This window comes from uncultured Vibrio sp., from assembly GCF_947488985.1.
In the GTDB taxonomy this organism is placed as follows: Bacteria; Pseudomonadota; Gammaproteobacteria; order Enterobacterales; family Vibrionaceae; genus Vibrio.
Genome location: NZ_CANLBV010000031.1, coordinates 1 through 43,331 on the forward strand (window position 1 = coordinate 1; position 43,331 = coordinate 43,331).

The 43,331-nt window shown below is 44.7% G+C and carries 36 protein-coding genes and 1 riboswitch; of the genes, 24 read left to right on the forward strand and 12 right to left on the reverse strand.

Annotated features, from left to right (window positions below):
- Nucleotides 1–548: 548 nt before the first annotated feature.
- From glgC to Q1A70_RS09265, 3 genes are all read left to right on the forward strand, one after another.
- A complete protein-coding gene (glgC, locus tag Q1A70_RS09255; protein ID WP_299689607.1) occupies nucleotides 549–1,778 on the forward strand; it encodes a glucose-1-phosphate adenylyltransferase in 1,230 nt (409 codons plus the stop codon).
- Complete coding sequence (glgA, locus tag Q1A70_RS09260) at nucleotides 1,768–3,222, forward strand: glycogen synthase GlgA (protein WP_299689610.1); 1,455 nt, start codon at nucleotides 1,768–1,770, stop codon at nucleotides 3,220–3,222. The genes glgC and glgA overlap by 11 nt, the downstream gene beginning before the upstream one ends.
- 298 nt (nucleotides 3,223–3,520) lie before the next feature.
- A complete protein-coding gene (locus Q1A70_RS09265) occupies nucleotides 3,521–4,318 on the forward strand; it encodes an alpha/beta hydrolase (RefSeq protein WP_299689613.1) in 798 nt (265 codons plus the stop codon).
- Nucleotides 4,319–4,469: 151 nt separating this feature from the next.
- Here Q1A70_RS09265 and Q1A70_RS09270 read toward each other — a convergent pair whose 3' ends face one another.
- The 5 genes from Q1A70_RS09270 to torD all read right to left on the reverse strand — a co-directional run bounded on the left by Q1A70_RS09270 (nucleotide 4,470) and on the right by torD (nucleotide 8,562).
- Nucleotides 4,470–4,787 (reverse strand): DUF2007 domain-containing protein, encoded by a 318-nt coding sequence (locus Q1A70_RS09270; protein WP_299689616.1) that lies wholly within the window; start codon nucleotides 4,785–4,787, stop codon nucleotides 4,470–4,472.
- A 12-nt stretch (nucleotides 4,788–4,799) separates the two neighbouring features.
- Nucleotides 4,800–5,480, reverse strand: a complete 681-nt coding sequence (locus Q1A70_RS09275; RefSeq protein WP_299689619.1) for a TVP38/TMEM64 family protein — start codon at nucleotides 5,478–5,480, stop codon at nucleotides 4,800–4,802.
- 131 nt (nucleotides 5,481–5,611) lie between these two features.
- A complete protein-coding gene (locus Q1A70_RS09280) occupies nucleotides 5,612–6,202 on the reverse strand; it encodes a TfoX/Sxy family DNA transformation protein (protein ID WP_299689622.1) in 591 nt (196 codons plus the stop codon).
- A 130-nt stretch (nucleotides 6,203–6,332) separates the two neighbouring features.
- Nucleotides 6,333–6,418, reverse strand: a riboswitch (cyclic di-GMP riboswitch).
- A 170-nt stretch (nucleotides 6,419–6,588) separates the two neighbouring features.
- Complete coding sequence (gene purR, locus Q1A70_RS09285) at nucleotides 6,589–7,593, reverse strand: HTH-type transcriptional repressor PurR (RefSeq protein WP_299689625.1); 1,005 nt, start codon at nucleotides 7,591–7,593, stop codon at nucleotides 6,589–6,591.
- A 321-nt stretch (nucleotides 7,594–7,914) separates the two neighbouring features.
- Nucleotides 7,915–8,562, reverse strand: a complete 648-nt coding sequence (torD, locus tag Q1A70_RS09290; RefSeq protein ID WP_299689628.1) for a molecular chaperone TorD — start codon at nucleotides 8,560–8,562, stop codon at nucleotides 7,915–7,917.
- Nucleotides 8,563–8,748: 186 nt separating this feature from the next.
- Here torD and torR point away from each other — a divergent pair, with 186 nt between their 5' ends.
- Nucleotides 8,749–9,462 (forward strand): two-component system response regulator TorR, encoded by a 714-nt coding sequence (gene torR, locus Q1A70_RS09295; protein ID WP_299689631.1) that lies wholly within the window; start codon nucleotides 8,749–8,751, stop codon nucleotides 9,460–9,462.
- Between the two features lie 185 nt (nucleotides 9,463–9,647).
- Here the strand turns inward: torR and elyC are convergent, their stop codons facing one another.
- Nucleotides 9,648–10,502, reverse strand: coding sequence for an envelope biogenesis factor ElyC (elyC, locus tag Q1A70_RS09300; RefSeq protein ID WP_299689634.1), 855 nt, complete (start codon nucleotides 10,500–10,502; stop codon nucleotides 9,648–9,650).
- A gap of 115 nt (nucleotides 10,503–10,617) precedes the next feature.
- On the opposite strand from elyC, the gene cmoM reads away from it, so the two are divergent.
- The 5 genes from cmoM to fdhF all read left to right on the forward strand — a co-directional run bounded on the left by cmoM (nucleotide 10,618) and on the right by fdhF (nucleotide 22,672).
- On the forward strand, nucleotides 10,618–11,403 hold the full coding sequence (gene cmoM / locus Q1A70_RS09305) for a tRNA uridine 5-oxyacetic acid(34) methyltransferase CmoM (RefSeq protein WP_299689637.1): 786 nt from the start codon (nucleotides 10,618–10,620) through the stop codon (nucleotides 11,401–11,403).
- 155 nt (nucleotides 11,404–11,558) lie between these two features.
- Nucleotides 11,559–12,896, forward strand: coding sequence for a chromosome partition protein MukF (mukF, locus tag Q1A70_RS09310; RefSeq protein ID WP_299689640.1), 1,338 nt, complete (start codon nucleotides 11,559–11,561; stop codon nucleotides 12,894–12,896).
- Entirely contained in the window at nucleotides 12,877–13,677 is an 801-nt protein-coding gene (mukE, locus tag Q1A70_RS09315; protein WP_299689644.1) for a chromosome partition protein MukE, read from the forward strand. Before mukF ends, mukE begins: the two co-directional genes overlap by 20 nt.
- Nucleotides 13,674–18,134, forward strand: coding sequence for a chromosome partition protein MukB (gene mukB / locus Q1A70_RS09320; RefSeq protein ID WP_299689647.1), 4,461 nt, complete (start codon nucleotides 13,674–13,676; stop codon nucleotides 18,132–18,134). Before mukE ends, mukB begins: the two co-directional genes overlap by 4 nt.
- 308 nt (nucleotides 18,135–18,442) lie before the next feature.
- Nucleotides 18,443–22,672 (forward strand): formate dehydrogenase subunit alpha, encoded by a 4,230-nt coding sequence (fdhF, locus tag Q1A70_RS09325; protein WP_299689650.1) that lies wholly within the window; start codon nucleotides 18,443–18,445, stop codon nucleotides 22,670–22,672.
- Nucleotides 22,673–22,794: 122 nt separating this feature from the next.
- Here fdhF and Q1A70_RS09330 read toward each other — a convergent pair whose 3' ends face one another.
- The 6 genes from Q1A70_RS09330 to Q1A70_RS09355 form a co-directional block, all read right to left on the reverse strand.
- Nucleotides 22,795–23,775 (reverse strand): alpha-L-glutamate ligase-like protein, encoded by a 981-nt coding sequence (locus Q1A70_RS09330; protein WP_299689653.1) that lies wholly within the window; start codon nucleotides 23,773–23,775, stop codon nucleotides 22,795–22,797.
- A gap of 3 nt (nucleotides 23,776–23,778) precedes the next feature.
- A complete protein-coding gene (locus Q1A70_RS09335) occupies nucleotides 23,779–25,284 on the reverse strand; it encodes an inactive transglutaminase family protein (protein WP_299689656.1) in 1,506 nt (501 codons plus the stop codon).
- A 17-nt stretch (nucleotides 25,285–25,301) separates the two neighbouring features.
- Nucleotides 25,302–26,048: an ATP-dependent zinc protease gene (locus Q1A70_RS09340; protein ID WP_299689659.1), complete on the reverse strand. Its 747-nt coding sequence runs from the start codon at nucleotides 26,046–26,048 to the stop codon at nucleotides 25,302–25,304.
- Nucleotides 26,049–26,287: 239 nt separating this feature from the next.
- On the reverse strand, nucleotides 26,288–27,259 hold the full coding sequence (gene cmoB, locus Q1A70_RS09345; RefSeq protein WP_299689662.1) for a tRNA 5-methoxyuridine(34)/uridine 5-oxyacetic acid(34) synthase CmoB: 972 nt from the start codon (nucleotides 27,257–27,259) through the stop codon (nucleotides 26,288–26,290).
- Between the two features lie 104 nt (nucleotides 27,260–27,363).
- On the reverse strand, nucleotides 27,364–28,092 hold the full coding sequence (cmoA, locus tag Q1A70_RS09350) for a carboxy-S-adenosyl-L-methionine synthase CmoA (RefSeq protein WP_299689665.1): 729 nt from the start codon (nucleotides 28,090–28,092) through the stop codon (nucleotides 27,364–27,366).
- Nucleotides 28,093–28,231: 139 nt separating this feature from the next.
- On the reverse strand, nucleotides 28,232–29,137 hold the full coding sequence (locus Q1A70_RS09355; RefSeq protein ID WP_299689668.1) for a DUF72 domain-containing protein: 906 nt from the start codon (nucleotides 29,135–29,137) through the stop codon (nucleotides 28,232–28,234).
- Nucleotides 29,138–29,469: 332 nt separating this feature from the next.
- Here Q1A70_RS09355 and aspS point away from each other — a divergent pair, with 332 nt between their 5' ends.
- From aspS to ybgF, 15 genes are all read left to right on the forward strand, one after another.
- Nucleotides 29,470–31,251 carry an aspartate--tRNA ligase gene (aspS, locus tag Q1A70_RS09360; RefSeq protein WP_299689671.1) on the forward strand — a complete coding sequence of 594 codons (1,782 nt, stop codon included), beginning with the start codon at nucleotides 29,470–29,472 and terminating at the stop codon, nucleotides 31,249–31,251.
- 153 nt (nucleotides 31,252–31,404) lie between these two features.
- Nucleotides 31,405–31,926 (forward strand): crossover junction endodeoxyribonuclease RuvC, encoded by a 522-nt coding sequence (ruvC, locus tag Q1A70_RS09365; RefSeq protein ID WP_299689674.1) that lies wholly within the window; start codon nucleotides 31,405–31,407, stop codon nucleotides 31,924–31,926.
- A 286-nt stretch (nucleotides 31,927–32,212) separates the two neighbouring features.
- Nucleotides 32,213–32,824 carry a Holliday junction branch migration protein RuvA gene (gene ruvA / locus Q1A70_RS09370; protein WP_299689677.1) on the forward strand — a complete coding sequence of 204 codons (612 nt, stop codon included), beginning with the start codon at nucleotides 32,213–32,215 and terminating at the stop codon, nucleotides 32,822–32,824.
- 103 nt (nucleotides 32,825–32,927) lie between these two features.
- Nucleotides 32,928–33,944: a Holliday junction branch migration DNA helicase RuvB gene (ruvB, locus tag Q1A70_RS09375; protein ID WP_299689681.1), complete on the forward strand. Its 1,017-nt coding sequence runs from the start codon at nucleotides 32,928–32,930 to the stop codon at nucleotides 33,942–33,944.
- A 466-nt stretch (nucleotides 33,945–34,410) separates the two neighbouring features.
- Complete coding sequence (gene cydA / locus Q1A70_RS09380) at nucleotides 34,411–35,997, forward strand: cytochrome ubiquinol oxidase subunit I (protein WP_299689684.1); 1,587 nt, start codon at nucleotides 34,411–34,413, stop codon at nucleotides 35,995–35,997.
- A gap of 13 nt (nucleotides 35,998–36,010) precedes the next feature.
- Nucleotides 36,011–37,147 carry a cytochrome d ubiquinol oxidase subunit II gene (gene cydB, locus Q1A70_RS09385; protein WP_299689687.1) on the forward strand — a complete coding sequence of 379 codons (1,137 nt, stop codon included), beginning with the start codon at nucleotides 36,011–36,013 and terminating at the stop codon, nucleotides 37,145–37,147.
- A gap of 31 nt (nucleotides 37,148–37,178) precedes the next feature.
- Complete coding sequence (cydX, locus tag Q1A70_RS09390; protein WP_000270284.1) at nucleotides 37,179–37,286, forward strand: cytochrome bd-I oxidase subunit CydX; 108 nt, start codon at nucleotides 37,179–37,181, stop codon at nucleotides 37,284–37,286.
- Nucleotides 37,279–37,581, forward strand: a complete 303-nt coding sequence (ybgE, locus tag Q1A70_RS09395) for a cyd operon protein YbgE (protein ID WP_017055065.1) — start codon at nucleotides 37,279–37,281, stop codon at nucleotides 37,579–37,581. The genes cydX and ybgE overlap by 8 nt, the downstream gene beginning before the upstream one ends.
- 173 nt (nucleotides 37,582–37,754) lie before the next feature.
- Nucleotides 37,755–38,192: a tol-pal system-associated acyl-CoA thioesterase gene (gene ybgC, locus Q1A70_RS09400; RefSeq protein ID WP_299689698.1), complete on the forward strand. Its 438-nt coding sequence runs from the start codon at nucleotides 37,755–37,757 to the stop codon at nucleotides 38,190–38,192.
- Complete coding sequence (gene tolQ, locus Q1A70_RS09405; RefSeq protein ID WP_299689701.1) at nucleotides 38,182–38,865, forward strand: protein TolQ; 684 nt, start codon at nucleotides 38,182–38,184, stop codon at nucleotides 38,863–38,865. The genes ybgC and tolQ overlap by 11 nt, the downstream gene beginning before the upstream one ends.
- 3 nt (nucleotides 38,866–38,868) lie before the next feature.
- Nucleotides 38,869–39,312: an ExbD/TolR family protein gene (locus tag Q1A70_RS09410; RefSeq protein WP_077680235.1), complete on the forward strand. Its 444-nt coding sequence runs from the start codon at nucleotides 38,869–38,871 to the stop codon at nucleotides 39,310–39,312.
- A 13-nt stretch (nucleotides 39,313–39,325) separates the two neighbouring features.
- Nucleotides 39,326–40,393, forward strand: a complete 1,068-nt coding sequence (tolA, locus tag Q1A70_RS09415) for a cell envelope integrity protein TolA (RefSeq protein WP_299689729.1) — start codon at nucleotides 39,326–39,328, stop codon at nucleotides 40,391–40,393.
- A gap of 12 nt (nucleotides 40,394–40,405) precedes the next feature.
- Nucleotides 40,406–41,758, forward strand: a complete 1,353-nt coding sequence (gene tolB / locus Q1A70_RS09420; RefSeq protein WP_299689731.1) for a Tol-Pal system beta propeller repeat protein TolB — start codon at nucleotides 40,406–40,408, stop codon at nucleotides 41,756–41,758.
- Between the two features lie 113 nt (nucleotides 41,759–41,871).
- Nucleotides 41,872–42,414 (forward strand): peptidoglycan-associated lipoprotein Pal, encoded by a 543-nt coding sequence (pal, locus tag Q1A70_RS09425; protein ID WP_299689734.1) that lies wholly within the window; start codon nucleotides 41,872–41,874, stop codon nucleotides 42,412–42,414.
- A gap of 33 nt (nucleotides 42,415–42,447) precedes the next feature.
- Entirely contained in the window at nucleotides 42,448–43,230 is a 783-nt protein-coding gene (gene ybgF, locus Q1A70_RS09430; protein ID WP_299689737.1) for a tol-pal system protein YbgF, read from the forward strand.
- The last annotated feature ends 101 nt before the right edge of the window (nucleotides 43,231–43,331 follow it).

A 43,331-nucleotide genomic window follows, 5' to 3' on the forward strand; every position in this document is an offset into this window, starting at 1 on the left:
GAACCGCCGTATGCGACCCACGCTTGTACGGTGGTGTGAGAGGACGGAGGCCGTGAGGCCTCCTCCTACTCGATTTAATATGATTAAATATGCAACACGGTGATGTGATGTTTTATTACTTGAAATCAACTTAATTTAAGGTGTAAAATAACATGTTAAAATAGTGGTATATATCTTACAAGGCTGTAATTGTCATGTAACTTAATTTAAGTATTGTAACTCACAGAACACAGTTTAGTTGTATGCCTAATGTGTGCTGGGTGTTAATGTAATGTTTTGTTCAAATGATGTAATGTGAGCTACTTTAAGTCTTCGAAAAGTAACCAACTTGCATAGCACAGAATAGCGTATTAAAAATTGAAATCGGCAGGAAAGTCGATAATGTATATAAAACCAAGTGCAAAGAATAGTGCACGTATAACAACGTTAGGCTTAGGGTATCGTCACTGTATGTGAATGAATATTCCTAAGTTTCGAAATAAGTGTTGGTGCTCATCCCCCTGAGGATATACCTCTAACGAGCACTGACATCGACAAGCTATAAATATATGGAGAATAAAATGGCTGGTGTATTGGGAATGATTCTTGCTGGTGGTGAAGGCTCTCGCTTAAGACCTTTAACCGAATCTCGCAGCAAACCCTCGGTTCCTTTCGGTGGTAGCTACCGCTTAATTGACTTCGCTTTGAATAACTTTGTTAATGCTGATCTGATGAAGATCTACGTATTAACCCAGTTTAAGTCACAATCACTGTTCCACCATATGAAAAAAGGCTGGAATATCAGTGGAATAACAGATCGTTTTATTGACCCTATCCCTGCACAAATGCGTAAAGGGAAGCGTTGGTATGAAGGCACGGCAGATGCTATCTACCAAAATATGGGCTTTATGGAGTTAGAAGAACCGGATCAAGTGTGTATTTTTGGTTCTGACCATATCTATAAAATGGACATCAAACAGATGCTTGATTTCCATAAAGAGAAGAAGGCAGCGTTAACGGTTTCTGCTTTGCGTATGCCACTTGCTGAAGCATCAGAGTTCGGTGTTATCGAAGTCGATGCTGAAGGTCGTATGATTGGCTTTGAAGAGAAGCCTGCTAACCCTAAATCAATCCCGGGTGACCCTGAATCAGCACTTGTTTCTATGGGTAACTACGTATTTGAAGCAAAAGAGCTGTTTGCTGAATTAACAGAAGATGCCGACAAGCCAGGCTCTTCTCATGATTTCGGAAAAGATATTATTCCAAACATGTTCCCACGTGGTGATGTGTTTGTTTACGATTTCAGCACTAACCGTATTACCGGTGAAAAAGAAGAAGTTTACTGGCGCGATGTAGGTACGATTGATGCGTATTGGCAGGCTCATATGGATCTTCTTGAGAAAGATGCGCCATTCTCGCTCTACAATCGCAAATGGCCATTGCACACCTACTACCCGCCATTACCGCCTGCGACGTTTACGGATTCAGCCAATGGTCGAGTGCAGATCATTGATAGCTTAGTCTGTAATGGTAGCTACGTGCGTGGTTCCCGTATCGAGAAGTGTGTACTAGGCTTCCGCAGCAATATCGCTTCAGCGTGTGACATTAGCGAGAGTATCTTGTTAGGTGATGTTAAAGTGGGCGAGGGTTGTGTGCTTCGTCGTGTTATTGTTGATAAAGATGCAGACATCGCACCGGGTACGCAAATTGGCGTAAACCTCAAAGAAGACAAAAAGCACTACCACGTTTCTGAAGACGGTGTAGTTGTGATTCCTAAAGGAGCACGAGTTGGTTACTAAGGCTCTCTCGGTACTTTTTGTAGCGTCTGAAGTTGAAGGCTTGATTAAAAGTGGTGGCTTGGCTGATGTAGCCAAGGCACTGCCTAAAGCGTTACAAACACTCGAACAGGACGTTCGAGTGGCCATACCCGCTTACCGAAATATTCCGAATGTCGAGTCGGCTGACGTTATTTTAGCGACTGAATTGGAACACTGGCCTCATACTGCGTATCAGGTCAAGAAACTGAGTGTTGAAGGTGTTCAAGTATTTGGTATTGAGTGTGCTAAATATTTTGATCGTCCTGAAATGTACGCAGAAAATAACCAAGCTTATGCGGATAATGGAGAGCGTTTTTCTTTCTTCAGTGCTGCATGTCTCGATATGCTTCCAAAACTTGGTTTTCAACCAGATATTGTTCATGCGAATGATTGGCATACAGGCTTTGTGCCTTTCCTGCTTAAATCACGTTATCAACACCATGATTTTTTTAACAAAACACGCAGCGTAATTTCGATTCATAATGCGGTCTTCAAAGGCGTGTTCTCTTATGATGAGTTACAGTGCTTGCCAGAGATGCATAGTTATAATGTGCCACAAGCTGCGGTGAGTGATACTCATGTGACGATGCTAAAAGCTGGTGTGTTGTCTGCCGATAAAGTGAACGCCGTGAGCCCAACCTATGCTGAAGAGCTGAAAACGGAGTTAGGCAGCCATGGTATGGCGGCAGAATTTCAACACCGCTCTGCTGATCTGTTCGGCATCTTAAATGGTTGTGATTACGGAGCATGGAATCCCGAAATCGATGCTTTTCTTCCTCGCAAGTACAAAGCAACCAAACAAAGTATGGCTCGTGGTAAAGCCGCTTGTAAGCAAAAGCTGCAGCAAGATGTCGGCTTACCAGAGAAGGATTGTGCGGTTTATGGCATGGTTTGTCGCCTGACCAATCAAAAAGGGGTCCATTACTTATTGCCTATCATCGAGCAGTTCTTGAAAAATGAGCTTCAGATTGTGGTAGTGGGGACTGGTGATCCTGTTTTGTCGAGTCGACTGAAAGAGCTGTCGGCCCTTCACTCGGAAAAATTCTCGTTTGTTGAGGCTTACAACAATGAGTTAGCTCATTTGGTTGAAGCGGGTTCTGATTTCTTTTTAATGCCTTCTGAGTTTGAACCTTGTGGTTTAAATCAAATTTATAGCATGGCTTATGGAACCCTGCCTATCGTCCGCTCTGTGGGTGGTTTGAAAGACAGTGTCAATGATTATGACCAAGATCCTGAACAAGCGACAGGCTTTGCGTTTGACAGGCCAACACCTCAAGCGCTGTTAGAGGTATTGCACCGCTCTCTATTGCTTTACTCACAGAATCCATCTGAAATTAGACGAGTTCAGCTTTATGCAATGCAGCAAGATTTTTGCTGGGAAGATGCGGCGAGAGAGTACCTTGCTATGTATTATACAGCGCTCTAGTGCTTGAGCTCAGTTGTAGTAATCAGTTTGAGCGATAGAACTGTGTCTTAGAACGATTATTCACGGTCATTTGACTATCTTAAAGGCATCCTTATATAGGATGCTTTTTTATTATTTGACCACCTGTATAAGTTTGATAAAGATAACCACAAGTAGACCTATACTTTGGTGTTGGGTGTGAGTACCGAAAGGTACCAAGATTGACACTATTATTACTTAACTTGCCTCTTAGCGTGATACCCTTGACTCACGCCTTATGATAGGGCAAGCCCTAATTTTAATAACTAAAGCGATAGATATGTCAGAGAGTTTATTATTTCATAAAACCTTTACGCATCCTACGAGTGATGAATGGGTAGTGTTTGTACATGGTGCAGGAGGGAGCTCTTCCATCTGGTTCAAACAGATCAAAGCCTATAAACAACACTTTAATTTGCTTTTGATTGACCTTCGCGGGCATGGCAAGTCAGACAATATCCTTAAAGGTCTGATATCCAATCGCTATACGTTCAAAGCAGTAACGCTCGATATTCTTAAAGTTCTTGATCATCTGAAAATTCGTTCGGCCCATTTTGTTGGCATGTCTTTGGGGACAATTATCATTCGCAATATTGCCGAATTATCCGTTGGACGTGTACGGTCAATGGTGTTGGGTGGCGCTGTGACTAAACTCAACGCTCGTTCACAGGTGTTGGTTAAACTTGGTAATTTAAGTAAACATATTATCCCTTATATGTGGCTCTACAGCCTCTTTGCTTACGTGGTTATGCCGCAAAAAAGCCAGAGAGAATCGCGCCACCTGTTTATCCGTGAAGCCAAAAAACTGTGTCAAAAAGAGTTCAAGCGCTGGTTTATCCTAACGGCCGACGTTAACCCGCTGATGAAATACTTCAAAGATAGGGAGTTACCTATTCCAACTCTCTATTTGATGGGAGAGCATGATTACATGTTTATTAAACCAGTTAAAGAAATGGTGGAAGCGCACGAGTCGAGTGAGTTGGTGGAAATCGCGAATTGCGGGCACGTGTGTAACGTTGAAAACCCAGAAGAATTCAACCAACGTTCTATCGCATTTATTCAAAAGCAGATCCAGTAATCGCTCAATGAGCGATAAGTCAGTGACATGATGATGGTCACTGACTCGAATAACATGCAAAACGGGAAGCTAAAATTAGCTTCCCGTTTTTTTAGCTTCCCATTATTTTAGAGGAGGGAGACTGAATTGCTTTGTATAAACTTCAAATTTGTTATTCAGGTGAAGCAGCACCGCATTGCCAGCAAGATCCGAATTGTGCTTCATTGATTTCATGGCATTCCCTACAACGCCATTCTTCATAGATAATGGAGTCTTGTTGCTTCTGGTATTCATTGACAACAACGCGCGCCTTATCGGCCTGATTGGGTTCATAGAGCCAAACATAGGGGTCGGTATCCTCGGTAAATGGTATTTCCCCTTTTAAACCAAATAAGCCATCTCCACGGACTTCACAGGCGATATTTTCACTTTCTAATAGCCCACAAATAATATGGGCTTCTGTTGGGTTGGATGCGCTAAAAAATTTCATTTTAACTAAACCTTATTCTGTCACAGGTGCTGAGCGAAATTTACCAATTAACCATTTTGCAACGATTGGGAATATACCCAACAACGCAAATGACAATAGTACAGAAGGGGATACGATACTAGAAAGAGAATCAATTTCGGCTAACTGAGTACCTGCATTCAAAAATACCGCGGTGCCCGGAAGCATCCCTAATTGACTGGTAATGTAATACCGAGTAACGGAGATCGGGGTTAAGCCCATTAAAAGGTTAATGAGAAAAAAAGGAAAAACGGGGATCAGACGCAGTGAGAATAAATAAAATGCCCCGTCTTTTTCTACGCCCTGATTGATGGTAGCTAACTTGTCGCCAAATTTATTTTGAATCCAATCTCGGAGTAAAAATCGGCTGCTTAGAAAAGCTAAGGTTGCGCCAATAGCACTCGCGAAAGAGACTAAAAGTAAGCTGTTCCAAAAACCGAATAAAGCTGCTCCTAGCAGAGTGACCACGGCTGCCCCGGGAATCGAGAAAGCGGTAATCATCACATACGAGACAAAATAAATAGCCGCAGCCTTAATAAAGTGACTTTCAATGTAGTCATTCAATACAGCTTGTTGTGCCTTGGCATTTTCGAGCGTTAGGTACTGACCAAAATTCACACCTAATAGTACGATTGTGACGACCAAAATAATACCCAATATCATTTTCTTACTCATTGATCTTTCCTCAAAATTTTTAACGCATACCATTAGTATAGATAGACAGGCAAAGCATAGATTAACTTTCAGCAGATATAAAAAAAGCCGCAAAAATGCGGCTTAGTGGTATGAGCTTTGTGCTAATAAAGCTAATTAACACGGTTGATAAGCTCTTCTCGACGCTGTTGTGGTACAACCGACCAATGTGTGCCATTGATCGCGCCTTCTAGTGCCCAAAGCAGTTCGATACTAACAGACGACGCAAAAGATTCCTTAATGGCATTAAATGCGTTTACAGAGCCAGATTCGTATAAACGTTCTACAGAATCGATCCCTGCCTTTTTCAACATGCGCTCAGTCGCGAGTCGAAGGTTAGGTAGGTCTTTGAGTCGAGTAGGTTTAGCTGAAGACTGTTCAGCTTTCTCTTCTTTTGCGAAACCGAGAGACGTGTTCGCAAGCGCTAAGATTGCCTCTTGGTCTTGCCACCAGTCTTCAGGTAAAGCGAAATATTTGGTAACGACAGGGAACCCCCGTTTTTTATAGACGTACGGTTGAAATCCTTGTTGTTCGAATTGTTTTGTTGTACATTTATTCGCTCTTATATGTAACTCGTTGTTTACTACCAGAGCAAACATAGTATCATCAGCAAAAAGACCGAATCCACCAAACATCGAGCGTGATTTAATTTTTCCTAAGGGCTCAAATAACTTCATTGAGTCCTTGAGTATCGGTTTATCCATGTTATTTATCTCGGTGTATTTGAAGTACGCCACCAAATAAGCAGGTCCGAGAGGCTAGCAAAATGTTACAATTAAATTGTCAATATGCAGTAGGTTACTAACGACTGTTAGTCTTTGCTGCATTTTTGCCATCGGTAACCCCGCTACCATACCAACGAGTGGTTTAGGTCGGAAGTTTTGCGTCCCACTCTTTCAAGTGGTTTGCCCTGTGCGTGACTCATTGAAATAGGATAAGGTTTTTGTTGAACTAAGTTCACAGTTATTATTAAAAATGTGATCTTAGTTCAGTAAATTATTCGTGCAGGATGAATCCGCTCGCATATTTGTTGTTGATAAAAAAGCGCACCTAACAGGTGCGCTTGATGAAAGTAAACTCAATTGGCGGATTAATTTAATGTTTTAACTGTGCTTCGTTCAACAATCTCAGGGTGCATTTCGAACACTCGTTTCTCGTGATCTTTATCTTTGATTCTTTCTAACAATATTTCGAATGCATTTTTTCCAACACGACGTTTAGGTTGGTGGACCGTGGTTAACGGTGGAGAGAAGTACTCAGCCAGTTCAATATTGTCGTAACCGATAACCGAGATATCTTCAGGAATGCGAATGCCTTCTTGTTGTAAGCGACTCATTAAACCAAGCGCCATGGTATCGTTAAAGCAGAATACCGCTGTTGGTCGCTCTTCCATTTGAAGGATTTGCTCGGCAGCAAGTACAGCGGTATCACATTCGAAGTTACCTTCAATAATTAGACGCTCATCCGTAGCGATATTCGCTTCACCTAATGCACGTTTGTACCCCGAAATGCGTTCTATACACGCTGCTTTGTCTAAGTGGCCACTTAAACAAGCAATCTTTGAGTGACCGCGTTCAATTAGGTATTTGGTCGCTAGGTAACCGCCTTCTTCTGAGTTATCAATGATTTTGTCAGCTTGAGAGCTTTCAGGACCCCAGTCCATAATCACTTTTGGGATGTTTGCGTGGCGGTCTAGCATGCCTCTTAGATCTTCCGTTAGATCTGAACACATCACTAAAATGCCATCAACACGTTTCTCAGCAAGCATTCGGATGTAGTCACGTTGTTTCTCATAGATGCCACCCGTGTTACACAGAATCAAAGTGTAACCTTGACGATAGCAGTAGCTCTCCACACCATCGATAACTTCAGAGAAGAACAGATTGGTTGATTGGGTCACCAGCATGCCAATGGTACGTGTTGAATTACATTTCAAGCTACGAGCAACAGCGCTTGGCGCATAATTAAGTTCGTCTACGGCTTTGTTTACTTTTTCTTGAGTGGTTTCCGCAACAAAACGTGTTTTATTGATCACGTGAGAAACGGTGGTGGTTGATACGCCGGCTAAGCGAGCAACATCTTTTATCGTGGCCATGGTTTTATCCTATTAGAAGCTACTTTCCAAAGAACGGAATGCAGTAGCCGTTAAGCAACCTAACTAAGAGCTAAAATTTGTAAGGCTCTTTTGGGTATTAAAGTGCTAAAAAACAAAAAACCGCTATGTTAGCGGCTGGTTTTAACACCGAAATGCATCAAGCTAAGTTAAGCATAGCATTTCGTGAATGTTTCATTTTATCGTTTGCGCTCACAATTCTAGACTGACTAGGAATTGCGAGCAATCAAATTCACCCCATTTCTGGGGCAATTATCACATTCTGTTGAATTTATTATTTTCTGATTAATTTATCAATTAGAATCATTCGCCCACTAAATATTGAGTCTCTAACTGACAAAATGCAACGAGTAGAGATGACACTGAAGCATAGAAACCAAACGAGTCTACATCGTGACATTTTGCGTTGAATTTCGGTATCCAAGTTAGCAGTTGTTGCTCAATAAACTGCAGTTGAACGGTGAATGCGTTTTCTAATTCTTGTTCAAGCTCGGTTTCGTTGGATCGAATGATCAAGTTACCAAGAAAATCGAGTTCAATTGCGATGTGATCGGCGGGCTCTTTTAGATCTTGGTTTACGACTAAGTTGTACTTAGCCATGATCGCTTCCATCTCTTTTGCTGGCTTATCATTCAATAGGCCAGTTTCGCCGATATACATAGAAGCGTAAGGCAGCGCGCCGTATTTATCTGTCTTTAAGAAAAGATCGCAAAAGTCTGCGGACAGTTCTAGTTGAGCATCTTCACGTGTTTGTAGACGGTTTAGTGCATCGACTAAGCGATCAATTGCGGGCTTGAGTATTTCATTTTCGCCTAAACCGGTTAGGAAAGAACGAATTTCAACAGAGTGGTAGTGATCGAGTTCTTGTTGAGTGAGTTCTTTAGCGAATAAGCTTGATAGCAACCAGTATATTTCAGCTCTTTGCTCGTTGAACGCTTTCGTGTCTTTCATTTAATGGATCCTGATTGAGTCGTTATGCCTATATTGAATTGTGATGGGCGATAAATAGCAAGGCTTAAGATTGTCTTGTATCAAAAAAAAATCATGTTTCTGGCTTTTATCTATTGGGCGACTAGAATTGTTACTATTTATGAATAGAATGTTCGCTGAAACTATTAAATAAGAAAAGTGGTGTAGATGAGCTATCACGTATTGGTCGTAGAAGATGATGTGGTAACCCGCAGTAAACTGGTTGGATATTTTCAGAATGAGGGTTACACCGTGAGTGAAGCTGAAAGCGGCGCTCAAATGAGAAACGTGTTAGAAGAAAACAGTGTTGACCTCGTTATGCTCGACATCAACTTGCCAGGCGAAGATGGATTGATGCTAACGCGCAAATTACGCAGTCAATCTGACATCGGGATTATTTTGGTTACTGGACGCACGGATAGCATCGACAAAATTGTTGGCCTTGAAATGGGCGCAGATGATTATGTGACTAAACCTTTCGAACTTCGCGAATTACTCGTTCGAGTAAAAAATCTACTTTGGCGCATTTCTGCCGCTCGTAAAACGGCAGCAGACGCTGTAGAAGAAACATCAGACGAGTCTGTGGTTCGTTTCGGTGATTGGACATTTGATATTCCTCGTCGTGCGCTAAGCAAAAACGGCGAGCCAGTGAAGCTGACTAAAGCTGAATATGAACTGTTGGTGGCTTTGTCTTCTTATCCTAACCAAGTATTAAGTCGCGAACGTATTCTGAATATGATCAGCCATCGAGTAGAGGCTCCGAATGATCGAACCATCGATGTGCTGATTCGTCGTATGCGTGCCAAGATGGAGTTTGACCCTAAGAATCCTCAAATTTTTGTTACGGTTCATGGCGAAGGTTATATGTTTGCGGGGGACTAATCCCTTCGTTCTCATTGCTACGTATTAACCAGATTAAAAAAGCCGAGACATGTATCAAGTCTCGGCTTTTTTACTTGTCTTGCTGCTTTGTATTCGTCTCTACAGCACCTTTTATGGCTGTATCTATTACTACCTTGGCGGCGCCGTTACAACTTTTCGCAACATCACGATATCGGCCATGTCATTTATTGTGGCAGAGCCGCAGAAACTTCGCTGTTATCATCGAGCAGGATCGGGTTGGCAGGTATCATCATTGGATCATCAACGTGGTTGGCACTGCTATCTAACCAGTCGCGCAGGCCTTGCCAAGCTAACCCCATCGTTTCATACCAGTAGCGCTCTGTCTGTTCAAGATAGATAGCCTTAGGCATGTACTTATTCCAAGGTTCTATAATGCCTTTTTGAGCCAGATAGTTGGTGGGTGCTGGCAATGGGCTGATACCTGCTGCGTTGAACTCCTTTAACGCACGCGTCATATGACTTGCTGAAGTCACTAATATCATTTTTTTGTTTTTTACGAATGCAGAAGCTTGGCGAGCTTCTTCCCACGTGTCTTGAGCCGTCTCAAGTAGAATGATATCCGGCTTTGCCACGCCTAGAGCTAAAGCAACCTTAGCCATTGTTCTCGCATTGCTCACTTCCGTGCCAGCGCCGTAGCCAGACAAAATCAACTTGGCTCCTGGATAAAGACGTAGAATACGAATCCCTTCACTTAATCGCATTAGTCCTGTCCGGCTGAGTTCGGAAGTGGGGGGGATTTGGTCGTCGACTACGTGGCCGCTGCCAAGAACCATGACGTAATCCACGGTTTCATCGACGGGCAAGAATGCTGTGTGTTGCCTTTCCATTGGCATTAAAAGTTGGCTAGAAACTGGCTGGAAAGCGATAAGGAAAATACCAATAAGGGCTGAAAGAGTCATCAGACAACCTGTCTTCCTTTTGGTAGTAAACATCACTAGGGCTAAACCCAGAAAAGCGAGAATTAACATTGCTGGCAGTGGCATCAGTAACGAAGACACTACTTTTTTCAGCTCAAACATATCCGAATAGTCCGAAAAAACATCACTTAGTAGTAAAAAGAGACATCGCCTCTTTATTCCTGGAATTCCTGTGAGAGAATAGCAGGCACGATAGAACATAATAACTCAAGTAGCCGTGACTGAAGACCGTAATTTCGACGATATCGCCCACAAATTTGCAAAAAATATTTACGGCTCTGACAAAGGAGAGATCCGTCAGATCATCGTATGGGAAGATTTAGAGCAAGCTTTGAGCAAATTTGAACACTCAGATTCTCCGCTGCAGGTGCTTGATGCTGGTGGCGGTCTTGCACAAATGTCACAAAAAATTGCCGCGCTTGGACATAAGATTTCTTTGTGTGATCTCTCTTCTGAGATGCTTAAGCTTGCGCAACAAGGGATCTCTGAAGCGGGGTTGCTAGAGCAGTATCGCTTTATCCATTCTCCGGTACAGAAAGTGGCAGAACATCTCGATGAGAAAGTCGATTTTGTGATGTTTCATGCCGTCATGGAGTGGTTAGCCGATCCTAAAGAGGCGCTTGATTTATTGTTGGATCAAGTTAAACCGGGTGGCGTAGCCTCGATAATGTTTTATAACCACCACGGGTTAGTCCTGAAAAATGTGATTTGTGGCAACATTCCTCATGTACTTAATGGGATGCCACATCGAAAACGGTTTAAGCTGCAACCGCAACAAGGCTTGAAGCCGGAAGAGGTTTACCAATGGATAGAAGACGCTGGTCTAGAAATCTGTGGTAAATCAGGCATTCGCTCCTTTAGTGACTACATAGGTAATATGGAGTACATGGGCGATTACCAATTTGAAGATGTATTGGAACTAGAAAAACAGCTATGCCGCCAAGAGCCATATCTGTCGCTAGGCCGTTATATTCACGTTTGGGCTCAAAAACCTGCGCAATAGCAACGATGAATGTGGTAAAAGAACCATAATACGCGCTATGCCATCGTAAGAAGCCCGCGTCATCAAGAAATAGGCGTTATATCTATTATGTTCATAATCCATCATGTTTATATCTATCATGTTCGATATGACGAAGAACAGTAACAGGAACCACAATGAGTGAAATGACTCAAACTGCCGAAGAGCAGCCAATTGATGAATTGGTGGGCTGGGTCAAGCAGCATGATTTTTCATTAAACTTGCCGCCAGAGCGCTTAGCATTTTTGATTGCCATAGCAGTACTTAGCAATGAAAGGTTCGATGAAGAGTTAGGTGAGGGTGAATTGCACGATGCATTTACCATTGTCACTCGACTGTTTGAAGATACTGGCGAAGCGTCTGCGTTTCGTGCCAATAATGCCATCAATGAGCTGGTTAAACAGAAGTTGATTAGCCGCTTTACCAGCGAAATTACCGATGGTGCAAGCATTTATCGCTTATCTCCTTTGGCGATTGGTATCTCAGATTATTACTTACGTCATCGTCAGTTCTCTAAATTAAAACTGTCTATCCAGCTTTCTATGGTGGCCGATGAGATGGCAAAAGCCATTGAAGCGGCGCAGAAAGGTGGAACGCCGGGGCACTGGAGAAAGAACGTTTACGGCGTGCTCAAGTATTCAGTCGGTGAAATCTTCGATCAGATCGATTTAAACCAGCGTGTGATGGACGAGCAGCAGCAAACCGTTAAGCATCAAATTGCCGACCTTCTCAATAAAGATTGGCGAGAGGCGATCAACAATTGTGAAGCTCTGTTATCAGAAACGTCAGCCACGCTGAAAGAATTGCAGGACACCTTGCAAGCGGCAGGCGATGAGCTGCAAACACAGATCCTCGATATTCAAGAAATTGTTTACGGTGACGATGAGCTCGAGTTCGTAGGCGAAACCTTGTTTGGCTTGCAAATGAAACTTGATCGAATCACAAGTTGGGGCCAACAGGCGATCGACTTATGGATCGGTTATGACCGTCACGTACATAAGTTTATCCGTACCGCGATTGATATGGATAAAAACCGTGCCTTTAGCCAACGCTTGCGTCAGTCCGTTACCGACTACTTTGATGCACCTTGGTTATTGACCTACGCCGATGCCGAGAAGCTGACCGATTTGCGTGATGAAGCGCTGGTGCTTCGTGATGACGAAGTGATGGGACAAGCGCCAATCGACGTAGAATATGAAGAATTTGAGCAAGTGAATGATCTGCTTTCAGACCGAATTGCAGAGATGTTAAAAGCTCACAAACAGCAAGGTACGCCAATTGATCTTGGCCTTGTGTTACGCGACTATCTCGCGGCACACCCTCGCACACACCATTTTGATTTAGCCAAAATTGTTGTCGACCAAGCCGTGCGCTTAGGTTACTCAGAGTCTGACTATCAGGCGATTCAGCCTGATTGGCAGGCAATCAACGATTTCGGAGCAAAGGTACAAGCCAATGTCATTAACAAGTACTGATGATTACATGCCAGAGAAACTGGTAAAAGCGATAGCGAACCCACTGTTCCCTGCGCTAGACAGCATGCTGCGTTCAGGTAAGCATATTTCAACCGAAGATTTAGATAACCACGCGTTGCTGGCTGATTTTGAAGTTGAGCTTCAGCATTTTTACCAACGCTACAACACCGAACTGGTTAAAGCGCCGGAAGGTTTCTTCTACCTGCGCCCGCGTTCTACGTCTTTAATCGGTCGTAGTGTGTTGTCTGAGTTAGACATGCTTGTCGGTAAGGTATTGTGTTTCTTATATCTAAGCCCAGAGCGTTTAGCCCATGAAGGCATCTTCACCAATCAAGAACTGTATGAAGAGCTTATGGCACTGGCTGATGAGAAAAAACTCATGAAGCTGACGACTAACCGCGCTTCAGGGTCAGACTTAGATAAAGAAAAGCTGTTTGAAAAAGTACGTACTTCTCTGCGCCGTTTACGTCGTATCGGCATGCTGATTGCGATTGGTGAAACGGGTAAGTTCCGCATCAGCGAAGCGGTATTTCGTTTTGGCGCTGACGTACGCGTTGGCGACGATATGAAAGAAGCGCAATTGCGCCTTATTCGTGATGGTGAAGCTGTGGTTCATACTCAAGAGCCTAGCCAAGGTAGCTTGTTGAATGAAGGTCCTGTGGAAGCTACATCGGATACAGGCGTAGATCAAAGCGATCAACAAGACATTTTTAACGATCAAGCTGGTGTTGACCTTGAGTCAAACGATGGCGAACAAACAAAAGTAGAAGGTGAAGCATGATTGAAAGAGGTAAGTATCAATCATTAACCATGGTCAACTGGAACGGCTTCTTTGCGCGTACTTTTGACATTGATGGGTTAGTTACCACGCTTTCTGGCGGTAATGGTGCCGGTAAGTCGACCACCATGGCGGCATTCATTACTGCGCTGATCCCTGACCAAAGCCTTCTGCATTTCCGTAACACAACGGAAGCAGGTAGCTCACAGTCGTCACGTGACAAAGGTCTTTACGGTAAGCTTCAGCCTGGCGCATGTTATGCAGCGCTCGATGTGATCAACTCTCGTAATCAACGCCTGTTGTTTGCAGTAAAACTGCAGCAAGTTGCGGGTCGTGACAAGAAAGTAGACATCAAGCCGTTCGTTATCCAAGGCCTTCCAAGCCATGTGAAACCAACGGACGTACTGATTCAGAACGTTTCAGACAGCCACGCGCGTGTATGTCAGTTGAACGATGTGAAAGCTGCGGTAGCGCAACACGAAGGCGCACATTTCAAAGCCTTCTCTTCGATTGTTGATTACCACTCACAGATGTTTGAGTACGGTGTGGTTCCGAAGAAACTGCGTAACAGCAGCGACCGTTCTAAGTTCTACCGTCTGATTGAAGCATCACTTTACGGTGGTATCTCAAGTGCGATTACACGCTCTCTGCGTGATTACCTTCTGCCGCAAAATGGTGGTGTGAAGAAAGCATTCCAAGATATGGAATCAGCACTGCGTGAGAACCGCATGACGCTAGAAGCGATCAAGACAACTCAGTCGGATCGTGACTTGTTCAAACACTTGATCACTGAATCTACAAACTACGTGGCTGCGGACTACATGCGCCATGCCAACGATCGTCGTAACAAGTTAGATCAAACCATGAAGTTCCGTGGCGAACTGTTTGGTTCTCGCGAAACCTTACTTGATCAAAACAACCTGCTGAATCGTGTTCAAGAAGAACTCGAACTGCTGGTGGAGCAAGAATCAGCGCTGGAGCAAGATTACCAAGCGGCTTCGGATCACCTTCAGTTGGTGCAAACTGCACTTCGTCAGCAAGAGAAAATTGCACGCTACAGCGAAGACCTAGAAGAGCTAAATGAGCGTCTAGAAGAGCAGGTGATGGTGGTTGAAGAAGCTCAAGAGCGAGTGCTTCTTGCTGAAGAGCAGGCAACTATTACTGAAGAAGAAGTGGATAGCCTGAAAACTCAGCTCGCTGACTACCAACAAGCGTTGGATGTTCAGCAGACTCGTGCACTTCAATACCAGCAAGCGGTTCAAGCATTAGAGAAAACCAAGCAGTTGCTAGGTGATGACTCTATTACTGCAGAAAGCGCGTTAACCTTGGTTTCTGAGCTAAAAGCACAACAAGAATCAAGCACGCAGACGCTACTGTCTACTAAGCACAAGCTAGACATGTCTTCTGCAGCTTCTGCACAGTTCGACAAAGCACTGTCTTTGGTTAAGAGCATCGTTGGTGACGTTGAACGTAAAGAAGCGTCTTACAGCGCTAAGCAAGCTTTAGAAAAAGGCCGCAACGCTAAACATGTTGTTGAGAACGAACAGCAATGGCGTGCTCAGCACCGAGACATGGCTCGTGATGTAGCACAGCAGCGTCAAGCAAAAGAGCTTGCGACTGAATACCAAAAGCAACACAACATTTCACTGACTGACGAAGCGGTTTTCGACGAAGAGCGCGAACGTCATGCAATGCAGATAGAAACGCTTGAGTACGCTCAAGAAGAGTTGCGTGAAGCGAAAAGTGAACAACGTCGTGTTCAACAGAACCACGACCAAGAGATTCAAAAGCTAGAATCCATTGCTCCTGCTTGGATCACAGCAAACGATGCGCTTGAAGCATTAAGAGATCAAACCGAAGCTGAGCTAGAAGATAGCCAAGCGGTGATGACTCAAATGCAGCAAGTACTTGAAGACGAAAAGTCTCAAGCGGTTGCTAAAGATCAACTGGCAACTCGCCGAGCTGAACTTGAGCAAGAGATCGAGCGTCTAGCATCTCCAGGTGGTTCTAACGATCCTCGTCTGAAAGGCTTAGCTGACACCCTTGGTGGTATGCTGCTTTCTGAGATCTACGACGATATCACGATTGGCGATGCGCCATACTTCAGTGCGATGTACGGCCCGGCCCGTCATGCGATTGTGGTTTCTGACCTTGATGGCATCAAAGAGAAGCTGATTGATCTTGATGATTGTCCAGAAGACCTTTACATCCTAGAAGGTGATGTAGACGCGTTTGATGACAGCTCATTCAACGCGGACGAGTTAGAAGGCGCAGTGTGCGTTCAACTGAACGATCGCCAAATGCGTTACTCTCGCTTCCCTGAAATTCCACTGTTTGGTCGCGCAGCTCGTGAACAACGCCTTGAGAAATTGCGCGAAGAGCGTGACGTTGTCGTTGAGAACCACGCTAAAGCAGCGTTTGACTCTCAAAAACTGAATCGCCTATACCAAGCATTCAACAGCTTTGTTGCTAAACACCTGCACGTTGCATTCAACGCTGATCCAGAACAGGCGTTAGCGTCTATTCGCGATAAGCGTAACCAAATTGTTCGTTCTCTGGCAGAACTAGATTCTAAAGAGCAACAACAACGCAGTCAGCTTTTACAAAGCAAACAGGCACTTAGTGCATTAGACAAACTCGCGCCTATGGTTCGTATTCTTGAAGACGAAACATTAGCTGAGCGTCTTGCTGAATTAGAAGCACAACTAGAGCGTTTAAGTGAAGCTAAGTCTTACTTGAACACTCACAGCAAAGCGCTAACTTCATTAGAGCAAATCGTTTCTGCACTCGACGCTGACCCAGAGCAATTCGAAGCTTTGGAAGCCGAGTACCGTCAAGCTGACAATGCTCTGCAAACGCTAAAAGGCAAAGTGTTCGCACTGTCTGATCTGATTGAGCGTCGTCACTACTTTGCTTACGCAGACTCTGTTGACCTGCTTAACAAGAGCAGCGAACTGAGCGAACAGTTGAAAGCGAAACTGGTTCAAGCGGAACAAGCACGAGCGAAAAGCCGTGATGGCTTGAAGCAAGCTCGCGAACAGATGAACCAGTACAACCAAGTATTGGCAGCACTGAAGAGCTCGCACCAAGCGAAGCAAGAGACTGTTCAAGAGTTCAAACAAGAGCTTCAAGAGTTCGGTGTAAACGCTGATGAAGGCGCTGAAGAACGCGCTGTACGTCGTCGTGACGAGCTTCAAGAGCGTCTACACACTTCTCGTAGCCGTAAGAGTGAATACGAGCGTACGATTACCTCAACCGAACTTGAGATGAAAGCGCTGGCTAAGCGTCTTAAGAAAGTACAGAAAGAGTACACAGAGCTTCGTACCTTCGTGGTTGCAGCCAAAGCAGGTTGGTGTTCAGTACTTCGCTTAGCTCGTGAAAATGACGTTGAACGTCGTCTACACAAGCGCGAACTGGCTTACCTAACGGCTGGCGAACTTCGCTCAATGTCGGACAAATCACTAGGTGCACTGCGTTTGGCTGTGGCTGACAATGAAGACCTACGTGATTCACTGCGTCTATCGGAAGACAATGCGCATCCAGAGCGTAAGGTTCTGTTCTACATTGCGGTTTACCAACACCTTCGTGAGCGTATTCGCCAAGACATCATTCATACGGATGATCCGGTTGAAGCAATCGAAGAGATGGAAGTTGAGCTAGCTCGATTAACAGAAGAACTGACTCAGCGTGAAAACCGCCTAGCGATTAGCTCTGAGTCGGTAGCAAGCATCATTAAGAAGACGATTCAACGTGAGCAGAACCGTATTCGAATGCTCAACCAAGGCTTGTCGAACATTTACTTTGGTCAGGTTAAAGGCGTACGTCTGAATGTTAAGATCCGTGAAAGCCACGAGATCTTGCTATCAGGGCTAGCGACTCAACAAGAGCAGCATAAAGACTTATTTGAGACAACGCGCTTCACCTTCTCCGAAGCGATGGCGAAACTGTTCCAACGTGTCAACCCACATATCGACATGGGTCAACGTTCTCCTCAAGTTCTAGGTGAAGAGCTACTGGATTACCGTAACTACCTAGAGCTAAGTGTGGAAGTTAACCGTGGCTCTGATGGTTGGCTACAAGCGGAATCGGGCGCTCTATCTACGGGTGAGGCTATCGGTACGGGTCAATCTATCCTATTGATGGTTGTTCAGAGCTGGGAAGAAGAGTCACGTCGACTTCGTAGTAAAGACATCGTTCCATGTCGTTTGTTGTTCCTTGATGAAGCAGCACGTCTGGATGCGAAGTCTATCTCTACACTGTTTGAACTGTGTGACCGTCTAGGTATGCAACTTCTGATCGCAGCACCAGAGAACATTAGCCCTGAGAAAGGCACCACCTATAAACTGGTTCGTAAGGTATTTAAAGATCACGAGCACGTACACGTGGTTGGCCTGCGCGGTTTTGCTCAAAACAAAGCCACTTCTCCTGTGCAAGATCTACTTGAAGAAATTGAGCAATAGGCCCGATAGCGATATATCCTCGGGCGACTTAGCCTTGAGCTCATTATCAACATCAGTATCAATATAAATTTTAACATCAATTCCAAGCCCCTAACTATTAGGGGCTTAATTGTACCTTTAATTTGAACTGGTATAACCACTCACACTTTGTGGGTATTATCAATAAAATTTGTTTGAGGTCACACGCACAAAACCATAATTAATGTATGGTAATGACTCGAATTTAATAATATTAATAATATTGTATTACTTGAATTTTAATTATTGGATAACTCGCTGATGGGCGAAAGTAGAGGCAGGGCTTAGCTATGATTCAAATCACGATTGATGGGAAATATCGAATTGTCGAACAAGGACAAACCGTTCTTGAGGCCACAAAAACATGTGGTTTGGACATTCCTTCTTTGTGTGGTTTGAATAAAACGGCGGACAAAGTACCCTGCGATCTATGTGTGGTCGAAGTCGATGGGATCGGTCTAACCCGCTCTTGTGAACTCGAGGTGTCTAATGGATTGAACATTACCACTCAGTCAAAACAGCTGACCGTTCATCGACAAACTGCATTAAATCGAATCATGGCAGATCATTACGCCGACTGCGAAGCGCCTTGTCAAACGGCGTGCCCTGCGGGGGTCGATATCCAATCTTACCTGTATCATATCGCTCAAAATGATCACATTAAAGCAATCGAGGTGATCAAAAAAACATTACCCATGCCATTGTCGATTGGTCGTGTATGTCCTGCCTTTTGTGAAACTGAATGCCGTCGAAATCTTGTCGATGACTCGATTGCGATTCGTCAGCTTAAGCGCCATGCTGCCGATGCGGATCTATCCGCTCAAGAAAGCTACACGCCAGAGAAGAAACCAAGCAAAGGTAAGCGGATTGCGGTTGTCGGCAGTGGTCCCGGCGGCCTTACGGCAGGTTATTACCTCTCTAATGAGGGCTATGACGTTAGCGTTTATGAGTCGATGCCTAAAGCGGGCGGTTGGCTGCGTTACGGTATTCCTGAATACCGTTTACCTAAATCGATTCTAGACAAAGAAATCGAGTTAATGTGTCGCAACGGGATGTCGGTAGAGTGCGATAAAAAGCTCGGCGTTGATTTTACACTGTCTGATTTAAGCAATGACTTCGATGCAGTTTGTCTTGCGGTCGGCGCATCACAAGCGGTTGAAATGAACTACCCGGGCAGTGAGCTTGGCGGTTGCTATTTAGGCGTCGATTATCTGAAAGACTATGTCACCGATCAGCGTTTTACTACTGGCAAAAAAGTGGCTGTGATCGGCGGTGGTAACACAGCAATTGATTGTGCTCGAACAGCGGTTCGTGATGGGGCGGATACCACGCTGATTTATCGTCGTACCCGAGATGAAATGCCAGCTGAAGATTACGAAATCGAAGAAGCAGAACATGAAGGGGTCAAGTTCCACTTCTTGACTAATCCAGCAGAAAACATCGCTGATGAAAATGGCCATGTAGCAGAAATTCGATTAGAGCGTATGGCATTAGGCCCGGCAGATGCCTCAGGTCGTCGCAGCCCTAAGCCGACGGGTGAGTTCTTTGTTGAGGCGTTTGATACCGTTATTGCTGCGGTGTCACAAAAGCCTGATTTGAGTTTTATGGACAATGAAGCGATAGAGATCCCACTGACACGTTGGAACACCGCTGATGCCAATCCGCAAACTATGCACTCGGGAACGGGTAATATCTTCAGTATTGGTGACTTCCGACGTGGTCCTGCCACGGCAGTGGAAGCTGTCGGTGATGGACGCATTGCCGCGCAAGCGATCGATCGTTTCTTCAATGGTGATATGGATAACATTCCGGTTAAGCCGTTTAACTCAAGAAAGCATAAACAGCTCAAAGCCGTAGATCCTAAGCAGTACCAATCCATTCAGCGCATGGCACGTAAGATCATGCCAGAACTCACGCCCGAGCAGCGTGAGCAAAGCTTCGATGAAGTTGAAACTGGGTTTGATAACGTAGATGCCATTGCCGAAGCTGCAAGGTGTCTAGAGTGTGGCTGTCAAGCCAATACCGACTGCGACCTGCGAGAGTACTCGACCGAGTACAAAGCAACGCAAACTCATCCAGAGTACAAAATTGATGTGGCTTCGCATGAGAGCTGGCAGGCGATTCGTGCTCAAGAAGCCAAGACTGACTCAATAAGACAAAAATTTGAAGTTGATGATAGCTCTGAATTCATAGTCTTTGATGCCAACCGCTGTATCAGCTGTGGTCAGTGCATCCAAGCGTGTCGTGAGCAGAATGTTCACGGAGTTCTTAGCTTCATGAATCAGGCCGATGGAAAACCAGCATCAAGGCCTGAGTGTCGACCTAATTTTGGCGCGAATAAGACCTTAATGGGCGACTCCAAATGTGTGCAATGTGGCTCGTGTGTTCAGGCGTGTCCAACCGGTGCTATGGTCGATGCTCGAGATAGAAAACAAGGTGACACAGACGTACTGAAAAAAGTTGATACCATCTGTACCTACTGCGGCGTGGGTTGCAAGCTCACCATGCATGTTGATGAGAGTAAGAATAAAATCCGCTATATCGAAGGCGGTGATTCTCCGGTTAATGAAGGTATGTTGTGCGTTAAAGGCCGTTTCGGATTCGACTTTGTCAGCAGTGATGCCCGTTTGACTACACCATTGATTCGAAAGGACGGCTGGTTGCAACCTGCGACTTGGGAGCAAGCGATTAAACTCATTGCTGAGAAGTTTACAGTCATCAAGCAAGGCTTTGGTAGCCATGCACTGGCAGGCTTCTCGTCGGCGAAAACCACCAACGAAGATAATTATGCCTTCCAAAAATTTATTCGCCGTGAGTTGGGTACCAACAACGTCGATCACTGTGCTCGACTTTGCCATGCTTCAACGGTAACTGGTTTAGAAGCTTCGCTGGGTAGCGGCGCGATGACCAATGATATTCCAAGCATCAAGCACTCAGACGTGATCTTTATTATTGGCTCAGATACGACTTCAGCACACCCAATTATCGGCTCACACATCAAGCAAGCGGTGAGGAAGGGGGGAGCACGACTTATTGTCGCGGATCCAAAACGCATTGATATTGCTGACCATGCTGAACTTTATTTGGCACATCGACCGGGTACCGATGTAATGCTGATTAATGGTGTGATGCAGCAGATCATCAAGCATGGTTGGTATGACCAAGAGTATATCGAAGATCGTGTAGACGGCTTTGATACCTTACTTCAAGAGGTGATGTCACCAAGTTATTCGCTCGATAAAGTGGAATTGGTAACGGGTGTTAAAGCCGACGATATCTTCGCCATGGCGCGCATGATCGGTACTGCAGAACGCACGGCGGTGTATTACTCAATGGGGATTACGCAACATACCACTGGGCACGATAACGTTCGCTCAATCGCTAACCTGCAGCTGTTGTGTGGCAACATCGGTATTGAGGGCGGTGGTATTAACCCATTGCGCGGTCAATCCAATGTTCAGGGAGCATGCGACATGGGCGCTCTACCAAACAATCTTCCAGGTTATCAGAAAGTGTATAACCCTATGGTTCGTCAAAAGTTTGCAATGGAGTGGGGCATTTCTGAATTACCAGCAGATACAGGCTTAACGCTCACCGAAATTATTGACGGAGCGTGTCAGAGACAGGTTCGTGGTCTATACGTGATGGGCGAAAACCCAGTATTGAGTGATCCGAATCAAGCACACGTCATTGAAGGGCTTGAAGCATTAGACTTCCTTGTGGTCCAAGACATCTTCTTAACGGAGACGGCGCAGTATGCCGATGTAGTTCTGCCGTCTTGTTCCTTTGCTGAAAAATCGGGTCACTTTACTAATACCGAGCGACGTGTTCAGCGTATCAACCCAGCGGTAAACCCACCCGGTGAAGCAAAAGAAGACTGGGTGATTATCCAATTACTAGCGAATGCGATGGGCGGTGGTTGGAGCTACGATTCGGTTGCGGACATTACCAATGAGATTGCTCGCGTCACCCCGCAATACGCTGGTTTACGTTGGGAAAACATAACGGTCAATGGCGTGCAATGGCCAAGTAATAATAACAACCCTGACGGTACCCGTATAATGCACCAGACTCAGTTCACTCGTGGACGAGGCCAAATGGAAGCGATCCCATTTCGATATGCGGCAGAGCTGCCAGATCGTGAGTACCCATTAGTGTTAACGACAGGGCGAGTATTAGAGCAGTTCCACACCGGAACCATGACACGTAAAACCAAAGGGCTTGATAATTTGGCTGGGCCACGTGCCATGGTCAGTGTTGATGATGCCGAAGCGTTAGGAATCTCTAACGGTCAGAGGTTAAAAGTATCGACACGTCGCGGAGAAATTGAAATCGCGGCATTTGTCACTAAGAGAATGCAAAAGGGTGTGGTGTTTATTCCATTCCACTTTGTTGAATCACCCGTTAACCGTTTGACGACCACAGCGACGGATCCGCATGCCAAGATCCCAGAGTTTAAGGTAGCAGCGGTACGCATCGACCCTATTTGCGAGCCTGAAGCGGAAGCAGCAGAGGCTTAGTCAAATTAGCTAGGTGAAGACGGCAGGCATTAAAAAGCCGCGTAATCTCAGAGTTATGCGGCTTTTTTATTGAGCTAGATTCGGCATAAATGACTTGGTCAGCAGCTCAGTTTTTGATCGAGTTAGCTTTGAACGATTTCGTTCCCGTGAACGCCAAACTGTTGGGCTGCGTAGGCAACGCGCTCAGCCGGTTTCGGGTATTCAGCGGGTGTGCCAAGGTTTTCAATATGGTGCAAACGAGGCAATAATCCTGCGCCATTAGCTATCTGGATTGCTAAGCCTGGGCGAGCATTGAGCTCCAGTACCATAGGGCCTTCTTCTTGGTCTAAAACCATGTCAGTACCCATGTAACCAAGGCTTGTCATCTCCCATGCACTAGATGCAAGAGTCAGCAGTTTTTCCCAATGAGGGACTTGCAGTAACGCAAGCTCTTTATCTGTGTCCGGGTGATGAGTGACAGGTTGATCAAACTGAACGGCACGAACGGCTTTACCCGTTGCGATGCAAATACCCACACCTACAGCGCCTTGGTGTAAGTTGGCTTTACCATCAGAGGCAGAAGTGGACAGGCGCATCATCGCCATTACAGGGTAGCCTTTGAATACGATGATTCGTACGTCTGGCACACCTTCGTAACTAAAGCCGTCAAAACACTCGTCAAATTTGATCAGGTTTTCAACCACAGCGACGTCATTCTTGCCACCCAGTGAGAAAAGGCCCGCGAGCGCATTACTGATATGACGCTCGACGTCCTCCTCGTTAATGGTTGAGCCAGAAGGCTTAGTATAGACGCCATCTTTGTGAGAAGTGATCACAAGGATACCTTTACCACCGCTGCCTTGAGCTGGTTTGATTACAAAGCCCGGCCACTCTTTAACCATCTTGTGAATGGTTTTTACTTCAGCTTGGTGACCGATAACGCCGATGAGCTTAGGCACAGTTGCACCAGCTTGCTCTGCGATGATCTTAGTCTTTAGCTTGTCATCAACTAATGGGTACTTGGAACGATCATTGTAGCGACCAATGTAGCTATGGTTGCGTTTGTTCATTCCCATTATGCCTTTGTCTTTCAACTGAAACGGCGAAGTAAACTGATCAAACATAACTTAGTCCTCCGTTAGCGGTTTAAAGCGACGAAGCTCGGTTAGACGGTAGCCTGTGTAGTTACCTAGTAACAAGATGGTCGCTAGGATAACCAGTTGTAGACCGATAAAGTTAAACGTTAAGTGTTGAATAAACGGGTTAGTCATACTCAGGTAAATAAGAACCGCAGTAAATAGAGAGCCACCACCTTGCAGTGCAACCTCTTTTGCACCTTCTTCTTCCCATAGAATAGACATACGTTCAATAGTCCAAGATAGGATAATCATTGGGAAGAAGGTAATTGATAGCCCTTCAGTTAAGCCGACTTTAAACGCGACCACGGTAAACACAGAGATAATCATGATTACCGTAATGATCACGGCAGATATCCTGGCTACCAGTAGCAGGTTGAGCTTAGACAAGTAACTTCGAATAATCAGACCCGTACCAACGATCAGTAGGAAACCGACAATACCCGTAATTAATTGAGTTTGAACAAAGGCCACCGCAATTAAAACAGGCATGAAAGTACCAGAGGTTTTCAAGCCAATGATGACACGTAAGAATACAACAATAAGTGCACCGATAGGGATCAGCATGATGGTTTTAAACATCGCTTGCTCTTCTAGCGGTAAGCTGTGAATCGATAGGTTTAACAGTTGGTCGGCAGAAACTTTGCTATTGGTTGCTTCCGTCGGAGAAACCTCTTGAGCAATCATAGAGAAGTGAACTTTACTGTTCTTACCACCCACAACATCCAATAGGGAGATGTTCGACTCATCCCAAATCAGTAGGTTAGTATGAAGTTGCTGCTCACTTGATTCTGGTGAGAACAAAATCCACTGGTCATTATCCCAAATTTGGTTCATTTGCTGGATAGACTGGCGACGACGACCATCTTCTAGCTCAATAACACCAACCACTTTGTTGTGGATGTCTGCCGCTGAAAGTAGTTTGTGTATTGCTTCCACCTTACTCATGCTATTTAAGAGCAGCGCTGAGTTTTGGCTGTCTGGATCATTGAGTGTCTTGATCAGTTCGCGAGTGAAAGTTTGGTTGTCTGCTGAGCGCTTGGTTGCTTGAACAATCAAGGCCAATGCTGCCGCTTCTTCTGGGCCATCAAAGCTTGGTTTTACTACCTCACCTTGAGGTGGTATAGCGTCCACTTTCGCTTGGTTATCTACTAGGAATTGAGTCTTATAGTATATGGTTTGCGGGCCATCAGCGTGACGAATAGACCATTCAGCCCGGCGACCTGACTCAGTATTCAAGTATGAAATGCCGTAGCCTGGCGACGACGCGGATTCGCCAATAAGGGTGAAATTAGACTGAGTGTGAGGAGCCGCTAAGGACACTTTGGCTTCTTTACCAATCGCATTGAACTCGATACGAGCTTCGATGTCCCAAACCTGCCTAGTTTCCCCTGGAGTCCAAGGCACACCGTAGGTGGTATGCCTAAAGATACTGAGTGTTATACCTGCCACAATGAGCAGGAAAATCGAGATATAAAATGGAATTCTTGACGTCATAGCTAACCCTATTCTTGTTATTTGGCTTCCGTTTGTACGTACTGTTTACTTACATCCACTAATGCAATGTCTTTAATAAATTCGCGTCCCAGTAATACAGGGTGACTCATTTGAGAGCGATCCGCCAATGTAAATTGCGCTTTTTCATGGATTTTTCCAACTTTGACCCACAATTCGATCACCGCTCGACGTTCTGCTTGTTCACCGGTAGCCTGACGAATTTTTACGTAGCGTAGAACCGGTGCTTCAATCCATTTCTGGTCTTCAGTTGCTTGTGCTTTATCAACTAAATGGAACTTGATCCATTTTTTACCGTCACGCTCAAATTCCTTGATGTCGACTGCGTTTAGAGAAGAGGTGGTCGCGCCTGTATCTACACGAGCATCAAAACTCTGATTGATTGAATCTATCAGCACTTTTTCGATTCCGCCCAGCACCGTCGGCTGTTCAGGTGTTGTCGTGACTGGAGCTATGACTGCTGCGACAACAGGTTCTTCTTCTTTTAACGTTTCAACTTCTTGCTTTTCGATGGTGGTTAAATGGACATCAAGCTGTTTAGATAACGTAATGATTTCTTCTTCTAAGCTTTCGATATAATCACTCTGATTACTGAGTTGCAGCTCAAGGTTTTGCACCTTATTGGCGATGTTTGTCTCTGAACGGTTAATTGCGTCGAGAGTTTCCTGGTGGTAGGCAGCACCGTTGGTGAGGGTACAGCCAGAGAGCAAACCAACCGCCACTATTGGCGATAATCGCTTAAACATAAAAAAACCTTTGAGAATTTGAGAATAGTTCAGACTATTTAGAAGTTTAGCCCACAAAAAAGGATGCGTGAAGCATCCTATTGTAAGAGTCTGGTCATATTGGATCGCAATGTGAGCATTGCACCAATTATTGTTCTTTGAAATAGCTTACTTATTAATCATAAGTCATTTGCTGTTCCATTTTCGCTATTTTTAACCCACTTTTCCACAAAGTAAATGGCATTCGAGCTTTGTGAAATCTATGGCTTAGTTGCGACAAGAATCGCGCGTCTTGGTGCCGGGTGTCCCTCAACCGTTTTACTTGGATCATTTGGATCGAGGTAATCGGGTAGAGAGTTGTGTGTCATCCACTCTGTTGTACGTTGTTCACCAATGGTAGTGACATTTTCATCCACAATGCGTACGTCTTTAAAGCCAACCTGTTCAAGCCAGCGTTTCAGTGCGCGGGCAGAAGGGAAGAAGTAGACATTTCTCATCTGCGCATAACGGTCAACAGGTACCAATACTGCATTTTCATCGCCTTCAATCACCAAGGTTTCAAGTACCAATTCACCGCCAGAGACCAGTTGATCTTTAAGCTGAATTAAATGATCAAGAGGGGAACGACGGTGGTACAGCACACCCATGCTAAATACCGTATCGTACGCTTCAAGTTTAGGCAGCTGTTCAATACCTAGAGGTAAAAGGTGAGCGCGTTGATCATCGCCCATCAACTTACGAATTGCTTCAAACTGAACTAAAAATAGATGAGAAGGATCGATACCTACCGTTAAGCGAGCACCTTCCCCCAGCATGCGCCACATGTGATAGCCATTGCCGCAACCCACATCAAGCACCGATCGGTTTTTCAATGGAGAGATATGCGGAAGTACGCGATCCCATTTCCAGTCACTGCGCCACTCGGTATCGATATGAATGTCATGCACCTTGTAAGGGCCTTTTCTCCAAGGGTGGAAAGTCTTCAATAAGCTCTCTAGTTTTTTAAGCTCCCCGGTATGAAACGGCGTAGAGCTACCAATGGTTACTGATTCTTTCAGGTCAACTTGATCAGGCACACCTTGTGGGATCTTGTTGAGTGCACGTAACCAACGGTCGAAGTCGCCGTGCTCAGCATTTTGCCAATCTGTCAGCTGTTGTGGCAGTACATTTAACCAAGGCTGAAGGCGAGTATCTTGGGCAATAAGTTGATAAAAATTAGCAAAATTAAACATGGGTAATATAAACCGTTGTGGAATTCATAATGTGTGTGACGTTTGTCATCACAGTACTGGAAAGAGATTAAAGTTCGATGGAATCACTTTTAGCTGATAACGCTCTACTTAATCGCGAACATAGAACCAAAGTTGAAGCACTGGAACCAGACTTCGCTGCTCGAGAAGCCGATTTTATTAAAGCGTTCTTTATGGACCGGAATAGAGTCTGGACGCATCACATTTTCGATCGCACTGCGCTTTTGGCTAACTTCTAACTCGCTGTATCCGTTGGCACGTTTGAAATCATGGTGCAGGTCGATAAGCAGTTCATTTGAGCTTTCGTCTTCGAAGACGTACTTTTCTGACAGGATTAAGATGCCACCTGGGCGTAAGCCTGCGTGAATTTTCTCAAGCAAAGCGTATCGGTCATCTGGCGACAGAAATTGCAGCGTAAAGTTAAGCACCACAACAGAGGCGTCTTTGATTTCTACTTCGCGAATATCCGCTTCAATCACTTCTACCGGAGTGTCACTGCGGTAAGCATTAACGTGCAATTTGCAGCGCTCAACCATGGCTTCTGAATTATCGATAGCGAAAATAGTGCAGCCTTCTTGCTGAATGTGACGACGCATAGAAAGTGTCGCAGCACCAAGCGAGCAGCCAAGGTCGTAAATATTTGAATGTGGCTTTACAAAGCGCTCAGCCAGCATGCCGATTGCAGAGATGATATTGCTATAACCAGGCACCGAGCGTTGAATCATATCCGGAAATACTTCAGCAACCCTTGCATCAAAGGTGAAGTCTCCAATCTTATCAATAGGAGCGGAAAAGATGTTGTCTTTGTTGCTCATGGCATTCTCTCTCGACAGTCAGCGTAATGGGCACAGAATTCGAACCCAATAAAAGGGGGCGTATTTTACGTAAAAAAAGAACGACTGTCACGAAAACTGCGATTACGGTTAAGGATTGCTGCTGTATGTATAACAAGTCTTAAAACATCGAGATTTGATGGTTGTCTTTTTGAACGGGAAATTGGGCAAGATCAGGCAGTAATAATGACGTACTTTCAGAGACTTGCTTTTGTAATCGTTGATAAATCGCGAGCGCAAGCTCTGGCGCATGGTTGTTGTCTGGCGTGTGGATCATTAAATAAGGCTGCTTACCTTCAGTAAGCCAGCTTGGAATTTTGGCAAACCAAGGTTTAAAAAACTCAAGATTAGGTTCTTGATCTGGGTGACCAATAAAGCGAATCATTGGGTTATTCGCCGTTGCAATCGCATGAACGGGCACGCGTGGCTTGACCTTATGAGCATCAATAACGGCTTCAGTTGTCGGCGGCGCAGAAAAAACAGGGCGACTATCCATAATGATGCGGTTAATACCTTCTTCCACAAGCCATTGGTTAAAGCGTTTTTCAGCATCCCCTTTATCAAAGAAACCGAGATGGCGAACTTCGACGCCGAGCGACATATCTTTTGGAAATAAGGTGCAAAATTTTCGCAGAATAGGAAGCATGCTAGGCTCAAAGCTGTGCGGTAGCTGTATGGTCCACTGGCCAATGCGATCATGAAGGGGTGACATCGTCATTAAGAACTCTTTGAGCTCGGCTTGGCAGTGTCTAAGTTGCTGCTGGTGGGTGATAAACTTGGGCAGTTTAAAGGTGAACCTGAAGTCATCGTGGCTTGCCGCTTTCCAGTTATGTACTGTCGACGTACTCGGCGTAGCGTAAAAGGTCGTATTGCCCTCAACGGTATGGAAAACTTGCGTGTACTTTTCAAGGCGCTCTGCGGGTTTGGTTCCCTTGCCATAGAACTGACTTTGCCACTCGGAGTGAGACCACATGGTTAATCCAAGTCTTAGAGGTAAAGTTTCTGTTGTTATTACACGATCATCCATCTACTACACCGTTATTCATCACGCCATCAGACATTACAAAAAGTTTTTGGGTTGAAACGAAAATCTACTGTACGAGAGTTTTGCTGATTAAGGTACTTTCGAGATATAATTGTCGCAATTTTTTTGGTTTTGGTGAATCTTTGCGCGTTTGATGAACTAAAAAGCAGCAAAGCCAGATAAAACACAATAAATTCGAGTGTGGAAGGTCGATTTTAACCGAGTTTCCGCGTATAAATGATTCCTTGCTTTGTTAGGTAAAAGGCTCTGTAGGGCTATTTTTGACACCTACAGCTTGGAAATTAGTAAATTATTAAGAGATTGGGAAATTCATTATGCGTACCCATTACTGTGGTAACCTGAACAAGTCCCTGGCGGGACAAACTGTAGAATTGTGCGGCTGGGTAAACCGTCGCCGTGATTTAGGCGGTCTTATCTTTATTGATATGCGTGATCGTGAAGGCATCGTTCAGGTTGTTGTCGATCCAGATATGAAAGATATCTTCCCGATCGCTAACCAACTGCGTAATGAATTCTGTATCAAGTTTGCTGGTGAAGTACGTGTTCGTCCGGACAGCCAAGTAAATAAAGACATGGCTACTGGTGAAGTAGAACTTTACGCGACTGGTCTAGAGATCATCAACCGTTCAGAAGCGCTTCCACTAGACTTCAACCAAACGAACTCTGAAGAGCAGCGTCTAAAGTACCGTTACATCGATCTTCGCCGTCTAGAAATGAGCGACCGCATCAAGCTTCGTGCTCGTGCTTCTAGCTTCGTTCGTCGTTTCCTAGACGAGAACCTGTTCCTAGACATCGAAACGCCAGTACTAACGAAAGCGACTCCAGAAGGCGCGCGTGACTACCTAGTACCAAGCCGTGTTCATAAAGGCAGCTTCTACGCACTTCCTCAATCTCCTCAGCTGTTCAAGCAACTGCTGATGATGTCTGGTTTTGACCGTTACTACCAGATCGTTAAATGTTTCCGTGACGAAGATTTACGTGCTGACCGTCAGCCTGAATTTACTCAGATCGATATCGAAACATCGTTCATGTCTTCTCAAGAAGTACGTAACATCACTGAAAAGCTAGTTCACGATATGTGGAAAGAGCTTCTAGATGTTGAACTAGGTCAATTCCCAGTAATGCCTTTCTCTGAAGCGATTCGTCGTTTCGGTTCTGATAAGCCAGATCTACGTAACCCGCTAGAGCTAGTTGACGTGGCTGACTTAGTTAAAGACGTTGAGTTCAAAGTATTCTCTGGCCCTGCTAACGATGAAAAAGGTCGCGTAGCGGTTATCCGTGTACCAGGCGGTGCTAAGCTAACTCGTAAGCAAATCGACGGTTACGCAGAACATGTAAATATCTACGGCGCGAAAGGTCTAGCATGGATGAAGGTTAACGACCGTGCTGCAGGCATGGAAGGTATTCAATCTCCAGTCGCTAAATTCCTAAGCGAAGACGTAATCAACGGTATTCTAGAGCGCACTCAAGCTGAATCTGGCGATATCATCCTATTTGGTGCAGACAAAGCGGGCATCGTTGCTGAAGCAATGGGGGCACTTCGTCTTAAACTAGGTGCTGATCTAGAGCTAACCGACACCTCTGCATGGGCTCCACTGTGGGTTGTTGACTTCCCAATGTTTGAAGAAGACGGCGAAGGTAACCTACACGCAATGCACCACCCGTTCACATCTCCACTAGGTGTGACTGCGGAAGAGCTAAAATCGAACCCAGCAGCAGCAAATTCTGATGCATACGACATGGTCATCAACGGCTATGAAGTCGGTGGTGGTTCTGTACGTATTCACAACGCAGAAATGCAAACAGCGGTATTCGGTATCCTAGGTATTGAAGCTAAAGAGCAACAAGAGAAGTTTGGCTTCCTGCTTGAAGCGCTTAAGTACGGCACGCCACCACACGCAGGTCTAGCATTCGGTCTTGACCGTCTAGCAATGCTGCTTTGTGGTACTGAGAACATCCGTGACGTTATCGCATTCCCTAAAACTACCGCTGCAGCATGTCTACTTACAGACGCGCCAAGCCTAGCAAACCCAGCATCACTGGAAGAGCTATCGATCGCGGTTAAAATTGCTCAAAAAGAAGAGTCTGCTGAATAAGCGCAACACTTAATCTTTTAAGTGACTCTTTATTGGAGTGACTTTTTGTTTATGTAAATAGAAATGCCCGTTAATTTAACGGGCATTTTTTTTGTCGTTAGATATACTAAGCGCAATCATAAAATCATGTATAAATAATCAGTATTCAAAGTTATGTCTATTATATTAGGGATTGACCCTGGCTCTCGCATTACTGGCTATGGCGTGATTCGTCAAAATGGCCGTCATCTTTATTACTTAGGTAGCGGTTGTATCCGTACCTCAGAAAAAGAGCTACCGGGCCGGCTCAAACAAATCTATGCGGGGGTGAGTGAAATCATTACTCAGTTTCAACCCGATGTGTTTGCGATTGAGCAAGTCTTTATGTCAAAGAATGCCGACTCTGCACTTAAGCTCGGCCAAGCTCGCGGCAGTGCGATTGTAGCGGCGGTCAATGCGGATCTCCCCGTCCATGAATATGCTGCTCGTTTAATTAAGCAAGCGGTGACAGGTAATGGTGGTGCTGATAAGTCGATGGTTCAAAATATGGTGATGAGCATGCTTAAGTTACCCGCAAAACCACAGGCTGATGCTGCCGATGCTCTAGGCGTAGCAATCACTCACGCTAATACTAATAAAACCTTGATAGCGCTTGCAGGTAAAGCTACAGGCGCGAGAAAAGGCCGTTACCGTTAATGGTCATCCCATCATTTATGATCCTATCCTAATTGGTGAGTCTAGCAGGCTGCTTGGGTCATACCTAAATTGTACTTGTCTCAATCTTGTTGAAATACTTTGAATCAAAGGCTGATATTTGTACGCCATGTCGCCTCAGTAAAAGAGCTAGTCGAAAGCTTGAATCACGTCGTTTCAAAAGCCAAACAAGCGAAAAATATTTCATCACACAAACACAAAGAACTGGATAAGTATCCAGTTCTTTTATATTCTGTCCCCAAATTATATTCCATCAAGAGAGTGCATTGTGATCGGACGTCTACGCGGTACATTAATAGAAAAACAGCCACCAGAGTTATTAATTGAAGTGAGTGGTGTTGGCTATGAGGTTCAAATGCCAATGAGTTGTTTTTATGAATTACCTCCTGTGGGCGAAGAGGCAATCATCTACACGCACTTTGTGGTACGTGAAGACGCCCAGTTGCTTTATGGCTTTAACACGGTTAAAGAGCGTGCGCTGTTCCGCGAAGTCATCAAAGCAAACGGGGTCGGCCCTAAGCTTGGCCTTGGCATTCTTTCAGGTATGACGGCTAGCCAATTTGTTCAGAGTGTTGAACGTGAAGACATCTCTACACTGGTTAAACTTCCTGGTGTTGGTAAGAAAACCGCAGAACGTCTGGTTGTTGAAATGAAAGACCGTCTGAAAGGGTGGGGTGCGGGTGACCTATTTACTCCAGCAACGGATGCAGCGCCGATGGATTCGATGCCAACCGTACATGACGCGGAAGAAGAGGCGGTCAGTGCATTACTTGCATTAGGCTACAAGCCTACTCAAGCTTCTAAGGTGGTTTCTCAAGTGGCTCAAGATGGCATGACCAGCGAACAATTGATTCGCGAAGCACTGAAATCGATGGTTTAATACCCCAAATACTTGTTCTACAAAACAGATTCATTCACTTTGCCTTTACACAGAATCAAGAAGCGCAGAGTCAACAAGAGCATCGTTAGGAATAGCAGAATTTATGATTGAAGCCGATCGCCTTATTGCACCGGATAACCCAGTATTCAAAGATGAAGATGTCATTGATCGTGCAATACGCCCTAAAGCACTTGCCGACTATCAAGGTCAGGATCACGTTCGTGGCCAGATGGAAATTTTCATCAAAGCGGCCCAGCTGCGCAATGAGGCGCTCGATCATCTGCTGATATTTGGTCCTCCAGGTTTGGGTAAAACCACGTTGGCGAACATTGTTGCCAACGAAATGGATGTCAATATTCGCACGACTTCAGGGCCTGTATTAGAAAAAGCGGGTGATCTTGCGGCATTGCTGACCAACCTTGAAGAAAATGATGTTCTGTTCATTGATGAGATCCACCGTTTAAGCCCTGTGGTTGAAGAGGTGTTGTACCCAGCAATGGAAGACTATCAGTTGGACATCATGATCGGTGAAGGGCCAGCAGCACGTTCTATTAAGATCGATCTTCCTCCTTTTACTTTGATTGGCGCAACCACTCGTGCGGGCTCACTGACATCGCCGTTACGTGACCGTTTTGGCATCACTCAACGTCTTGAGTACTACAAAGTTGAAGACCTACAAAATATCGTTCAGCGAAGTGCTGATTGCCTTGGCCTTTCGATGGATTCGGAAGGGGCATTAGAAGTTGCTCGTCGTGCACGTGGTACGCCACGTATTGCGAACCGTTTATTGCGTCGCGTCCGTGATTATGCGGAAGTGAAAGGAGACGGACATATTTGCCCAGATGTTGCGGATAAAGCGCTAAACATGTTGGATGTCGATGCCAAAGGGTTTGACTACATGGATAGAAAGCTTTTGCTGGCGATAATGGAAAAGTTCGGTGGTGGCCCAGTTGGCGTTGACAATATGGCAGCTGCGATTGGTGAAGAGAGAGACACTATTGAAGATGTATTAGAGCCTTATTTGATTCAGCAAGGGTATCTGCAAAGAACCCCAAGAGGCCGAATAGCGACAGACAGGGCCTATTTACATTTTGGAATCGATAAACCATCTAATCGATAAAACACTTAATAATCGAAGTTTAAAAGTGGAAACTTGGGTTTCAAATTTGATTTGGTTAACAAAATTAAAAATAACTCCTCACTTTGTTTGTTAGCATTTTGAGGGTGGTTAAGGGGGGTGTGTTTAGTTAATGTTGAGTTTGTGTGGTAGATGTCACAATATGTTATTGATGAACGTTATTTTGACGTAAATTTAACCGAAACCGCTCGAAATTCAACCTAGTTTCCCCGTGTAAACTTGACATAAATCAATGCAGGTTTCGCCTATAAACCTTTTGAAACATGCTGATTTTATCAGTAATATTAGCGTAAGCTATATTAGCTTGAACTTAACAATAATCCAACTATAAAGGTACGTTTTTGCTACAAATTTCAACTTGTAATAACAATTTCATGAATTGTTTTAATGTGGATTTTTGCGGTGATTAATCACACAAGTGTCATTCAGCCGACACAAAGGAGTTACCATGATTGATGTTGTTGATCTGTCGCGATTGCAGTTTGCATTTACAGCGATGTATCACTTCTTATTTGTTCCACTGACTTTAGGTATGGCATTTTTACTTGCCATTATGGAGTCAGTTTATGTAATGACTGGCAAACAAATTTACAAGGACATGACCAAGTTCTGGGGTAAATTGTTTGGTATTAACTTTGCTCTTGGTGTAGCGACAGGCTTAACTATGGAGTTCCAGTTTGGTACTAACTGGTCTTATTATTCTCACTATGTTGGCGACATCTTTGGTGCGCCGTTAGCTATCGAAGCGCTTGTTGCATTCTTCCTAGAGTCTACTTTTGTTGGCCTTTTCTTTTTTGGTTGGGATAGATTGTCAAAGCGTCAGCACTTAGCGGTAACGTGGTTAGTCGCACTTGGCTCTAACTTCTCTGCGCTTTGGATCTTGGTTGCGAACGGTTGGATGCAAAATCCAATAGGTGCGGAATTTAACTTTGAAACCATGCGTATGGAAATGGTGAGCTTCGCTGAAGTTGTACTAAACCCAGTAGCACAGGTTAAATTCGTACACACGGTTGCATCGGGTTACACCACAGGTGCCATGTTCATCCTTGGTATCAGCTCATACTACATTCTTAAAGGGCGCGACCTTGCCTTTGCTCGTCGCTCTTTTGCGATTGCAGCCTCTTTTGGTATGGCATCTATTTTGTCAGTAATTGTACTGGGTGATGAATCTGGCTACGAGCTTGGTGAAGTTCAAAAAGTAAAACTCGCTGCTGTTGAAGCAGAGTGGCACACGGAAGAAGCACCAGCCGCATTTACTTTGTTTGGTATTCCAAACCAAGAAACAATGGAAACGGATTACGCGATTAAGATCCCTTACGTAATGGGTATCATCGCAACGCGCTCTCTTGATGAAGAGGTAACGGGCTTACGTGATCTGCGTGATGAGCACGTCGAGCGTATCCGTACTGGTATGTATGCGTACGAGCTACTTGAAAAGCTACGTGCAGGCGATAAATCTGAAGAAAACATGGCTGCGTTCGACGAAGTGAAAGGCGATCTAGGTTACGGTTTACTTCTTAAGCGCTACACCGATGAAGTTGTTGACGCAACAGAAGATCAAATCCAAATGGCTGCGGATGATTCTATCCCAACAGTTTGGCCTCTATTCTGGTCATTCCGTTTGATGGTTGCTTGTGGCTTCATCATGCTGTTTGTATTCGGTGCTGCGTTTGTTCAAACGTGTCGTCATAAGATCGAACAGAAACCATGGGTACTTAAAGCGGCACTATTCTCAATTCCGTTGCCTTGGATTGCGATTGAAGCGGGTTGGTTTGTTGCTGAGTTTGGACGTCAGCCATGGGCAGTTGGTGAAATTCTGCCGGTTAACGTTGCGGCATCAGCACTGACTATTGAACAGCTTTGGACTTCTCTATTCGCAATTATTGCACTGTACACGGTGTTCCTTATTGCCGAAGTTTACCTAATGCTGAAATTTGCACGTAAAGGTCCAAGCAGCTTAAAGACAGGTCGTTACCACTTCGAACAAAATGATGACTCTGCTGAAGGCAAAGTTAGCCGTTCAGTCGAAGTATAAGTGAGGGAATATTATGTTTGATTACGAAAGTTTACGACTCATTTGGTGGGTGTTGATCGGTGTTTTACTGGTTGGCTTCGCCGTGACTGATGGCTTTGATATGGGTGTTGCAGCCCTTTCACCTGTGATCGGTAAGAGCGACACTGAACGTCGTATTATGCTCAACACGATTGCCCCTCACTGGGACGGCAACCAAGTTTGGCTTATCACGGCAGGTGGTGCATTGTTTGCAGCATGGCCTCTAGTTTACGCAACGTCGTTTTCTGGATTTTACTTTGCCATGTACGTGACGTTAGCTGCGCTTTGGTTACGCCCACTTGCGCTTGATTACCGTTCTAAGATTGAAGAGCCAAAATGGCGTAAAGCTTGGGATTACGCACTTTGCTTTAGTGGTGTAGTGCCACCAATCATTTTTGGTGTTGCCTTTGGTAACCTAATGCAGGGTGTACCATTTGAACTGAACGACCTAATGATGTCTCAATACCACGGCACATTCTTCGCGCTACTAAACCCATTCGCATTACTTTGTGGTGTGTTGGCGCTGATGCTGTTCGTTATGCAAGGGGCAACATGGCTTCAGATGAAGACAACAGAAGCGCTGCATAGCCGTGCTCGTAACGTTGCTCAGATCACTGGCCTAATCGCTATTGCACTGTTTGTTATTGGTGGCTTCTGGGTTCAATCTATTGAAGGCTATGTAATTACGAGCACTATCGATACGTTCGCAGATTCAAACCCATTAAACAAAGAAGTCTCACTTCAAGTGGGTGCTTGGATGACAAACTTTGAAACGTATCCAGCAATGTGGGCTGCGCCGATCCTTGGTGTGGTAATGCCACTGCTTGCTGTGATTGCTTCTCGCTTTGAGCGCGGTGGTTTCGCTTTCTTGTTCTCAAGTCTTTCTAACGCTGGTGTCATCTTAACGGCGGGTTTTGCAATGTTCCCATTCGTAATGCCATCAAGCTTGAACCCTGACCATAGTTTGACTATGTGGGATTCAACCGCAAGTGAGTTAACGCTTGGTCTTATGACTGTCGTTGCTGCGGTAATGGTTCCTGTGATTCTTGGCTACACAACTTGGACATACTACAAAATGTTCGGTCGTCTAGATAAGAAACACATCGAAGATAACGACGTTTCAGCTTACTAAGCTAGAAGTTAAATAACTTAGGAGAAATTTTATGTGGTATTTCGCATGGATTTTGGGTGTACTTCTGGCATGTGCATTCGGCATCATCAATGCTCTATGGCTAGAGCATTCAGAAATGATGGACAAAGACAGTGAGTAATCTCGCAGAGCAAATCGCTAAACTGCATCAACCCATGGATAAGACTCTGCTTAGAGCCTTATCCCTAGTATTGGGTTTCATGCATGTGGGTTTAGTGATGTGGGATCCTGAAGCGTATGCGACAAGCATCGGTGGCTTTAACGCGATCATCGGGCCAATGTTTATTTGGGCAGTATGCTCAAGCATGGTTTACGGTATTGGATTTAAGCCAAGAGCTTGGATGTGGCAGCTACTGTTTAGCCCATATGTTTCACTCACAATTTTGCTCTACCTAACGGTGCTGCGCCTTCTATAAAAGGCAAAGGGTTTAGGTTCATAACAACGTGAACCTTTTATACCTGTTGGGTTTTTAGCCCCAAAGAGGTCATCTTATACAGATGGCCTTTTTTTTCGTCTCTCAAATCAAAAAATTCACAGCGATATACTATTAATGATAAGGAGTTAGGTTATAGTAAGATCTTTATCGTTTTGGATTGTGGTATCAAATTGCAGGGATTATCGAAGCCATTTACGTGGCCAGTGACAGTGTATTACGAAGACACCGATGCGGGTGGCGTTGTATACCATTCAAACTATCTTAAGTTTTTCGAACGTGCTCGGACTGAGATGTTGCGCTCAATTGGCGTTTCTCAGCAAGTATTGTTAGAACAAAACATCGGTTTTGTCGTCCGACATATGGATATCGATTTTATTCAAGGTGCCCGACTTGATGATTATTTACAAGTCATTACAAATATTTACGAGCTGAAGCGAGTAAGCTTGATCTTCTGTCAAGAGATCGTAAATCCTGATGGTAAAGCATTGTGTAAAGCAATGGTTAAGGTAGCATGTATCGACAATCAAAAAATGAAACCAAAGGCAATGCCAACCTTTATTTTTACGGAGCTAACGCATAGTGACTGCTGAAATCTCAATCTTAGGCCTAATTTTAGAAGCCAGTTTACTGGTGAAAATGGTCATGCTTATCCTTATGGGGATGTCTGTCGTTTCTTGGGCAATGATCATAAAAAGAAGCAAAGTATTATCTCAAGCGACTAAACAAACAGAAGCATTTGAAGATAAATTTTGGTCCGGTGTTGATCTGGCTAAGCTTTACCAAGAGAGCAATAAACGCAAAGATGAACTGTCTGGTACTGAAGAAATTTTCTACGCGGGTTTCACAGAGTTTGCTCGTCTTCGAAAATCAAATGCAACATCGCCAGATTTCATTATGGAAGGCACTGGTCGTGCAATGCGTGTCGCGGTTGCTCGTGAAGTGGATGAACTCGAAACCAACTTGCCATTTTTAGCGACCGTCGGTTCTATCAGCCCGTACATCGGCCTATTTGGTACGGTTTGGGGCATCATGCACTCATTCATCGCACTAGGTGAAGTGAAGCAAGCGACATTAGCCATGGTTGCACCGGGTATCGCAGAAGCGCTGATTGCAACTGCGATGGGTCTATTCGCTGCGATTCCTGCTGTAATGGCGTATAACCGCTTCAGTAGCCGAGTGAGTAAGCTTGAGCATAACTACGCGACTTTCTCTGAAGAATTTCACAGCATTCTTCACCGTCAAGCGATGGCTGGCAGGGAATAATAGATGGCTGGATACCAACCTAAAAAACGCAAAATGACGGCAGAGATAAATGTTGTACCCTATATCGATGTTATGCTCGTTTTGCTGATCATTTTTATGGTGACTTCACCGTTTGTGACTCAAGGTGTAGACGTTGAATTACCTGATGCGTCTAGTGCAAAACCGGCACAAGAGCTACTTGACGACAACAACTCTAGCTTTGTAATTGTTCAAGTTAATGCTGAAGGAATCTACGGAGTTAGCTTTAACGACGAAGAAATGGAAAAGGGATTAACTCTGCAAGATATGATGGTTCGCGTGATGGCGCATATCCAAAATAATCCAAATGCACAAGTTGCGGTTGGTGGTGATATAGCAACACCTTATGGCGAAGTCGTTTTACTACTTGATGAATTAAGCCGTGCAGGTGTGCCAAAGGTTGGCCTTTTAACGGATATAAGGGAATAGCTCCGTAGCATTCATGAAAGCGAATAATAAGAAATCCAATAATTTTAGAACACCGCTTCTTATCTCACTTGGGCTGCACGTCATCTTATTCGTTGCGCTCATTTGGGGGGCGGGTTTCACTATGTCAGAGCCTAAGCCTACCGGGCCTATGGTTGAAGCTGTGGTGATTGATCCCCAGTTGGTTCGCCAGCAAGCGCAACAGATCCGTCAGCAAAGAGAGGCAGCGAGTAAGAAAGAGCAACAACGTCTCGATAAATTGAGGCGAGAAAGCGAGCGCCTTGAAAATAATCGTAAAGCGGAAGAAGAGAACATTCGTAAGCTAAAAGAGCAGCAAGCGAAAGAAGCTAAAGCGGCTCGTGAAGCTGAAAAGCGTCGAGTTGAGAAACAGAAACAACGCAAAGCTGAAGAAGCACGTTTACAGCAAGAGCAAGAGAAAGCCGCTAAAGCCGAAGCAGATCGTAAGCTAAAAGAGGCTGCGTTGGTTAAAGCGGAAAATGAGCGAATCGCGAAAGAAGCCGCCATTGCAAAAGCAGAACAACAACGCTTGGCAAAAGAACAAGCTGCAAAAGAGGCAGCTGAAAAAGCGCGTAAAGAACAAGAAGCAGCAGAGCGCGCAGAGCAGCAGCGTATAGCGAAAGAAAAAGAAGCGGCAGCGGCAGCGGAGAAAGCTCGAAAGGCAAAAGAAGCAGCAGCAAGAGCTGAAAAAGAGCGTAAACAACAAGAAGCAGCACTGAACGACATCTTTGCTGGGCTGGAAACTGAGGTGAGCCAGAACTCCTCAGCAAGACAACAGTTTATCAATGATGAAGTGCAGCGTTATGGCGCTATCTATACCCAACTTATTCAGCAGAACTTGTTACTTGAAGACAGCTATCGAGGGCGCTCATGTCGAGTAAATCTTAAGCTTATTCCAACTGGATCGAACGCCATTTTAGGTAGCTTGAGTATCTTAGATGGCGATAGCCGCTTATGTGCAGCAACGAAGCGCGCCGTGGCGCAAGTGCAATCTTACCCATTGCCGAACGAGCCCGACATTGTGAAGTCACTAAAAGACATCAATTTAACTGTATCACCTGAGTAAAAGGACGAACTTGTGTTAAAGAAATTATTACTGAGTTTTGTTTTTGTAATAGCGACGAGCAGCCAGTTTGCACATGCGGCACTGGAGCTGGTTATTACAGACGGTATTAACTCTGCGCGACCAATCGCAATTGTACCTTTCCGGTGGGAAGGTACTGAGCCATTACCGCACGATGTATCAGCAGTTATCGCTTCTGACTTACAGCGCAGTGGTAAATTTAGCCCAGTAACAACCAACAAAATGCCTCAAACACCTTACAGTGAAAGTGAGGTCGATTTTGATGCTTGGACCAGCCTAGGTGTTGACTCATTACTAACAGGCAGCATCACTAAAAATGTCGAAGGGCAATATGTGGTGAACTACCAGTTGATCGATATTGTTCGTGGCCAGCTAACCAAAGGCAAAAGCCGTGCGCTAAGTGATGAAGGCCAATTAGTGCTGTCGAAAGATCACGTTCTATTCAATAAAAAGGCGACAGTGCCCGGCAAGCGCTTGAGAGAGTATGCACACCGTATTTCTGATTTAGCTTATGAAGAATTGACTGGTGAGAAAGGGGCGTTCTTAACTCGTATCGCCTATGTGGTGGTGAACGACAAAGATAAATACCCATACCAACTTCGTGTTGCAGACTACGATGGCTTTAACGAACGTTTGGTTCTTCGCTCTAAGCAACCGCTCATGTCACCAGCTTGGTCTCCCGATGGAAAGCAGCTTGCTTATGTGAGCTTCCAAAATGGCCAGGCTGAAATATTCATCATGAATATTTACACGGGTGAGCGTGAGAAAGTGACGTCATACCCTCGTCATAATGGTGCACCAAGATTCTCGCCTGATGGTAAAACATTGGCTTTGGTACTCTCTAAGACGGGGAGCTTACACGTTTACACCCTTGATCTTGCCAGCCGTAAGCTGACTCAAATTACTCGAGGCCGTTCAAATAATACTGAACCATACTGGCATCCGGACGGTAAGTCTTTGATATTCACATCGGATCGCGGTGGTAAACCTCAGATATATAATGTAAATTTGTCTAATAATTCAATTTCTCGTATTACTTGGCAAGGCAGTCAAAATTTGAGTGGGCAGATCACCCCAGATGGACGATTCCTGATTATGGTGAATCGTAGCAACACTGGTTTTAATTTAGCGAAGCAAGATTTGGAAACCGGTGCTGTTCAGATCCTGACTAAGACTCTGTTGGATAAATCTCCGAGTATTGCACCGAATGGCGGTATGGTTATCTATAGCTCTATTTACAATGAAACTAACGTACTTTCGATGGTTTCTATTGACGGTCGTTTTAAAGCTAGGCTACCCGTAACAAGTGGACGTGTGAAAGCTCCAGCATGGTCACCTTTCCTCTAGTGGAAGTGACTGATTCTATTAGCTATTGATAGTGTTAACTATTGTGGCATTTAAATATCTATAGCACTCTCAGTCGCTGTAGAAACTAAGTTTGATAACGTAAGGAAAAAAAGATGCAACTTAACAAAGTTCTTAAAGGCTTGATGATTGCACTACCAGTGATGGCAGTAACAGCATGTAGCTCAACAGATGAAGCAACATCTGCAACATCTGCTACGGAAAGCAACCAAGCAACTTCAGGTACAGAAAATAACGTAGACACAACTGTTGTAACGCCAATTGATGCTAACGGTCAACTGTCTGAGCAAGAGCTTAAAGAGCAAGCGCTACGTGAAACTCAAACTATTTACTTCGCATTCGATAACTCAACGATCGCTGGCGACTACGAAGAGATGCTATCTGCTCACGCTGCTTACTTAAGCAAAAACGTTGACATGAATGTGACTATTGAAGGTCATGCGGACGAGCGCGGTACTCCAGAGTACAACATCGCACTTGGCGAGCGTCGTGCGCAAGCAGTTGCGAAATACCTACAAGCACTAGGTGTTCAAGCAGACCAAATCTCTATCGTAAGCTACGGTGAAGAGAAGCCACTTCTTCTAGGTCAATCTGAAGAAGTGTACGCGAAAAACCGTCGTGCAGTACTAGTTTACTAATCTTAGTCGACTTTATAGTAGAGGAAGTACCTCATGTTCAGTAACACAAAGCGAGTCGTTTTGCTTTCGTTACTGGCAAGTGCAGCGAACACCACGTTCGCTGCACCAGCTCCAGTATCCGATCTTAATAGTACCGCAACGTCTTTATCATCTTCCTCTCGGTCAGCATCTAGCGAATCAGATATTGATCGGTTAGAGCGCTTGCTTAAAAATCGTAATCTCATTCAGCTTCAAATGCAGCAGCAAATCGACGACATGTCACTGGAGATCAGTGAACTTCGCGGTGAACTGGAACGAAATAGCTACGATATGAAGCAAATGCTTGATCGTCAACGTGAACTGTTTATTGAACTGGATCGTGTCAGAGGCGAGGTGAAAGCAGCAGGAACAGCAACGGTAGCAGTGGCGGCGAGCGAAGGCTCTAAAGATACTTCTGGTACGTTCAGTACTGATGTTGATGAGCAAACGGCTTATCAAAACGCTGTTGATATGATTCTAAAGCAGCGAGACTACACGGGTGCTATTGCAGCATTTCAACAGTTTCAAAAAGACTTCCCAGACTCTACCTTCACACCTAACTCTCATTACTGGTTAGGTCAGCTTTATTTTGCTAAGAAGCAAGATACAGAAGCCGTGAAGAGCTTTGCTGCGGTGGTGTCTTATCAAGACTCCAACAAGCGAGCAGACGCTCTGGTGAAGCTTGGCGACATAGCGGCACGCAATAATAATGCGGAGCAAGCTAAGACTTATTACCAACAGGTTGTGACCGAATATCCAGACAGTGCTTCGGCAAAAGTGGCGAAAACTCACTTATAAAATTAAACTGGGGTGCTTAGGCACTAATGCCGATCAGTTAAGACAATAATCGGCAGATCAGTTGAATGATCCTACCAACATGTAAAAATCCGATAGACCCT

Coding starts and splice junctions, on each gene's coding strand:
- ybgF (WP_299689737.1), top strand. CDS start 42,448: ATGTTCAGTAACACAAAGCGAGTCGTTTTGCTTTCGTTACTGGCAAGT.
- purR (WP_299689625.1), bottom strand. CDS start 7,593: ATGGCCACGATAAAAGATGTTGCTCGCTTAGCCGGCGTATCAACCACC.
- mukE (WP_299689644.1), top strand. CDS start 12,877: ATGTCATTAACAAGTACTGATGATTACATGCCAGAGAAACTGGTAAAA.
- cmoA (WP_299689665.1), bottom strand. CDS start 28,092: ATGAGCAACAAAGACAACATCTTTTCCGCTCCTATTGATAAGATTGGA.
- elyC (WP_299689634.1), bottom strand. CDS start 10,502: ATGTTTGAGCTGAAAAAAGTAGTGTCTTCGTTACTGATGCCACTGCCA.
- glgC (WP_299689607.1), top strand. CDS start 549: ATGGAGAATAAAATGGCTGGTGTATTGGGAATGATTCTTGCTGGTGGT.
- mukB (WP_299689647.1), top strand. CDS start 13,674: ATGATTGAAAGAGGTAAGTATCAATCATTAACCATGGTCAACTGGAAC.
- Q1A70_RS09335 (WP_299689656.1), bottom strand. CDS start 25,284: ATGACGTCAAGAATTCCATTTTATATCTCGATTTTCCTGCTCATTGTG.
- torD (WP_299689628.1), bottom strand. CDS start 8,562: ATGAAAGACACGAAAGCGTTCAACGAGCAAAGAGCTGAAATATACTGG.
- tolA (WP_299689729.1), top strand. CDS start 39,326: ATGAAAGCGAATAATAAGAAATCCAATAATTTTAGAACACCGCTTCTT.
- pal (WP_299689734.1), top strand. CDS start 41,872: ATGCAACTTAACAAAGTTCTTAAAGGCTTGATGATTGCACTACCAGTG.
- cydA (WP_299689684.1), top strand. CDS start 34,411: ATGATTGATGTTGTTGATCTGTCGCGATTGCAGTTTGCATTTACAGCG.
- cmoB (WP_299689662.1), bottom strand. CDS start 27,259: ATGTTTAATTTTGCTAATTTTTATCAACTTATTGCCCAAGATACTCGC.
- cydB (WP_299689687.1), top strand. CDS start 36,011: ATGTTTGATTACGAAAGTTTACGACTCATTTGGTGGGTGTTGATCGGT.
- Q1A70_RS09340 (WP_299689659.1), bottom strand. CDS start 26,048: ATGTTTAAGCGATTATCGCCAATAGTGGCGGTTGGTTTGCTCTCTGGC.
- Q1A70_RS09355 (WP_299689668.1), bottom strand. CDS start 29,137: ATGGATGATCGTGTAATAACAACAGAAACTTTACCTCTAAGACTTGGA.
- fdhF (WP_299689650.1), top strand. CDS start 18,443: ATGATTCAAATCACGATTGATGGGAAATATCGAATTGTCGAACAAGGA.
- Q1A70_RS09275 (WP_299689619.1), bottom strand. CDS start 5,480: ATGAGTAAGAAAATGATATTGGGTATTATTTTGGTCGTCACAATCGTA.
- Q1A70_RS09280 (WP_299689622.1), bottom strand. CDS start 6,202: ATGGATAAACCGATACTCAAGGACTCAATGAAGTTATTTGAGCCCTTA.
- torR (WP_299689631.1), top strand. CDS start 8,749: ATGAGCTATCACGTATTGGTCGTAGAAGATGATGTGGTAACCCGCAGT.
- aspS (WP_299689671.1), top strand. CDS start 29,470: ATGCGTACCCATTACTGTGGTAACCTGAACAAGTCCCTGGCGGGACAA.
- Q1A70_RS09330 (WP_299689653.1), bottom strand. CDS start 23,775: ATGTTTGATCAGTTTACTTCGCCGTTTCAGTTGAAAGACAAAGGCATA.
- ruvB (WP_299689681.1), top strand. CDS start 32,928: ATGATTGAAGCCGATCGCCTTATTGCACCGGATAACCCAGTATTCAAA.
- mukF (WP_299689640.1), top strand. CDS start 11,559: ATGAGTGAAATGACTCAAACTGCCGAAGAGCAGCCAATTGATGAATTG.
- ruvC (WP_299689674.1), top strand. CDS start 31,405: ATGTCTATTATATTAGGGATTGACCCTGGCTCTCGCATTACTGGCTAT.
- Q1A70_RS09270 (WP_299689616.1), bottom strand. CDS start 4,787: ATGAAATTTTTTAGCGCATCCAACCCAACAGAAGCCCATATTATTTGT.
- cydX (WP_000270284.1), top strand. CDS start 37,179: ATGTGGTATTTCGCATGGATTTTGGGTGTACTTCTGGCATGTGCATTC.
- Q1A70_RS09410 (WP_077680235.1), top strand. CDS start 38,869: ATGGCTGGATACCAACCTAAAAAACGCAAAATGACGGCAGAGATAAAT.
- Q1A70_RS09265 (WP_299689613.1), top strand. CDS start 3,521: ATGTCAGAGAGTTTATTATTTCATAAAACCTTTACGCATCCTACGAGT.